The organism is Pseudomonas sp. SWRI77, from assembly GCF_014269105.1.
GTDB classification, from domain to species: domain Bacteria; phylum Pseudomonadota; class Gammaproteobacteria; order Pseudomonadales; family Pseudomonadaceae; genus Aquipseudomonas; species Aquipseudomonas capeferrum.
Window position 1 is genome coordinate 1 of the sequence record NZ_JABWRV010000003.1, and the last position, 57,671, is coordinate 57,671.

Sequence of the window (57,671 nt, forward strand, 5' to 3'; positions counted from 1 at the left end):
AGGGGTTCGAGTCCCCTAGGGGACGCCATTTGCGGGAATAGCTCAGTTGGTAGAGCACGACCTTGCCAAGGTCGGGGTCGCGAGTTCGAGTCTCGTTTCCCGCTCCAGTTTCTCCGGCAATGCTTAACGGCGGGGCAGGAAAAGAAAGCCCAGGCTGAATCGTGAGGTTCAATACCTGGCGCACTGAAAAGTGTTGTGTGTCCCCTTCGTCTAGTGGCCTAGGACACCGCCCTTTCACGGCGGTAACAGGGGTTCGAGTCCCCTAGGGGACGCCATTTGCGGGAATAGCTCAGTTGGTAGAGCACGACCTTGCCAAGGTCGGGGTCGCGAGTTCGAGTCTCGTTTCCCGCTCCAGTTTAAATACTGTGGCGTCTATGCGGTACAGTGGTGGTGAAGGTCTTCAGGGCGTTCACGCCGGTAGCGGTAAAGCTTCACAATGCGGGAATAGCTCAGTTGGTAGAGCACGACCTTGCCAAGGTCGGGGTCGCGAGTTCGAGTCTCGTTTCCCGCTCCAAACATGAAAAACGCCACTCTTTTGAGTGGCGTTTTTTTTGTCCCGTTCGGGGCTCAGGGCAATTGATCGACCAGGGTGGCGCTGATCAGTGGGAAAGGTATCCAGCTCTGCTTGTCGTCGAAGCTGACCTGTACCTTGACCACGAACTGGTAGCCGCGCTCCAGCCCCTGCAGGGCCGTTTTGCTCACCGACCCGACATCGATCACCGGTCGCTCATCGGGTACAGGCATCTCGGTGACTATTGGGAGGGTGACCCGCTCCCTGATATCGCCCAGTTTTACCCCTTCGAGCCACACCGTCACATACTGGGACGCCGCCATGAAGCGCCACGACTGCAGGGTGAACGTGGCGCTGTCGCCCAGGGTATCCAGCACCAGCAGGTTGCCGCGGATCTCCAGGCACTGGATGATCGGCAGCCCGGTCAGGGTGGTGATGCGCAAGCGGTGGGTCTGCGAGATGTGGTTTTCGCCTTTGTAGTCCTTCAAGGTGTAGTCCAAGGGGATTGTCTTGCCCATGCCATGGGCGACGTACTGCCACGGGATGTGATACGCCTGCACGTCTGGTTCGGCGGGTGTGCTGGTCTGGTATGCGCCGGGGGTGCCTGGTTCGCCCCAGTACACAGTCACTTCTTCGTCATCGCCAACGATCACGCTGCTTGGCAGCGTGAATGTCACATAGTCGAGTGTGTTGCGCGGCAACAAGGTGCTGGTGTGTGTTGCGCCATCGGCTTCGAGGATGCGCGGGGGTAGCAGAATGCGCTCGGCCGGCGTGGCAGTGGTCTGCAGGCTTTGCGCCAGTGAATACTGGATGGCAGTGCCAGCACGGTCTTGAACTTCGTAGCGCGCATAGCACACGCCGTTGCTGAATTGCCGAATGAAATCACCAGGGATAGCCAGCACCAGTGGGTTGTCCAGGTCCAGCAGTTCGCGGGCATCGACCTGCTCTCTGCCGTTGGGCGTGTCGCTCCAGTACCAATACAGCGTGTCGCCAACCTGCCTGTCCTGGTAGGCCGGCACCTCGCCCAGCAACTGATCGTCGTTTTCATGGAGGTAGCGGTCGGTGACGCCACCGAGCATGACCTCGTCCGGGAAGATGATCTCGTTGGCCTCAGGCAGTCGGGGCGGCTGGTTGTCGATGGTGATCGTCAAGGCAAGCGAAGGCGTGACGCTGCCATTGAATATCTGCACCTCGTAGTGCAGTTCATGGGTGCCATGGGTCATGTGCTGTACTGGCACCCTGATAAGCCGTTCATGAGGTTGCACCGGCTCGGTAAAGACGCTTTCAAGTATGCATTCGTTGTTCCAGTAGAACCTCAGGTACTCGGGGTCGTCTTCACTGGGCTCGGAAATGCCCCACATCTCGATCTCGACGTCGAGCGGCAAGGACGTGGCCGCAAAGGGCAGGAGGTTGCTGGGCATGCCGGGGGCATCAGGGAGCAATGCCGGCACCCTAGGCTCCAGGTAATACACAACCTCGGCCATGTCGGCGGGGGAGAGGCGTCGCGCGGTAGCCTGGGCCTTTTCCGCAGGCGTATTGGGTGTTTTCGCTTTGGGCATGGTCTGTTCTCCATTCGGTTACCGCGCTCGAACAAAAAAGGGAAGGCCTGCGCGGCCTTCCCTCATGTCTGTCACCAGTTGTATCGCACCCCTAAGTTGACGCCCCAGGGCTGCTCCAGTTTCTCGCCGTTGCTGTAGTCGAACTCGGCGTGCCCGCTCCACTTGTCGGTCCAGGCCGCTGCGACCCCGACGCCTACTTCACCGCGCGAGCCTGCCAGGTTGTTGTTGAACCGGTTGCCGTTGACCTTGACCTGGTTGTCGTCGGCAAATTCGTGCACGGCGGCGACGCGGGCATAGGGTTGAATCATGCCGCCGTCGGCCAGCTCGAACGTGCGACCGACCAGAGTGCCGACCTTGCCTTGCAGCGAGTGGGCAGCGCCGCCTTCGGCGCGCATGCCATTGTCGAGGGTGTAGTCTTTGCCCTGAACTACCAGCCCTGCGACCTGGGCGAAGGGTTCGATGAAGTAGCCGTCGGCCAGGCGCATGTGACGGCCGACCTCGAGAGACGCGCCCACGCCCAGGTTCTGGTAGTCGCCCTCGGTTTTCTTACCGTCGCTAAGGCGAACGTCAGAGTCATTGTCGAAGCGGTTGATCCGCGCCACACCGTCGAAATACCAGCCGCTCTGCGGATCGAACCAGGTGGTGTAGGCGCCGACATGGTAGCTGTCGACCGTGGCCGAGGAGCCGCGCGCCAGATTCAGGTCGGACTTGCTGTAACCTGCGGTAACGCCGACCAGCCAGTTGCCGTCGCCGGCAGCCAATGGCGTATCGGCACCGAACGAAAAGCCTTGCTGGGTTTGCTGGTACGTCGCGCCAGAACCGTTCGCGACATTGAACTGGTTACCGTAGGTGCGTACCCAAGCTCCGGCTTTGGCGCCGTCGCGACGTACTTCGCCCATGCGCCCCCGCAGGGTGGTGAGCTCGCCATACCAGATGGTCGGCGCCGTGTTGAACAGCGCCATTACCGATTGCGTGCCCGGGCTCACAGCACGTGTAGCCAGGTCGAGGTACCAGTCGTTGCCCGCACCCTTTTGCACCAGGTCATAGGAGTAGGCACCCAGGTCCACCGGGCCACCTTCGAGCGAGAAGCGCGCATCGCCACTGGCGGCGTGCACCATGTGCAGGTCGCTTTCGCCGAGCACTTCATTGCCACTGGCGGTGATCAGCAGGTTGTGATCACCCGTGGCCTGGCCGCTGATTTCAAGGAAGTCAGCCTGGCCATTGGCGAAGTCCGCTTCCATGGCGAAGGTGCCGTTGCCTTGCAGGTTGTCCAGTTTCAGCGTGAGGAACTCACCCGGCGAGCCGAAGCGCACGGTGCCGCCGTTCATGGCCAGGTCGCCTACCTGCCCATTGCCAACCATCGTCCATTCGGCGCCGCTGTCGATGGCCAGGTTCGCGACATTCTCCAGGCGGCCGACCAGGGTGGCAGTGTTTTCCAGGGTGACGTTGGCAGCGCCGCCTTCGGCCACCACGATATCGCCGACCAGGTGGCTGTCGTTGACGCGCAGAGCGGCGCTGGCGGCATCGGCCACTTCCAGCAATACGCCGTTGCTGGCGCCGAGGCTGGAGCCGTTGAGCACGTCAATTTGTGCTGCTGCAACGCGTCCTTCGCCGCGCCCGACCCGGATCGCCGAGCCGTCGAGGCCCTCGACGCGGCTGTTGTCGAGGACCAGTGTGGCTTTGCCATCTGTCAGGCCCGAGCCATCGCGTACCCATACCCCATTCCTGCCACCGCTGACCACGCTCTGGTCGCGGGCGATCAGGGTGCCGTCGAACAGTTCGGCGCCAAACCCATTGGCCGCGATGCCGCGCAGTTGGCTGCGTTCGAGCTGCACTGTGGACTGGTTGATCTGCGCCCCGCGCAAACCGCCCACGAGGGTACTGTCGCTGATACTTGCGCGAGCGCCCTGGTTGGCAATCAAGGCGCGGCCGCTGCTGCTGACAAGGGAGCGCTGCACGATTGCATTGGCGTTACTGAGCGTGAGGCCAATCGAGCTTCGGCTGCCGGGCTCGACGCGGGAATCACTCATCACAAGTGAGCCGCCTGCCTCGACGTCAATATACAGCACGTGCGCGTTATTCGCGGTCAGGGTTGCGGGTGAGAAGACACGGTAGTTGTCCAGCGCGCTGCTCGCGTCGATCAGCGTATCGTCAACAATGTTTTGCTGGGCTACAACAGGAGTGGCTACCAGCCCTAAAGGGACGGCAACGGCTGTGTTAATAAATACCGTGAGTAACTTTAACTTGAACGTAGTGGGATTCGACATGGAATACCATCCTATAATTGTCTCAGCCTCGAAGGGTTGTGAAGTATGTGAGGCTTGGATGTTCAGCTTAAAGTTATAAGTTATCTTGATATGTAGGAATTATCCTACATGCCAAGGTAATAATTCTGAGTCTTGGGTGAAGTAAAAGCAGGGCCGCGTGGTACCCTGCTTTACAGGAGGTGTCGTTTTGCCGTCAAGGAATGCTACACGAGGAACCCCCTTCAGCAATGCTCATACGTTGTACCGCCCATTCTGAACTCAAGCCTGGGTCATCTTCCTTGTTATAGCGTACCCGGGCTCGAGCCCTGATTTGGTCGGGTGGGTTGAAGGTGGGTAGCAGATAATCTTTGTAGGGCTTAACTTCCCAGATGAAACCGCCGATGTGATCGACGTCTAGCGTAATGGTTTCGTTCCACTGGGCATCTATTACGGGATCGGAGCCGTCGGTCTCGCTCGCACCCCACCACGGTTCCCAATAAAGCGTGATTTTTTCACCTAGAGTGAAATGGCTACGCAGGTCCGGGATAGCAACCTTGAGCGAGAGTTCAGCTCCGCTATTGGCCAGTGAATCGCAGTTGATCCAGTTCTTGACCACACCCTGATACACAGGGAGCGGAAGAGTGATGATCACGGCATTGGCATTGACAAGTTGCACCTTCGACTGCTGTTCATTCAGCGCATCATCGGTTTTGCGTATGGTGTAATAGAGCTTCAGCTCGGAATTGTTGCTCGCCTCAAGAATATACTCCCACGGCAAAATTCTCTCCACCGTCGGTCCGTCGGAGGTGTCTACGGTGTAGCGTGCCTCAGTGACTAATATGCCCTCCCAATAAAAGTCGACGACTTCGCCATCCTGAGCATTGTCATAAAGTTCGAACAACAGTGTCGCATCGATGTTGGCATCCGAGTGATCAAGTTTGTTCAGTCCGCCGGAGCCACCACCAATGACTGAGGGAGGGGGCAGCAGTGGGTTGATTGGATCGGGCCAAGTGGGGTCGGGATCGGGACGAACCGGCCCGACGATGCTGAAGTCGACATCCACGCTGATTGGCTGCGAGGGGAAGGGGACTTCCCCCCGTAGAATTGCATACTTCACCGCCGTGGCTTGAGGTACGTCCGTAGCGGTGTACTGATCATGCAGAATAGGATTCGGCACATTGATATAGATTGGGAATGGCTTCGCTCCGACGGGCTCTATTACCAACGGTGCAGTACCCCAGGTGATGGCAATGTGGTCTGTTTCCCTGGCATTATCGTAGGTCTGGATGAGAACCGTTACGCCTTGGATGGCGTCCTTGAGATCGATCAGGTTATCGGCCTGCGCCAGAGGTACTTCAGGCAATTGCAGATTTTTTGGCAAGGCACCCAGTGTCACATTTAACGGGGTGGCAAGCGATATCCGGCTTTTGTTGTGAGCTTTGTCCGTTAGATAATAGGCGAGGTAGTATTTGCCATCCTTCGCCTCTTCGATGACGGCTCGTGGTATTAGTACTTTCGGAGCCGCAACGTCAACCGGCCCCCGGTGAACAGGCGTCGAGTAATCGTCATGCTCGCTAGGGAAATGATCGAAGTAGAAGACCTGATAGGTATCGCCCTCCCTGGCGGTATGATAGGTGGGAATCGAGGCCGTCAGGCCGTTGGGATGGTCCGCGAGGTAATCGTCGTCAATCACCGCGATGGGCAGTGAAAGTGCGTCCAGCTGGCCGTCAGGCAGAGTCGGATTGTAAGGTGCAGTGCGGTCACAGATAAGCGGTACAATGCTTGAAAATACGGTACTAGAATTAAAAGTTACAATCTTGTAACGCAGCCAAAGTCGTCCCTCGGCGAGCTGGTTCAGGGGCACGAACATTTCGAGGGGGAAGTCGCTGGGATCGGCTGGCCCAACCACCTCTTTGGATTCGCCGATATCTCTGAACGTAGAAGGTTCAAGGCCGACCGTGGAAATTTGGAGTTGAACCGTTTCGGTGTCATCTTCCTCGGGGAGAAACTTCCAGGCAGGAATCTGGATCAGAAGATCAGCACTTGCGGCCTCTCGGGAAAGTGTGCCATCTGTATGGTCAATGATCCCTGGGACGACGGGAGGGAGTTCAGTCAGTAATCGACTTAGATACGCTGTTCGCGCGAGTCGATAGGCGCGGCGATCCTGTTCTGCGATTTGACGTTTACTTGAAGAGTTAGTGGGCGTGTTCATGTGCATCTCCCAATGTGCGAAGTAAGTGTCGGCGAATACCGACGGTTTCTCGGGTCACAGGGTTGTTATCCAACTCATACTCCCGCCACGCGGTGTAAATAAGTCAGAGTCGAATGAAATCAGTGAATGTGCGCGCTGAGGCGGACGTGGCAACAGGGAGTGCCGCCGCAAATCAGTCTCGTAATCGGTGACTCTCGCCGATCTGATAAATCGGTTAGTTCCGTCTATGTTCTTGCCCTGCACTGGCGTTCCTCTGAGCGAATAGGAACCCGACCTGAACGAACGCACGCTTGAAACCAGCGAACCGACGCTCTTGACAACCGCTGGCGCAAACGCCAAAGCCGTCGCCGCCAGCCCGAACCAGGTCGCCATTTCCCCTGACTTCTCATTACCGCTGATGGCGTTATCAAGCTGATACCCCGTCGCTACTACCGTGGCTGCAGTCGCAGCGACGTGTACTGCAGCAGTCGCGATCAGCTTGCCTGCGGCGAAGGCACCCACGACTTTCCAGGCGGCCGCTGCGGCAATCACGGCTTTGCCTGCGGTGACCACGGTGGCGATGGTCGCAACGATGGCGATGCCGACGAACAACCATTTGAGCCAACCGTGTTTTTGCTTGGGTTGTTCGCGTTCGGAATCGTAGGTGATGTCTTCGTCGGGGCGCCGTGGGCGTGACGACACATGGCCGGTGGGGTCCTGGAAGGTGATCGGGTTGCCTTGACAGTATCCGTAATAGTTGAGGCCCCCCGCACCGAACGGGCTGAGCGAGTCCGGGCTGTAGAAGCGCATCAGTACCGGGCTGTAGGCGCGGTAGCCATTGCCCAGCAAGTAGCAGCCGCTGGCGGGGTCGAGCACTTCGCCATTGAAGCCTGCATGGGCTTGTGCGCTGTCGACGCTATGGGGCTGGCCGTAGGCGCTGTAGGCAATGCTGCGCTGCTGGTCGGCCTGGCTTTCGGCGATCACGCTGTGGCTGGCAGCGGTGTGCAGCAGCAAGGTCTGCTCAGGCGCGTCGGCCTGTTGCTGGCCAAGCGGCTGGTCGCCCAGGTTCAGGTAGTGCGTCTGGGTCGCACCCCGCACCGCCAGGCTCAGCCGGTTGCCTTGGTACAGCAGTAGGGTATCGTCCTGGCCCGTGCCCGAGGTGCCCAGCAGTTGATTGTGGCCGTCGTAGCGATAGCGCTCGATACGGCCATTATCTTCGCTCGACAGCAGCCGGTTCTGGCTGTCATAGGTCAGCTGGCGGCCGCGTTCATCCTGGGTGAGGTTACCGTTGCGGTCATAGCGGAACGTGGGGTTGGGGGTAGCCCGGGCCGGGGTATAGGTGATACCACGCAGCTGGCACGGGTCATCTGCGGCATAGCGGTACTGGGCGCGTTCCCTACCGCTACCGCCGGCGAACGTGCTGGTGCTTTCGACGATGTTGTCGTAGCCATCGTAGGTGAACGTCTGCGAGCTGATTGGCCGCCCGAGGGCATCATGCGGCAGTTGCAGGCCTTGGCACTGATGGCGGACCAACTGACCCCGTGGGTTGTAGCTGAACGTCTCCTTCAGCAGGTCTACCTGCGCCTGTTGCAGGTGGCGTTGTGCCAGCAAACCGTCCTGGCCCCAGGTCTGTTGCAGGCTGCGCTCCGGCTTGCCAGGCTGGCGCCAGGTGCGCCTGCATTCGCGATCCTGGTCGTCGTATTCGATCTCGGTTTCCAGCGATTTACCGCTGTGCAGGTCGCGACTGGTGACCCGTTGCGGCCGCCCAAGCAGGTCATAGGCGTACTGGATCTCCAGGTGGCCTTGGCGCAGTGTCGATACACGCCCAAACTGATCGTACTGGAAAGCGCTGACCAGGCCATTGTCTTGCGTGGTGGTCAAAGGCAGGCCCAGCAGGGAGTGGTCGTGGCGGCGGGTCCAGGCGAGTCCGGACGGTTGCTGCAGGTGCTCTGCCGTCAGTTGATCGTTGATGTTGTACTCGTACTGGTACTCACTGTTGCCATTGCTGCACGCCGTGACCTGGGCACTCACCGGGTCGTAGACAAAACGTGCTTCATCATCGCTCGCGCTGCTGAGCAACGGATAGAGGGTGTGGCTGAGGGTATAGTCGTAAACCACTTCGCGGCCATCGGCGACGACCTTGTGCCGAGCACGTGATTCACCGCCCTGGTAGTGGTAATGCTCCAGCCGTGGGCCGCTGCTGTTTGCCTTGAGGCGATCGAGGCCGTCGAAGAACTGCGCGCCGACTTCAGCACTGCGGTGGAACTCATTGCCGGGCTGAACAAACACACGGATCGGCAGGTCGGTTTCGCTGTGCCCTGCGTAATCCCGGCTGACCAGGGTGTTATCAGGCAAGCGGGTGCTGAGCATCCGGCCCCAGGCGTCATAGGTATAGTGTTCGGCGTTGCGCCGCTCATCGAGCTTGCGCAAGCACCGACCCAGCCCGTCGTAGTACCAGCTCTGTTCCGCCTGCTGTGTGCCGTCGCTGTTCAGGCGCAGGGCCTTGACAGGGTTTTCGAACAGGTTCAGCCAGGTTTGCTCACGGGCGCTGACCAGGTCTGCCTGTTGCCGCCAGCGCTGGATGATTTTGCCCGAGTGGCTGGCGTTGCCCAGCGGGTCGGTCTGCTCGTGCCATTCGACACCGTCGGGTGCGACGGTGCACCGGCGCTCACCCCAATGGTCGTACAGAAAACGCTGTGTCAGTGTCAGGCGCTGCCCATCTGCAAGGTAGTCATAGCGGTCTTCCCGAATTGGCCGGCCCTGTTCGTCATACGCCGCATTCAGGGTGTCGACGAAAACTTCTGGCCGTTCGGGGTAAACATGGTCGCGCTGCTCCCGAATGACCCGCCCAAGGCCATCGAGCAGGCTGCGGGTGCACACCTGGCGGGCATCGCTCACCTGTTGACTGGCCTGTTGGTTGTCTTCGGCGCACAGCGCATACTGGTAGTGCCTGCTGGCTTGGTGAGGGGTGTCTTCAGCGACGGTCTCGCGCACCAGGCGGCGCAGTGCATCGTGTTGGTAGCGGGTCTCTACACCGTCGCCATCACGGCCCAGGACCTGCTCGCCGGTGAACAGCGAGCGTTGTTCCAGCGTGGTGCGTTGCGGGCCATCGTAGCCGGTCACCAGCGTTTCCACCTGCAGCACCGTTTGGCTGGGCGCTGTGCCGGCTACCGTGCGATAACGCCACTCGGTGACTGTTTGCAGGGCGTTGCTGACCTGCACCTTGCGATAAGGCCGGCCATGCTGGGCCGGGTCGGTCGGGGCGTCAGTGTGGTGATGCTCGATGCGGCGCAGTTCCTGCTCGCCTTGGCTCAGGTCGAGCAGGGTTTCAGTGCGCAGGGCGTGCCAGCGCGGCAGGTCGCTGCTGGCCAGTGCCGGGAGTGTCACATACCGGTACTGCTGGCTCAGGATGGGCGCTACCCCTTCACCTTGAGCGGGGAAAGTAACCTGCGCCTTGAGGTGACGCACGAACCCTTCGGGGTCGGCGGGGTGGCCATCTTCATCAATCGGGTTGCCATCGTCGTCGCGAATGACCTGGTACCACTCAGAGGTCTGTGTAACGCCGGTGGCTTCTGTTCGACTCAACAGGTTGCCGTGCGTGTCATAACGGCTGGTGACCATCTCGCTACGATGCGGACGGCTGCCGTCCGCCAGCCGCCACTGGCGCTCTTCGGTTACAGGCAACTGAAAGCTCGGCGGCTGTTGAGCGAAAGGCTTGTGGTAGTCCACGTCGTAGCGGGTGAACTGCGTATTGATATGGCCCTGTTCGATCGACGTTTCCCGGGTTGTCAGGTGGAAGCGGTCGAAGCGCCGTTCGATGCGCCGCAGTTCCTGGCCATCGACTGAGATTACCTCGTTGCTGCCGTACTCGTATTCACCCAGCAATTGATACAGGTTGTCTCGCCCTGAATCATCCCAGCCGATGCTAGTGCTACCGCCGATGAAGTTGTTTCCATCGGGAAACGTGTACTCGATACTGATGGGCGGTTGGCCGAAACGGGGCTCTATGCGGTGAGTGGTGACCCGCGGCAAGGGGGTGCGGCCGCTGCGGTTGGGGAACTGATGCCCGCCATCGTCGTAACTCAGGTATTCGCGTGAACCCGTCGGGGTGCCGACCTCGCTCATGCACAGATGGCCGAACACCGTTCGGTAGGTGTAGCGCCAGCTGGCCATTTCGGCCGTTGGCAAAACGATCGTGGCCACCCGATTGTCGCTGCCTTGCAGCACCATCCGGTACCTCGCCAAAGGGCCGCCGTCTTCACCCTGGTAGGGGTGTTCGTCCAACTCGATACCGCCGCCGTCCCTTTTCAGGCTGAACAGCAACCGGTCGCTGCCGTCTTTGATAGTCGCCAGCACGGGGTGGGTGCTGGCGAACAGGACGTAATCGAAGTTCAACCGGTGCCCTTGGGGCGAGAGCAGGGTCTTGGTCAGGTACACCTGGCGATCGGCGCTACCTTGCTCGGTGAGGATCTCCACCACCCCCGAGCGGTGCACCACACGCAGGCCATCGGCCCCTTCCTGGTAGACATGGAAGTTGTCGAGCCGCTGCTCCTGCAGCGTCATCGGTCGTGTGCCCTGGTCGGTGATCTTGAACGACTCGCCGGTACTCAACGACAGCACCTGGTCGTGGGGCGTGAACTGCGAAACCTTCAGGTTCCAGCCCATGCCGTAACCCGAATCCTCGGTATTGAGCGGGCTGAAGAACAAGCTTGGCTTGAACGCCGGCCCCTGTCCGTCGTTGCCACCCAGTTCTGACAGTTCGATCGCCACCGTGTACTGCCCGGTGCGAGGATCGACGCCGCCTGAAATGAAACTCATGAAGTTCATTGCATTGGAGTGCACGGAAGTCTTGATGGTCATGGTTCACCTTCACGTGGGATGGTCGTGACAACCGCTTTGCCAGTCGGGGGTCACGCTAAGGCCACGCTGCTGCGCTGTCACCTGGCATTTTTGCCAGTTTCGCCACGTTGTGGCGAGCGTATATAACTCTCGCCATTGATCACCGGCACTGCTCGAACGAGCAAGCGAGGCATGTATGGTTTCAAGACCCGTGCTACCCCATATTCCGCTATTGCGTGATGCAAACATCGATGTGGTCGAGCTCAATGGCGGCGCCCTCGAGACCTGGATCAACCCCGGTATGAGCGCTGGCGATCCCATCACCTTGAACTGGCGCGGCTGCACCGCCGATGGCGATGTGGTCGACCTGCTCGGTTTAGAGTGCCCGCAAGATGTCGACCCGGTGCGGGGCGGCAAGGTGACCATTCCGAATGGCGTCCTGGTCAGGTTGTCCGGAGGGTACGTGTTCTACTCCTATGCACCGGGTATGCGAGTGGGGCCTGACACCGAATCGCTGCGGTTGTTCTTCTCGGTCGACGGCGTTGCGAACACGGGGTATTCGTTGGGCGTTGCGCAGATCGCGCAATCGCACGATCTGGTGCTCGAAATCGGCAAGCTGAATGAGGACCAGACCGTTACGATCCCTCCCTATGAATCGATGTCAGTGGATGATGAGCTGGTTCTGACCTGGCAAGCCTATAGCCGCGACTTTCCCGATCAGCCCTACAAAGGCCGTCACCCTGTCGGGGCGCATGACATCGGCCATCCGATCAGCATGCAGCTCCCTGTCGAGTATGTGTGGGACCTTCGAGAAGGCGACTACGGCGACCTGCACTATGTCATCACGTACTCCAACGGCAGTACCAGCGAATCCCCGACACAGCGTTTCGTCGTGCAGTCATTCGCCTCGCCCGAACGCCTGTTGGAAGCGCCGCAAATCCCCGGGTACGACGGCAATGGTTACTTGAACCCCGATGACTATCGCGAGGGTGTTCCGCTGGTCATAGCGCCTTACCCCGGAATGCAGGCAGGTGACCAGATCGTCGTGTCCATCAACGGCCGTGATCGCACGGTGCGCGGTGTGCGCATGGATATGAGCAACATCGATAGCCAGCGCCTGTTGGTGTTGTTGGAGCCAGGTTGGCTGAGCGAAGAGCGATTCGGCCAGGCGTTCGAGATCTATTATCAGTATTCCCGTCATCGTCAGGCACGGCGTTCGCTGCCGTTGCAACTGACCGTGCGCCGCCCGCTGTATCTGCCTTGGCCGATCATCGAAAATGCGGTGCCAGACGGCGGCGATGATCCGAACCAAGCCACGCTGCATCCGCGCGATGCGCTCTGGGGGGCCCATGTACGTATTCCAGCCGATGCTGAAACAGCCGGCGCGGTGGTCAAGATGCACTGGGACGGGCATGCCAGTACTGGCTCAATCATCATCGATACGCCCTCTGCCGGTGATCCTCGACGGTATCCCGTCCCTGTCTCTGCCATTCCAGCGAACATAGGTAAGCGTCTGCGGGTGTATTACACCGTCACGCCACCTGGTGAACAGGCTTATCCCTCCGCAGCCTTCGACCTGCGTGTCGATGATTATGCACAGGACGTTTATCCGCTAATCAGTGGTCGGGATATCAAGAACAGCGAACTGAGCCTGGCGGATGTGCAGGGTGACAGTAGCCCGTTCACCTTGGCCTCCTGGCCCTTCATGGCTGAAGGGCAACTGCTGCGTATCCAGGCCTTGGGTAGACGCGGGCCGAACGATGAGGTGTCGATCTGGCTGCGTGACAACCTGCCGGTCAGCGAAGAGGAATATTACGTCAGCGAGATTCACGCCCAGTTGCCGAAAAGTTGGCTGGAAAGCCTGCAGCTTGGTCGGGAGTTTCTCATCACGGTCGCAGCAAGTTTCGACGATGGCGAAAGTTACAAGCCTTTTCGCTCCGTGTCTGCACGGCTCGTGCATTAACCATCACTTCAACGTGAGAACCTGCACATGAATAACACATTGCCTGCTTTGCTGAACTGGATGCGTGAAAGAAGTCGGTTATTCGACTGGGACATGATCGTGTCGCTGGACCGCGCCAAATACAACAGGCTGCTCAGCCAGGAATATATTCGTCGTTTCGATACCCAGTCTTACTTGCCGCCAATCAGCGGCAGCATACCGATCATTAATGAATACAAGGTATTCATTCACGACTTCACCCTGGACCGCCCGCGTCTATCGTTCGAGAACGCCAACCTGAACGACTCCAAGGCACGCCTGCGCATGTCGGTCATCGCTGGGCAGCAGGTGGATCTGCAAAATCGTCTAGGCAAATGGTATGTCCAGAGGCTCGACTTCATCGGCCCGCTTGCAGGGCCCGAATTGAAACTCGATCTGCGTTTGGGTGACGTGCCAGGGAATGTTGCGCAAGGGGGCGAGATCAGCCTGGACCTCAGCCAAAGCGACAATTTCGAGTTGAGCTTTGCTGATAGCAATAGGGCTAAGGAAGAGGGCGGGGCCTTTTTCCGGGAACTCTTCAGAAAGTTGCCGCCTGCGCAGCGGATGTGGTCTGCGGGGCAGATTGCACCAGGGCTGGAGCCGTTGTTGTTCCCGCAGAGTTTTCGCCTGCGCACCCAGGCGCACCCGGATCAAGCGCCCGGCACCGACGAGGGCGATGGCGCTGTGCTGGGGTTCGTGCGCATGGCAGGCAGCTATGAGGGGTCGCTGCCTGAGACGGATTCAGACTTTCGCTACCTGATCCCCGACGAACCCAGCTACTCGGCGACCGTGCTGCTGGACCGCCAGCGCATCATGACGGCCGAGTTGTTGCGCCAGTTCCGCGGGCTACTGACCGACGCAGAGTTTGAACTTCACTACAGCGAAGGTAAACGGCTTGAACGTATTTCGGCGGTGAACGGGCATTACCTTCATCCCTACCAGGAATTTGATACGGTCGGAGACCCAAAGTTCAGGCTGAACGGCGAGCAAGTCCTCATTTTCATGAAACATAGCGTCGACGTCACCCCAGCGCCCTTGAAAAACAACTTTCACTGCGTACTTGAGGGTAATGATCTTCATCTGGAATGGACAATCACCGCTCTGGCCTCCGTGAAATTGCTGAAACTGGAGGATACGCACCAGCTCTTCACTGAGCATGACTGGGAACAATTTTCAGTTGTCGATCAGCCCTTTTCGCTGCGGGTGAATGCCCATTATGAAATGGGTATTGGCGACACAGGAACGCTTCAACTGAAGTCGCTTGATGTCAACGACATCACACCGCCTGTTGACATACCCGACCATGAGGTTCCGTCGGACAGCGACACGACCCTCCAGGCTTCGCGGAGCAGCGACGCGACCCTCCAGACTTCGCGGGACACCTTGATGGGGTTGTTAGTACTCTACTACGTGTTTTTCGTTCTATTTACGATCCGTGGCCACCTTAGGCCCACTTACGAGACTGCCATCAGAGCCCGCCTGGCCAAGGATATGCCCACGGGCCTGCTGACCGAAGCCCTGGTCCACGATACAGTGCGCTTGAGTTTCGGCGGCGCTGTGATTGGGCATGAGGTGCAGGCGCCTAACGACATCGGCCTGTTCGGCGCGGTCAGCCCGTCACTGACTACCTTCGACATATCGCCCCTGGAACCGGTGATGGTTCAGGGTACTTCGTTGCAGTTCATCAGCGGGCAGCGTGACGATGCGCTGGATTGGGCGTTGAAATGGGTCGATGGCGCCACAGGCAATGTCGGCAGCATTACCCATGGCAATTACCAGGCGCCCCCCGCAAGTGCCATGGACCGAGACTATCTACGTGTCCGCGTCACCGCTACCGATCCCGTGACGAACTTCGCAAGCTCCGCATTGGTTACCGTGATGCGCCAGGGCCTGGACCTGAGTCCCTTGGTGGAGGTCTGCCCCGTGAAGGCCGAGGTGGTACTCACAGCAGGTAGCCTGACGCCGCAGAACCTCAGCTGGCGCATTCTGGGTGACAGCCCCCATGGCTCGCTGAGCGTCACCACTGGCGCACGCACTCATTATGTCGCTGGGGAGGGGATAGCCGGCGCCGCGTTCCTCGTCGAACAGGTTGAAGTGCAGGACAGCGTGTCCCGGCAAACCCATACCACGTGCGTCATCACCCGCATGGCCACTAGTGCGACCCTCTCAATAGCGCACATGGACTTGGTCAAGGGGGAGGTGCAACTTGAGCTCTATGTCAATAATGCCCCGATGCCGAATGCCGCGTGGTCGGTGCTTGTCGGTCCCGGTTCGTTCGACGCCGACACGTACCGAGTTGATCCACTTAGCGATGCACGTTTCGTGGTGCTCCAAGGGCTCTACGACTTCTGCATCCCGACCTTACCCCCGTTCGCCGACTTCATCGTCCTGCCGCTGCCTCTGGCTGATTTCGAGGCTGAAATGCGAACCCTGTGTGCCCATGTAGTCGGGACGGCAGCCGGCCAAGGCTGACGCGCTCCCGCACGCCATTGCAAGCCTCGTCATCGAATCTGGAGAACGCCATGTCTGGTAACGCATTGCCACTGCTGCTGGCTTGGATGAAAGATCACCCCACGCATGGGGATTGGGACTTCATCGCCGCGCTGTCCCCTGCAGTATTCAACCAGTCCCTGCAGGCGGGCTACGTGCAGCGCCTGGCAGAGCAAGGTGCCATGGAGGGGATCGACGCACGCATCGCCATACCCAGCACGGGGATTACCCATCATCTGTTCGGGTACCATCTGGCGGCACCTGAGTTTGAACTGACCGTGCCTTCCTACGAAACTGCGCGGTTCACCCAGCGCACTGCGGTCGCGGGAGGTGTGCATGTTGTGCGCGACAGCATGCAAGGGGTGATCGGCGTAAGCGCTCACGATGCGCTCGACGGCTTGTGTTTGCGACAGACGTTGGACCTGATCGATGGGGGGCAGACGTTGTCCGCCGACCTCGCACTGTCTGACGACCTGGAGTTGTCCCTTGGCCAATCATTACCGGAACGCACTGCGGGCGGCGAGTTTTTTAAATTTTTCTTCACCAGCTTGCCACCTGAGCTGCGCGTCCAGACCTTGCTGGAATTTGCAGACACCTCAGGTAATGCCTATTTGAGGTCGCGCAGGCTTGGTCTGCGTAGCCATGTCAGTGCAGTCGATGGTCAGCTTGCGGTGGTGTTGTTTGCCGCATTGGAGCATGGCTCCTTTGGGGCCTACCCCGCCCGAGGCTCGAATTTCCCGTTTTTGCTGACCGACGAGCAGGGCCCCGACAACCCGGCAACCGTGCTGCTGTCGCGGCGCCTAGTGCACCGCGCCGCTTTTGCTAACGCTGTAGAGCATCTGCTCGAAGGAGGGCAGTTCGATTACCAGCAAGAGGCGGATGTACGGGTGAGCATGCAGGCGAAGGCAGGGTTGCTGCAAGGCCCAGGTATCCATTACGACACCCGTGACTTTCAGTTCCAGTCGTCCAGTATCAGCGTACCTGTTGGGGCAGGTGCGTTGCCGTTGCGTGTGGACCTGCTCGCAAGCCATGCCGAGCTGAATTGGCAAGCACCCTGCTCGGTCGAGTTTCGTTACAAGCGCCCTGATGCCACTTTATGGAAGACCCACACCGCGACATTCGACTTCCAATTGCAGCACCGTTTCGACCTGTTCAAACCAGAACCTGAAGAGGCTGCTGGCGGCCTGTTGTTGGGGCAGATCCTGTGGCCGGTAAGCGATGCGCCTGAGGTGACTCATGTGTCTGGCCTGCCCGAGCTCCTGCCGGCTTCGGAGCTGGCACAGATCAATCAGTTCATTGCCCTCGCCCTTAAACAGACGATTCTCAAGCGTTTGACCCTGCGACTCACGGCGAGGGTGCCTGAGCAAGTGTTGGGGCAAGTGCGCTTGGCCCGCCATGCGCGACTCGCAGCGCGACAGTTGGAGATGCCCAATGGCCTTGCGTTGTTCGGGTCGTTGCAGTCAGGCAACGACACCTTACGTATCACTGAGCCCTACGTGTTGTTGGCGGCGGGTGACCGGCACAGCTTCGAGATCGACCCGGCGCACCGAGGCACTGTTACCTGGAGTGTGGCCGTTGTACCTGGCAGCCAAGGCCTGCCCGGCAACATCGACGCCGCCACCGGCGCCTACCGGGCACCGCCGGCCCATGGTATGGGGCGCGATGGTGTGCGGGTACTGGTCACGGCGACCGACACCAGCACCCGCGCGCGGACCATCAGCCTGGTGAGTGCGCTGCGCCAGCGCATCACGGTCAACCCTTTGATACGGGTTTGCAGTGTCGGCGATGAAGTGCCGGTGAGCGCCGGCACGCTCGGTGGCGAGCTGCAATGGGCGCTGGTCGATCCAAAACCTGGCAGTGGTGCCCTGCGCCCGGCGGCTGAAGGTACTGGCCAAGTCTACGCCGCTGCCGAGCAGATCAGTGATGCCCCGTATCTGATTGAAGAGGTACAGGCCAGTGATTTGCAAACTGGGGCGGCTGCTTCTTGCCATGTTTTGGTGATGGCAGCCGAGCCTTTGCTCCAGGTGCGCTACACCCTGTTGCCCAACGGGGCGCTGCAACTGCAGGCGCTGATCATGGGCAACCCGGTATCCACTGATGTGCAGTGGCAATTACCGCTCGACGGCCCAGGTGAAGTAACCGCCGATGGCCGTTATCTGCCAGACCCGAGCACCGCTGCGCCTTACGTGCTGGTCATCGCTACCTACGAGTTGCCTTCGCCATTAGGGACGGCCTACGGCTACCTGATTCTGCCCCTGGACGAGCGCTGGGACGTCACTGCTCACGCGCATGCCAACCAACCGTAATCAGTTACATGAGGATGAATCATGGCCAATTCAAAGGAACAATTGCTCCGGCGGATGAGTGAAAGGCCGGTAACCGAGGGTTGGGGGGCCGTCGCTGTTTACAGTCGCTCGCGTCTCAATCATTTGTTGGAACAGCAATACAACGAGCGGCTGGACACGATGCGCTTTCTGCCGTCGTTCAGCCAATCGCTGGCCAGTCCGGCGCCTGCTGAACATCGAATCAAACTGGAGAAAATCAACTTTGGTACGCCTCGGCTGTCTTTCAGCAATGCCTCGCTGAGCAACTCCCGAGCATTGCTTACACTCGCTGTTGTTGGCGGGCGCTGCACCACGTTTGATCAAGCTAACGGCGTGCTGCTGTCCACCTTCAGCGTCACCGAGGCCATGGGTTTTTACCTTGAGATGGAGATCGACCTGGAGCATGTCGCGGGCGAGGTTAACCGGCGCGGGCGGGTTACCCTCGACCTGACCAAGGGCGCGCGAATGGCCTGCAATCTGCTGGCTGAGCAGCCCGTGCTCAATGAAGCGCTGGTCACGGCGCTGCACGCCTGGTTCCAGGGTTTGCCGGGCCGTGTCAGTGCCTTCGACCTGGGCATGATCGACTTCGATGGCTACGACCCGCTCTCGCCGGCCAGCTTCGTGCTTCGCACCCAGGCTGCCCCCGGCGCCAGGATCCCCGGCTCGACAAACCATGGCGATGGTGCGGTGCTGGTGTTCATCCGTGTGCTTGGCGACAGCCACAACGGTGCTTTCCCCGGCGAGGACTTCCCCTACCTTATTCCCGATGGCGACTACTCGGCAACGCTGGTCCTCGCGCAACGCTTGCTCGAGCAGGTGCGCGATGGGCATCTGGAGGTGCTCAGCAGCCTGCTGTTCCCAGGCTCCCACGCCTTTATCGAAAAAGAGCGTAAAACGCCCTTGGACTTGGTGGTGTTCGGCAATATCGACCCGCTGCTCACCACCTATCGTATCGAGCCGGCCGGCGTCGTCATTGAGGCAGGGCAGCGCCAGCAGTTCACCTTGCATGACGGTGCCGGCAAACCCGTAACTGCCAGCCGCTGGCGTGCGGTCAGCCTGTCCAGCCACACCGTGCAAGGCCATGGCGAGATCGACTCGCGCAGCGGCCTTTATACCAGCCCGGCACGCAATGCCATCGGCCGCGAAAGCATGGCCGTAGTGATCACCGCCGAGGTGGACAGCGACGTGACCAACCGTCCTTATGTCGCTTCGCTGCGGGCGCTGGTGACGTTCGAGGCGCTGACGCTCTGCCCGCAGGTGGCGAGCTTCGCACCTGGCCAACAAGAGGCCATCGCCCTGAGCGGGTGGAGCGCTGATGCGGCGCCGGTGAGTTGGGAGCTGATCGAACCTCGCCATGGCGAACTGGCGGAACTGGATGGGCAAAAAGCCGTGTTCGTTCCGACACCCCGTGATGCTCAGCGCTCTCTGGTGGCACAACAGGTGCGGGCGCAGGGCACCGCTGAGGCGACAACGGCCTTGTTACTGGTCAATGGTCAGCAGTTGCTGACGGTAGACCCTCCCTATGCCGCCCATGTGCAGCGCGGCAACAGCTTGCAACTGGCCGACGATGGGCGCTTCCTGGACGCCATTCCACGGCGTTGGCGAATGCTCGCGGGCGATGGCCAGGTCGATGAACGGGGTCTGTTCATGAGTGCGGACCAAAGTGCCAGCCAGAGCAACGTGGCCGTCTGCGAGCTGATTCACAATGGCGTGGTGTACGCCAGTGGCTACAGCGTGGTCAACCAGAGCGAAATGGCGCAGGAAGCGTCCTGGAACTTGTTGAGTGTGTTTAATGTGCGAGTTTTGGGTGGTGCGGACAACGGGCGGCTCGGCAGGCTGTATGCCAACGGCTACCAGCAGCTGGAACTGGAGGTGTTCATCGAAACGGCGCCCAATGGGCAGGATTACCCGTTGAGTGTCGAAGAGCGAGCCAGCCTGAACCTCATGCTGGTAAGAGGGCCTGAGCATGTGCCGTTCCTCGATGAGCAGCAAGAGGGCATTGAACCGTCGGATGAAACGCCTTGGGCCGTCCGGCTCACGGGTAACCGCTTCGACATGGCCAATGCCAACACGGCGCACTCAGAACGGTCGCAGCTGCTCAATGACCGGCAATGGACCACCAGCCTGTTCCTGCACAGCAGAACGTCTGTGGGCCAGAGCCGTGAATTGTATGCGCGCATCCAGAGCGACAGCGGTGCGTGGTATTCCTCCAACGACACCACTGACCCGCGTGCGACGGTGGAGGTGACTGCAGCCGAGCTGCCGCGTCAGGGCGCGGAGGACTACAGTTTCGAGCGCATTCGGGTGGCGGGCGGTTCGCGTAACCCGGGTGACCCTGAGGAAGACGACTTCGATTTCCATTTGCGTACGGTCGACTACTGGACACTCAAATACCGCTATGCGGACTTCGTCAGTTGCGAATTCGTGGCTGTTGAAAATAACCAGGTGCAGCCCGCCAAACTGACCAACCTCTCGATGATCCGTTGGGAGAGCGAGTACGTGGGCGAGTCGATGTTCAGTTACACAGGTTCCATTTTCCATAATCGTCAACGCGGGTATCCGCAGTACGTGACCTTCGACGCGAGCCTGCCGGCCTTGTCGCAGAGGCAAAAGTGGGGTGAGAACGACCTGGAGGTCGGGGCAACAGGCTTTGAGACCGGTGCATTGGTCATTGTCAATGTGCGGGTCGACGACATGCCCTATCACCCGATGGGTGATCCGAATCGCGACTTCGTTTCCAAGCCCGTGGTGGTACTGCTGCACGACAGCAAGGGCAATTCACACTATCGACGCATCGACTACCTGCCGCGCAACACACCGAGTAATCGTAATTACCTGACACAGCTCCGGGTGGAACCCACGCTTGTTGAACCGGGCCGTACCCTCACCGTTGCGCTGGATCTGAAATATTGACATGCCAGGAGCGCCATCATGGTCAACAGATTGTCACATGCTTGTTTGTTGCTCGTTTGCGTGTCCCTTGGGCTATTAGGGGCGGGGTCGAAGGCGCAGGCGCAAGGTTCGATTGATTTTGCCGAACGATTCGAGGGGGGCGCGCCTGCGGGCAAACAGTGCTCGGTCAGTTTGCCGGAAAAGTACAGTATCACGCAACGGCTCGACGACGTGGGGTGCCACATCAACTCTCAGTACTTCAAATTTAATAATGTGGAGTCGGGGGCGGTTCTGGAACTTTGGGATCATAGAACCTGCGGTGTTCTTCGCATGGGCCCGAGGAGCAGTGATTGGGTATTTATACTGCGCACCATCAAGCAGCCGACCACCACGAGATGGATGGCAGTTGCTGAAATTCAGACCGCCGATCCTATGAATAATCCAATCGTTGCCGCAGGTGTTCAAATGCTATTCAAACGCGTTGTGAACAGAGAGTGGGATCAGCTAAGTTGTATCAGGGTTATGCGGCCTTAGCGATGTGCACGGTGAGTTTGGCGCTTCAGGCACGCCGGGATCCAACGCGGGCGAAATGATGCGTTAGCCCTGACAAAACTATTGGAGAATTACGATGTTTTTAGATACTTTCCTGGTTCGATCATCGAGGGTAGGGGTGTTGCTGGCCGGGCTCCTTGTTGTACAAGGTTTGAACGCGCAAGGCCGCATTGTAATGCAAGGTGCTGACAGCAAGGGGAACCCCTCTGGGCCCACGTGCAGCCTTCTCCTGCCAGAGCGTTACAGTAATGAAGTCATTGTCAGAACATTGGGTTGCCCCAACGGCGCATATCATATTACATTTGAGGGTGTGGGTAATTCGGGGCTTTTTCAATTCTCGTACGGCGAAAGTTGTGGTGTTGGTGCTGAGCCTGACATCATTGGTCTGTTAACGTGGGCAACATTGCAGACGACCGCTGACAGTGTCACGAGTGAGCGATTTTCCGCAGAGGACCTGTTCTCAACTTTTGATCCGAGGAATAGGAATATTATCGCGCCTGGACTCCGCCTGATTAGTAAAGATGCTGTGCCGGAGACCAGGCAAGGTGGGCCATTTCAGTGCGTACGGTATATACGCTTGTAACTCATCGGGCCGTGCGGGCAGAGATCCCTACTCGTTAATGAGGTGGTTATGACTACTCAACATTCTGTGCACTCGAATGCCTTCAACTTTATGAGCTTCGTCAAGGGCGGTGTCGACCCGCGTACTGGTCAATATACCGTGGCGCTCAAGTTGCCGGAGATCAAAGGCAATGACCTGCAGGGCCCTGCCTTCGAGGTCAATCTGTTTTTCAGCCCGTTGAATGGCGAAGACTCCGGCTATGGCCTGGGCTGGAATTTGCAACTGTCCCAGTACACCCCCCACAACCAGGTGCTGGCGTTAAGTAGCGGCGAAACCTACAAGATCACCGACCAGGGCACCAGCCCGATGACCCTGCGCGAGCAGAAGATAGATAGTTTTCATGTGTACCGCGAAGGCGATGCGGATTTACGTGTTGTGCACCGTTCTGGCCTGGTCGAGATTCTCACTCGGCAAGGCACCCGCGACCATCAGGTGTGGATGACATCCACGCTGTTTTCGCCCTTGGGGCATCGCCTTGATTTAACTTACAGCCTGTTCGACAGCCGCCACCCGATTCTCGACAGCGTCATCGACGGTAATGGCACGCTGCTGTTCAAGCTTACCCGCGAAGGCGGCAAGGTCTCGTTGCTGGAGCAACCCGGGAAGGGTGCGGGGGGGGAGCCGTTGGCGACCTACGAAATTCACCTGACCAGCTCTGACTCGCGCGTTTCAAGCATCGTACTGCCCAGTGCAGATCGAGCCAGTTGGCGTTTTGCCTACAGCAGCGTGCGCGGGTTCCTGTGCGTAAGCGACGCCTGGACGCCTACGGGAGCTCACGAGCAGTTGATGTATGGCGACTCCGGCCACCAATTTCCCCCGGCCAGTGGGCGGCCAGCCTTGCCCCGCGTCACCCGTTACCTGGTTGACCCTGGGTTTGAGCAGGCGCTTGTCGACCATGAATATGAGTACCCCGGTGCTCACAACTTCGTCGGTGGTGGCACACAGATCCCGTGGGACGACACCTCTGGGTACGACAACCTGTACAGCTACCTCGACGCCTACGAGTACGGCTCCGATGAAAAGCTAATGATCGGCGGGCGTGTGGCCCGCGTCATTGAGCGTCGCTTCAACCGCCTGCACCTGATGGTCCGTGAAACGACCCGGCAGAACGGTCACGTACAGGAGAACATCACCCGCTACCATGTGGTCGACGGCAGGCCCTTCGAACAGCAGTCACCAACCTGTCAGCTGCCGATCGAAGACGTACGCAGCTGGGCGCTAGACGGCAGTTGTCTACCACCTCGTACCGAGCGAGTTACCCGCAGTTACGACAACCATGGCAACCTGCTGACCCAGACCGAGGCCACCGGTGTCAACCAGACCAACCAATGGTATTCGGCAGCCGAAGAAGATGGTCATCCGGCCGACCCGGAAGGCTTCGTGCGCCACCTCAAGCAAACGACCACCACACCGGCTGCAACTGGCAAAGGGTTTGCGCCCGTGCTTTGCCGCACGTATCGCTACCTTACCCTGCCGGCCCTGAGCGGCAGCGGCGTCGCACCTGCGCATCTGGTCGAACAAGAGTCATTGTCCGATCTTTCCTCCAAGGCGCTGCTGGAAACCACGCAGTTTCAGCATGCCGATGCGGACGAAGACGCCTTTCTCCACGGCAGGGTGATCAAGCAGGTCGTGAGCAATTTCGACGAGTCCTCGCCGGGCGTGTCGGAGGCTTACGAGACCACCACTGAATACGTTTACACCAAGGCCCCGGCTACCTATGCCTGTGAAACCGTATTGAAGACGCAAGAGCGGCTTAGCGGCCATGACGGCGAGAGCAAGACAATCCACCTCGAGCATTCGCTGCTCACCGGCGAGCCGCTGCTCAACCAAGACCAGACGGGGGCGGGCGAAAGCGACATCGAGATTCGTTATGAATACGACGCCTTGCGCCGCGTCACTCGCGAAACGGTAGCGCCCGGCAAACCTTATGAAGCTTCACGCCGTTACGAATATCGCCTCTGCGCGAATGAAGGCGATCAGGCAATGCAGTGGCAACATGACGTCAAGCAGGTCATGACGACCTCGTGTCTCGATGGCCTGAACCGCGCCATCGCTGAAGAGCGGCAAGATGTCGACAACCCCGATTTTGACGGTGCGTCTCGCCCCAGCTATCGCGCCCGCTACGATGCCTTTGGTTTGATGGTCGAGCAAACTGAAATCGACTGGCTGGGCCAGGACACGCTTGAACTCACCACGACGTTCGAGTATGACGACTGGGGCGCCCAATACTGTATGACCGGGCCAGACGGGGTGAGCACCTTCGAGCAGACCGACCCGGTCGGCACGCCCCAGTCCAACGGGCCGATCATCACACAATGGCGAGAACATTGCGCTAGCCAGGCCATTACCGGCACAACCATCACCTGGCTGAACCTGTTCGGAAAGCCTGTGCGTATCGAGCGCTTCGACCTGGAGGATGTGGCGATCAGCCTGCAGCGTAACGAGTACGATGGCCTGGGGCGTGTGACCAAGGAAAGCGTAGGGCAGGGCTTGGACCCGCGGGTCAACCAGTACAGCTACGATGCCTTTGACCGCTTGCTAGCCCATACCCTGCCCGACACCCATGTCGTTCACCGTGCTTATGCACCGCACAGCCGCGAAGACCTGCCTATCAGCATCAAGGTCAACGCGATCTTGCTGGGTGAACAGACCTTCGACGGCTTGGGGCGTCGTACCAGCGCCACCACCGGTGGGCGCTTGCAACGCTTCGAATACGCCCCTGGCCAGGCACAACCGAGCCGGATGATCGCCGCCGATGGTGAAGTGGTCGAATATGAATACCTGCCAGCGCTCAGCGATGAACCGCAAAAACGCATCCTGTCGGGCGTCACGGCCAACTATCAGCGTGATCCGCAGAATGGCCGCCTGCTCAGTTGCGATACCCCCGAGATGAAAGTCACGCGTGAGTATTTCAGCACTGGCCAGGTCAAGTATGAACAGCGTGACGATGAACAGAGCCACAGCATGAGCTACGACTACAGCCTGCGTGGGCGCATCCTGGCGTATGCCGATGTTCTCGAACAACTCCAGCTGTACCAGTACGACACTGCCGGCCGTTTGCTGCAGACCCAGCTGTGCCGCCCGGTATCTGGGCCAGTGCCCGCGTACCAGGTGCATCACCAGGAACCCGAGCCCGAACTGGAAGTGTTGATCCAGGCGGACTTCACGTATGACGCCTTCGGGCGCAACGAAACTACCACCACCCGGGACATGCTCAGTGGGCAGGTCTTGAAGACCTCACTGCACTACGATGCATTCGAACGCGAGCAGTTGCGTACCTTTGACTTTGGCGATTCTGTCCAGACCCTCGAACAGCACTACGACGACATCGATAATATTACCAAGCGTGTGCTGAAGGAGGGCGAGGAGGTACTTCGTGACGAGGCATATTACTACGACAGAAGAGGCCGCCTTATCCGCTACACTTGCACCCCGGACAGCCCGCTGGCCCCGGTTGACCCTTACGGCAAGACGATCACTCGACAGTCCTTCTCCTTTGACGAGCTGGACAATATCACCCGGGTCATCACCCTCTTCCCGGGCGGGGACAACCAGGCGATCTACGCCTTCGACAATACCGACCCTGTGCAGCTGAGCTCGATCACCAATGACCATGACGATTACCCGAAACGCATCGATTTGACGTATGACGCCAACGGCAATCTGGTGCGCGACGAGGCGGGGCGCGAGTTTCACTACGACTCGCTGAACCGCCTGCTGCAGGTGGTGACGCCTGAAACGTCAGCGAGTTATAGCTACGACCCACAAGACGTGCTCAGCGGTACCACCAGCGCAGCCCGTTGAACCCCGGCAGGTTAGCGATAGCGGACGATGAAGTTCAAGGCGCCTTTGGCCAGCCCGGCACGCACAGCGTTGCTGGGCTTGGTCTGAATGAACTGCGCTGCGAAGTTGAGTGTGGTCGTGCCATCGTTGAGCGGCACCAGTTCCACTTCGGTCTGCAAAGGCACCGGGCTGCCGCCGTCCCCGAGCAAGCGGATGCCTACGCCTTCGGCGCCGGAGTCCCCGGTTAAGCCGAACACGCCGTCGCTGGGCGGGCCGATGGGTACTGAACCGTTGACCCCGGCGAATTCGATGGTGGCGTAGGTATTGCGGTCCGGGTCGATCTGGCAGCCGCTCAGGACGATCTGGAAGGGCGTCGGCCGGGTGACGAAACCAACGCCGGTGAAGTCCGAGGTGGCCCAGTCGCCCAGCAGCACCGGGTTGGCGCTGACCCCACTGCCACTCAGGCTGCATTCGGTATTCCTGATTTGCCCCTTCAGGTAGTAGATGAAGGCATGGCCGATGTTCGGGTGATCCAGGTGGCCGCTGAACAGGGGAGTATCCAGGTTGTGTATACCCAGGGGTGTGTCATCTGTTTTCACGAGTGTGACCCTGTGGCTCAGGTGGGTGAACGCGAATTCCGTCAGCCATGACTGCCGGTTGTGGACGGCCTGGAAGGGCACAAAGGGCTCACCTATCGGGACGAAGTGCGAGTCGTTGAGGTTGTTGAACGGACTACCGATGCGCACCCGTGCGCCAATGCCCGGCACATTGGTGGGCATGACGGGGCCATCAAAACCTGGCACCGGTACCAACGCCTGCATCTCGCTGAACGTGAATGTATAGCGCTGCGTTCCATCGTTATTGCACACAAGCCTTGCGCGTTCGGGATTGGGGGTAAAGGCCTGATTGTTCTCGATGCCCAGCAGCCGTCCCACCCTGGCGTCGCGCGGCACGTGGACGGTGCCTAAGTCTCTGGTAAATGTCATTGGTCCGCTCGGCTGCTTGCTGTCCCAATGGCAATAATGACTCGTGACTTCATTTGCCAGTGCCTGCTGGTGCTGGCCAGCGATGACCACGAGCGCGGCCAAGGGTAGCCAGGACTTGATTGATCTCATGTGTGCGGTTTCCTCGTGCGATGCATTCAAGCGCAAGTTAGGTTTTGCAGGCGGTAGCCCTGGGTGCTGTCGAGGGCCTGCGGGTCGACGTCGAACTCACAGCTATCATCCGCCTGATCACCCCATTGCACGCTCAAGGTCTGGGCCTGTTCGACGTCGCTCAGCATGACGCGCCCGCCCTGGCCAATAAGCCCAAGCATCTGGCCGTCGCGGTCTTGCAGGCGAGCGCCGAATGGCAGCGGCTGGCCACCGGCGTCGTGCAGGGTCAGCACCAGGCGGGTAACGTGGCGGGCGGCGAAGCGCTGTTTGACGATGGCGCCGCGTCGCGGTACGACTTGCGCGGTGCCGTTGTCGATCTCGACTTCGGGGCCCAGTTGGTCGGTCTGTAAAACCAGGTTATTGACCCGATAGGGTTGCAGGTAGGGGATCATGGCGTAGCCGTCCTGGTTGGTCTGTGCGGCTGTCGCGTTCTGCACACCCACCCCCGCCACCGCCGGCACCTCGACCACTGCCGCCGTGTCCCCCACGTAGGGGCCGAACAGCAGCCCGTCACCGTGCAGCAATACCGCACCGCTGGCGTTCAAGGAGAAGTTGCGATAGTCGCTGGCCTCGGTCAGGCCTGTGCTGACCGAGGCATACGGGCCTTGATGGATGATCGTCAGGGCAGCGTTGTTGCGGTAGCGTTCATCCTGGCCGACGCTTGCGTTGTAGCTGTAGCCTTTTTCGTTGCCCCTGAGCGAGGCGCGCTGGTTGTAGCCGTTGGCATTGCTGAAGACGTTGTAGCCAACGTGGGTAGAGCGCCCGAACTCCAGCGGCATGGACAGGCTCAGGCCAAGTTGCCGGGACTTGCCACGTGCATCAGACAACGACTGTGAAGCGAACAGGTTCCAGCTGACGCCTGCCAGGTGGGTATTGAAGCCGAGTTGATATTGGCGCTGTGTGTCGTTGTGTTGCCAGTAATCCTGCTGCGACAGGCTCAAGCTCAGTGAGTGGCGTTTGCCCAGCGACTGGTGAACTGACGCCTCCATGCGGCTACGGCGGCTACCCAGAAACAGGCCCTCGCGGCCGCGTTGGCTTACCGCTTCGTCAAAATCTCGGTAGCCTTCGGTCGAATAGCGATAGCCGGCAAAGCGCAGGCTAGTGCCGGTGATAAAGGCCTTGCCGTATTTCAGTGCGTAGCTCAGCCCCTGCACTTGGGCACCGGTGTTGGCATCCACCTCGGCGCGGGCGTGGGTAACGTCAAAGGCCAACGCGCCCAGTTCGGCAAAATCCCGGCCCACACCCAGGTTGGCGGCGTGGTAATACTCACTGGCCATGAGGCCGCCGTACAGGGTGGTGTTCCACGCCAGACCTGTCGCGAGGGTGCCCTGCGCCAGCCATGGCTTGTCCAAGCTGCTGGCAGGATTGTAACGGGCGAATGCCGCGCTGTAGCGCCATACGCCCCGGCGCATGAGGTTGCCGATGCTGGAGTACGGTTGGGTGAAGCGCTTTACCTCGCCGTCGTCTTCGGTCAGGACAACCTCCAGTTCTCCGCTGCCAGAGGTGCTGAGGTCATCGATCGCATAGGGGCCTGGGCTGACGAAGGTTGAGTAGATCGGGTAGCCGTTTTGCCACACTTCCAGTTTCGCCCGCGTCTGCGCCACGCCACGGATGATCGGGGCATAGTTTTGCAGTACGTCGGGCAGCATGCCAATGTCCGAGGCGATGCGTACACCGCTGACCGGGATGCCTCGAAACACGTCGCTGTCGAGAAAGGTCTCGCCCAAGGTAAGGTTGGCGCGGGTGCCGGGGATATCCCGTTGTGCGTAGGTCTGGGTGCGGGTCCACTGCTGTTCGCCATCGTTGGCATCGCGCCACGACTGGCTGCTGCGCAGGCGCCAGTCGCCGAGATTGATCCCCGTGTTCAGGTACAGATCGCTGCTGGCAGTGCTCCCGCTGCGGCGATGGCGGCCCTGCAGGGTGGATGCCTGGTAATTGATGAACGCAGCGTTGATCCCCTTGTCCCATCGTGCAGGGTCGACGCTGCCGGCGATGCCGCGGCGCATGGCGATTTGCGGGACGGAAAGCGCCACTTGCAGTGTGCTGCTATCGAAATCGACTGTGGCGCCCGGGATGACCCTTGCGAGGTCGAGGCAGGCGGCGTTGCTGAGGCTGGCATCGGCCAAACCCTCTGCCCTGACACCGAACTCGGCGAGCATTGCTGCGGGCAGGCAGGGCGCAAGCTGCTGATTGTCGTCTGCGCTGAAGTCCAGTTCGCGGCTGCCTACTGGGTTGAGGTTGACCAGGATATCAACCCGATAACGGCCTGCGGCGAGGGTCTGATGCTCACTCAATGTGTTGAGGATCGCGCTGGATACGCCTTGGGCAAGCTCACTGGTATGGCGCAAAAAGCCCGCATTGAATTCCACGGGGGCGGTACTTTGCGCATGAACGGTCGGCGTCCAGATGGCCAAGCTACCTGACAGGCACAAAAAGCCATACCACTGACGGCCTGATGCCCGCCAGCTAGGCGTGATAACGATCATTGGGACGAATCCTTGCCGGGGGGCTGTTAACGGGTGGCAGCGACGGGTTGCTTGAGCAATGGGGTGAACCCACCGAAGTCATTGATCACGCCGAACTCCGCCTGAAGCTGGCTGCTGGGCTGGATGCCCTTGACGACGTAGTCTTCGCCACTGAAAGGGGCAAGCATGGCCGGGTTTTTCACGCGGGCGGATTGCTGCGGGTCGGCGAGGTTGAGCTGGCTGAACGTGATATGGAAAGGGGAGGGGTTGTGCACCCGCAAGTGAGCCTCACCTGCGACCATGCGCAATGAGAACTGCAGGTTTTTAGCCTCGGTCGCCGGGGTGCCTTTGAGCTGATGGGGCCTGTAGAACAGTTTCAGCCGAGTGCGCAGGGCAATGTTCAAAGCATTGCCTTGGCCAGGAACGGCCTGCGGGATTTCCTGGACATTGAGGAAGAACAGCGATTCGCGGTCTTCGGCCAATGTGTTGGGCAGTGCGTTGATCTGCAGCAGTTGTTCGTTGCCCGGTTCCAGACGGAATAATGCGGGCGCCGGCAGCAGCGGTACCACGCTGACATTGTCGTCCGCTTCAGTGTTGATCCAGGCCTGTACCGCGTACGTCTGTTGGCTCGGGTTACGAACCACTACCGAGGTGCTGCGGTTGTCGCTCTGATGGATGATTCTGGTATTGCTCAGGGTCAACGCCGCGTGGCTATCTGCAGTTGGCATGCCGAGCATGACTACGGCCGCGCAGGCGGCCACGGCGGGATGCGCACGAAGCGCCCGATACAATGAAAATGGCATGTGGGTAGCCCCCTGAGCCAGGCGCAGCGCGCGCCTGGCAATGACATTCAAACAGGCGTACAACGCTTAACGTTGTACGTGTGCTCAGTGTTACTTGATGGTGACGGTGAAGTTCACATCCGCCTTGGCTTCGCCGGCAGTGACATTTTCGCCAAGCGAGCGGTAGTAGGCATAGAACGGAATAACAGTCTCGCCACTGGGGGCGAGGGACATATTAGCCGATTCTGTACCAGGAACCAGCAAGTTGGAGTTGCGGTCGCGGATGGCGATGGCAATATTGTCTGCAGTATCGGGTCCGCTTTTGATCGCGAAAAAATTACCGCTTAAGTCTGTACCGCCGGCAAACAATACGTTGGCTTCGTTGTTGGTGCCTTTGCATTCATCTCGGTCCGGGATTACGACGTTGAAGCGCTTGCCCACGCGTTCCTGGTTGGCGGCGGTGAAGCTTGCTGCAGGGACGCTGCCCATGTCTACGCTATTGTTCGCGCCACTGCCCGGATCGATGATGGTAATTGGGCAAGTGTCGGCAGTAATGCTGCCTTCAAAGTTGATGATGCCGGTGTTGGCAAATGCGGTATTCATAGCCGTTGCCGAAAGCAGGCCGAGCGAAAGCGCGAGAAGAGACTTCTTCATTAATGACCTCTGGTTTGATAGTGGAGTGTATGTGGCAATCATGCGCAAACTGACGAGCGTGGTTAGTTTGGGGCGTGACGCCGGTTGCAAGTGTAGGGGTGGGTGTTTTTAATGTGCAATACTGAATATTGCAGTGACTGCCAATTATTTTTTTCAAATAGGCGAATGCAGATTTTTATGTTGTATTTTCTGAAGAAGTTTAGGTGGGAAAGGAAGGCCGTGTGGGGTGCGGGTGAGTTGCAATCAGAATAGTTTGCAAGGTGGGGTAAATAAGGAGGCGGGGGTTTAACTGCTGAGTGACGGCCGGGTGTGAGAATTACGCCTCACGCAGGGCATGAGGCGTAATCAGGCTGGGCCGGTCAGTGCAAGTCACCCTGGCCTGGCAGGGCCAACAGTTTTTTTTCCAGGTGCCAGTCGAAGGGTTCATCATTTTGCTCGGCTTCATGGCGACGTTCTTCGAGCTGCTGATATAAGTCCAACTCATCGTCGGGCATGAAGTGCAGGCAGTCGCCGCCGAAGAACCACAGTAAGTCACGTGGCACCAGATGAGCGATCTGCGGATAGCGCTGGATGACCTGGCAGATCAGGTCCTGGCCCAGGTACTGACTCTCCAGAGGGTCTTGGGGCAGCAGTGTCAGCAGTTCGTCGAAGCGCTCGAGGAACAGGGCGTGGCTTTCTTCTGGCACCTGCTCGGCTTCGCCCAGGGCAACCAGGATGGTGCGCAGGTGATGCAGCAGTTGCAGGTGGTAGTCCAGGTGCGGGGTGGCCATGGAAGGGACCTCGGGGTGGCTGAAAACGGGGGCGGAGTATACGCCGGTCGGGGCCGCTGTGCGGCCCCTTTTGCCGATCGCTCAGCGCACCTTGCCTGTTGTCGGCAGCAGTTGCGCCTTGTCGAACGCATCCACATCGATCACCGCTCGCCGAGCCGTTTCGGCAGCATGAAGGCGCTGAGCCTCCGCAGGCTGAAGCACACCCGAGTCGACGGCAGCGTCAACCGCCAACTGCCCGGCTGCCGGTTGCACCTTGCCTTCCTTGAGCGCCTGGTGCAGGGCCTTGTGCAGGGGCGCTACGTCATCCAGCAGGTCGCTTGCCCGTTGCAGCGCCGCAACCGGATCGCCTTCTGCCTGGGGCCTGTAGCAACCGGCCAGCAGCTCTTCCAGTGCAGGGTCACCCTTGCTGCGGCCGATCAGTTCGGCTACTTCGGCATCCAGTTCATCACTGGGGCCGGTATGACGACGGCCGAACGGAAACACCAGCACGCGCAGCGCGCAGCCCATGAAGCGGTTGGGGAAGTTGTCGAGCAGACGGTCCAGCGCATTTTCCGCCTGGCCTAGACTCTCCTCCATCGCCCAGCGCAACAGCGCTCGCATGTGCTCTGGGGAGCCCAGATCGTGATAGCGCTTGAGCGCGGCAGAGGCCAGGTACAAGTAGCTCAGCACATCACCCAGGCGTGCGCTCAGGCGTTCGCGGCGCTTGAGTGCCCCGCCCAGCAGCATCATCGACAAGTCGGCCATCAGTGCAAAGGCTGCCGCCTGGCGGTTGAGGGCGCGGAAGTAGCCCTGGCTCAGGGCATCGCCCGGCACTTTTTCCAGGTGGCCCAACCCCAGTCCATACACCAAGGTGCTGGCCGCATTGCCGGCGGCGAACATGATGTGCTTCATCAGCAGTTCATCGAACTCGACCAGCGCCTGGTCACGGTCTTCGCGAGCGGCCAGTGCCATCTCCTTGAGTACGAACGGGTGGCAGCGGATGGCGCCCTGGCCAAAGATCATCAGGTTGCGCGAGAGGATATTGGCGCCTTCGACGGTGATGAAGATCGGCGCCCCTTGCCAGTTGCGCCCCAGGTAGTTGTTGGGGCCCATGATGATGCCCTTGCCGCCGTGTACGTCCATGGCATGCTGGATGCATTCGCGGCCACGCTCGGTCAGGTGGTACTTGAGAATGGCCGACAACACCGAAGGTTTCTCGCCCAGGTCCACGGCCTTGGCCGTCAGCAAGCGGGCGCTGTCCATCAGCCAGGCGTTGCCGCCGATGCGGGCCAGCGATTCCTGGATACCTTCGAAGGCGGCCAGTGGCACGTTGAACTGTTCGCGAATGTTCGCGTACTGGCCGGTCACCAGGCTGGTGTACTTGGCCGCGCCTGTGCCTACGGCTGGCAGCGAGATGGAACGGCCCACCGACAGGCAGTTCATCAGCATCATCCAGCCCTTGCCGAGCATGTCCTTGCCGCCGATGAGGAAGTCCAGGGGCACGAACACGTCCTTGCCACTGTTAGGGCCATTCATGAAGGCCGCGCCCAGTGGCAGGTGGCGCTTGCCGATTTCAACGCCAGGGGTATCGGTCGGGATCAGCGCCAGGCTGATACCGAGCTCTTCTTCTTCGCCAAGCAGATGGTCTGGGTCATAGGCCTTGAAGGCCAGGCCCAGCAGAGTAGCGACCGGGCCCAGGGTGATGTAGCGCTTCTCCCAGTTCAGACGCAGGCCGATGACCTCTTCGCCGTGCCATTGGCCTTTGCAGATGACACCCGTGTCAGGCATGGCGCCCGCATCGGAACCGGCCAGCGGGCCGGTGAGGGCGAAGCAAGGGATATCTTCACCGCGGGCCAGGCGCGGCAAGTAGTGGTTGCGCTGTTCGTCGGTACCATAATGCAGCAGGAGCTCGGCCGGGCCCAGTGAGTTTGGGACCATGACGGTGGAGGCCAGGTCGCCGCTGCGCGTGGCCAGTTTCATGGCCACCTGGGAATGGGCATGGGCAGAGAAGCCCTTGCCGCCGTACTCCTTGGGGATGATCAGGGCGAAGAAGCCATGCGTCTTGATGTGCTGCCAGGCCTCGGGCGGCAAGTCCATGTCCTGGCCGATTTGCCAGTCACTGACCATGGCGCAGAGCGCTTCGGTCGGGCCATCGATGAAGGCCTGTTCCTCTTCGGTGAGTTTCGGCGCCGGGTAGGCGAGCAGGGTGCGCCAGTCCGGGCGGCCGCTGAACAGCTCGCCATCCCACCACACGGTGCCAGCATCGATCGCTTCGCGTTCGGTTTGCGACATGGGCGGCAAGGTACGCTGGAACCATTTGAACACAGGGCCCGTGAATACCTTGCGGCGCCAGTCAGGCAGCACCAGCAGCGCGGTTTTGGCTGCGAGTATCAGCCAGATCACCGCTAGCAGCCAGCCGGGGGCCTTGCTGAAGATACCCATCAGCAGCGTATAGATGGCGATGATGCCGAGTATCTGCAAGGGCGGCAGGCGCCGGTGCGTGAGGTACGCAGCGCCGATCACCAGAACCACCAACCACAACAGCAACATAATCACTCCTCCTTGGAACCAGGGGCTAGAGCTAACCCACAGAGCTTAGACGCAACGCTATGAACGGCATCGTCAGAACAGTGACAGGGTGTGGCAGCAGGAGTTTCAGGGCATCGTCTGTCTATGCTGGTACAGGCGGCGCAGGTCTGGAGTAGACTTCAGCCCTCTGCACTCATAAGGACGTTGCCATGCTGAAGATCTGGGGCCGCAAGAACTCGAGCAATGTGCGCAAGGCGCTGTGGGTCGCCCACGAGCTGGGCCTCGACTTCGAATCCATCGATGCCGGCGGCGCTTTCGGCGTGGTCAACGAGCCGCACTACCGTGCACGCAACCCCAATGGCCTGGTGCCGATGCTCGAAGATGGCGACCTGACCCTGTGGGAGTCCAATACCATCGTGCGCTACCTCTGCGCCGAGTACGGCCAGGCGCAGGGCTGGTACCTGGACGACCCGCGTCAGCGGGCCCTGGCAGACAAGTGGATGGACTGGACCACCTCGTCCTTCGCCACCCCGTTCCGCCCGTTGTTCTGGGGCCTGCTGCGCACGCCTGAAGACCAGCGCGACTGGGTGGCGATCAACGCCGCACACAAGCAGTGCGCGCAATTGCTGGCGATTGCCGATGAAACCCTGGCCAGGCAACCCTACCTTTCGGGTGACCAGATCGGCATGGGCGACATCCCACTGGGTAGCTTCATCTATGCCTGGTTCGAACTGCCCATCGAACGCCCGGCCATGTATCACCTGGAGGCCTGGTACGCGCGCCTCAAACAGCGCCCCGCCTATCAGGCAGCGGTGATGACAGCGCTGACTTGAACCTGCCTCGATAGTCACTATCAATACACATGACTGTACTTGTGCGGCCGGCCCTAGCACCATGGCCGCACTCACTGCGCCAGTGATTTGCCCTGGCGTGTCCTGACCTTTTCACTCGGTACGTGACCCGCTATGAGTTCTGCCCTGTCCATTCGACAGCTGACCAAAACCTACGGTAATGGCTTCCAGGCCCTCAAAGGCATCGATCTGGACGTCGCCGAAGGTGACTTTTTCGCCTTGCTCGGCCCCAACGGCGCCGGTAAATCCACCACAATCGGTATTCTTTCGACCCTGGTCAACAAGACCAGCGGCACGGTGAACGTGTTCGGCCACGACCTGGACCGCGAGCCTTCTGCGCTCAAGCGCTGCCTGGGCGTGGTGCCGCAGGAATTCAACTTCAACCAGTTCGAAAAGACCTTCGATATCGTCGTCACCCAGGCTGGCTATTACGGCATCCCACCCAAGCTTGCCAGGGAACGCGCCGAGCAGTACCTGACCCAGTTGGGCCTGTGGGACAAGCGCGACGTGCAGTCGCGTTCGCTGTCGGGTGGCATGAAGCGCCGGCTGATGATTGCCCGTGCGCTGATCCATGAGCCGCGCCTGCTGATTCTCGATGAGCCCACCGCTGGTGTGGACATCGAGCTGCGCCGGTCGATGTGGAGCTTCCTCACCGAGCTCAACCAGAAGGGCATCACTATCATCCTCACCACGCATTACCTGGAAGAGGCTGAGCAGCTGTGCCGTAACATCGGCATCATCGACCACGGCACCATCGTCGAGAACACCAGCATGCGCCAGCTACTGGGCAAGCTGCATGTCGAAACCTTCGTTCTCGACCTCAAGCAGGACCTGCCCGCCGCCCCTGCGCTACAGGGCTACCCGTGCCGGTTGATCACCCCGCATACCCTGGAGGTGCAGGTGGACAAGGACATCGGCATCACGGCGCTGTTCGGCCAGCTGGCGCTGCAGAACATCGAAGTGCAGAGCTTGCGCAACAAGACCAACCGACTTGAGGAGCTGTTCGTGTCCCTGGTGGAAAAAAACCTGTCGAAGGTGGCCGTATGAGTGTGGAACTGCGCACCAACTGGGTCGCCCTCAACACCATCGTCTACCGTGAAGTGCGGCGCTTCCTGCGGATCTGGCCACAGACCTTGCTGCCGCCAGCGATCACCATGGTCCTGTACTTCGTCATCTTCGGTAACCTGATCGGCCGGCAGATCGGCGACATGGGTGGTTTTACCTACATGGAGTACATCGTGCCCGGGTTGATCATGATGTCGGTGATCACCAACTCTTATGGCAATGTGGTGTCGAGTTTCTTCGGCAGCAAGTTCCAGCGCTCGATCGAAGAACTGATGGTGTCGCCGGTATCGCCGCACACTATTCTCGTCGGCTATGTGCTGGGCGGCGTATTGCGTGGGCTGGCAGTGGGGGTGATCGTCACGATCCTGTCGATGTTCTTTACTCACCTGCAGGTGCATCACCTTGGCGTCACTGTCGTCGTGGTGCTGCTGACGGCCACGATTTTCTCGTTGCTCGGCTTCGTCAACGCGGTGTTCGCACGTAACTTCGATGACATCTCGATCATCCCCACTTTCGTGCTGACGCCGCTGACGTACCTGGGCGGGGTGTTCTATTCGATCAACCTGCTGCCGCCGTTCTGGCAGGCCGTGTCAATGGCCAACCCGGTGCTGCACATGGTCAACTCGTTCCGCTACGGCATCCTAGGGGTGTCGGATATCAGCATTGGCACGGCGATCACCTTCATGCTGGTCGCCACTGCGGTGCTCTACACCCTCTGCATTCGCCTGCTGGTCAGCGGCCGCGGCATGCGTGCATGAGCATTTGAGCTTGCGCCGGCGCCACTGCCGGCCAACCCACCAGCGCCAATACAGCATGGTGGTGAAGTAGGCGAGGATGCCCAGCACCACGCCGCACACCACCGAGCCCAGCAGGAAGGGTTGCCACACGGTCGACAGTTGGTCGGTGATCCATTCGAAGGTCAGTTCGTCGGGCAGTGTGCGCGGCGGGATCTGCAACAGCCAGGCGCCGGTCATGTAGGTGATGAAGAACACCGGTGGCATGGTCAGCGGGTTGGTCAGCCATACCAGGCTGACGGCGATTGGCAGGTTGCCACGTACCGGGATCGCCAGCGCAGCGGCCAGCAGCATCTGCATGGGGATGGGGATCAGCGCTGCGAACAGCCCCACGCCCATGGCCCGAGCCACCGAGTGCCGGTTCAGGTGCCAGAGGTTCGGGTCGTGCAGCAATTTGCCGAAAAAGCGTAAGGACTTGTGTTCCCGAATGCTGGTCGGATCCGGCATGTAGCGTTTGAAAAGACGGCGCGGCATGTAGGCTCCCGGGGCGTTTATCGGGGCAGTATGCCTTGAATCCCTAACCGCCTCGTTTAGAGTTTGTGACAATTGTTGAGCAAGGTTTGCCAGCATTTGCGCTATGCCTCAGAAGGTCATTTCGCTTCTGGGGCTCTACCTTATGCGCACAGGGATGTTTGCGCTCGCACTCGGGCTGCTTTGCCTGGGTTTTCTTCCCGTATTGCCATCGGTCGGATGGCTGCTTGTGCTGTTGCTCGGCGCCGTCGCCAGCCTGTTCACCCGGTTGTGGCCATTGGGCTGCTTTGTGCTGGGGCTGTGCTGGGCGTGCTGGTCGGCCCAGAACGCGCTGGACGATCGGCTCGCGCCTGGGCTTGATGGCCGCACAGTGTGGCTGGAGGGCAGGGTAGCCGGCCTGCCGAGCCGCACCGCGCAAGGTGTGCGGTTCGAGCTGGAGCAGGCCGCTTCGCGGCGTGGCGCATTGCCACGGCGCTTGCAGCTGAGCTGGTACGACGGGCCGCCACTCAGGGCGGGCGAGCATTGGCGTTTGGCGGTGACCTTGCAGCGCCCTGCCGGGCTGCTGAACCCGCACGGGCCTGATCGCGAAGCGCAGTTGCTGGCCCGGCGGATTGGCGCCACTGGCACGGTCAAGGCTGGGCAGGTGTTGAACGCAGTGGCCGGTGGCTGGCGGGACGAACTGCGCCAACGCCTGCTGGCGGTCGATGCCAACGGCCGGCAGGCGGCGCTGGTGGCGTTGGTGCTTGGGGATGGCGGGGGCCTGGCCCGCGAGGATTGGCAGACGTTGCAGGCCACGGGCACGGTCCACCTGCTGGTGATCTCTGGGCAGCATATCGGTCTGGTCGCGGGCCTGCTGTATGGCTTGGTCGCCGGGCTGGCGCGGTGGGGGCTTTGGCCCGCACGGCTGCCCTGGTTGCCCTGGGCGTGTGGCTTGGCCATGGCGGCAGCACTGGCCTATGGCTGGCTGGCCGGCGCTGGCGTACCGGTACAGCGCGCCTGCCTGATGCTGGCCGTGGTGCTGCTCTGGCGCCTGCGTTTTCGCCACCTCGGCGCCATGCTGCCGTTGCTGCTGGCGCTGGTCGCGGTGCTGCTGGTCGAACCGTTGGCGGGGCTGTTGCCTGGGCTCTGGCTGTCGTTTTCTGCCGTGGCCATTCTTATTTATTGCTTCAGCGCCCGGTTGGGCGGCTGGCGGCCCTGGCAGGCCTGGACGCGCGCGCAGTGGGTGATCGCTATCGGTTTGCTGCCGGTGCTGCTGGCCACTGGTTTGCCGGTGAGCCTGAGCGCGCCGCTGGCCAATCTGCTGGCGGTACCGTGGGTCAGCCTGGCGGTTTTGCCGTTGGCGTTGCTGGGTACGTTGCTTTTGCCCCTGCCGGGCTTCGGGGAGGCGCTGTTGTGGCTGGCCGGTGGCTTACTGGATGTGCTGTTCAGGGGGTTGGCCGTGGTCGCGGGCTTGCGGCCAGCCTGGTTGCCGCCGGCTCTGCCACTGTGGGCCTGGGCGTTGGTTGGCGTGGCCGCGCTGTTGGTGTTGTTGCCCCGTGGCGTGCCCATGCGCGGGTTGGGTGGGGTCATGCTGCTGGCCCTGTGGGTACCCAGAGAGCCGGTGGCGGCAGGGCAGGTGGAAGTCTGGCAGTTGGATGTCGGCCAGGGGCTGGCGGTACTGCTGCGTACCCGTCATCACAGCCTGCTCTACGATGCCGGGCCGGCCAAGGGTGAGTACGACCTGGGCGAGAAGGTGGTGCTGCCAACCCTGCGCAAGTTGGGGGTGGGCAGCCTTGACCTGATGTTGATCAGCCACGCCCACGCCGACCATGCGGGCGGTGCTGGGGCTATCCACCGTGGGCTGCCGGTCAGGCGGATGCTGGGTGGCGAGGCGCTGGAGGGCCTGGCGCTGCAACCATGTGCCAGTGGGGAGCAATGGGAATGGGATGGGGTGCGCTTTTCGCTATGGCGTTGGGCCGAAGGGCAAAGCAGCAATGACCGCTCTTGTGTGCTGCTAGTCGAGGCGCAGGGGGAGCGGCTGCTGTTGGCTGGGGATATGGAGGCGGGTGCCGAACGGTCATGGCTGGCGGCCCACGGGGCGACACGTATCGATTGGTTGCAGTCACCGCACCATGGCAGCCGTAGTTCGTCCACCGAGGCGTTTATCCGCGCTACGGCGCCGCGCGGGGTACTGATCTCGCGGGGGCGTAACAACAGTTTTGGTCATCCACATGCGCAAGTGGTCGAACGTTATCGGCGGCATGGGCTGGCGATTCATGATACGGCGGTGGAAGGGGCGTTGCGGTTGGTGTTGGGGGCGCAGGGGGCGGTGGAAGGTGTGCGCGGGCAGCGGCGGTTTTGGCGGGGTGGGGAATGAGGCCCTGAAGCGCTACCGCTGAAAACCCGGCAGCCAATTCCCTGACCTTCGGCAGATGAGCCCCCTGCGCTCCTATGATAGAGTGGCGGCCTTTTTCCGAAGGGGCGTTTACTGTGTGGGAATTGGTCAAGTCCGGTGGTTGGATGATGCTGCCGATCATTCTGAGTTCCATCGTTGCCATGGCTATCGTCGTCGAGCGCCTGTGGACCCTGCGCGCCAGCCGCGTGACCCCGCCACACCTGCTGGGCCAGGTCTGGATGTGGATCAAGGACAAGCAACTCACCAGTGACAAGCTCAAGGCCCTGCGCGCCGATTCGCCGTTGGGCGAAATCCTCGCTGCGGGCCTGGCCAACTCACGCCATGGTCGCGAGATCATGAAAGAGTGCATCGAGGAGGCAGCGTCGCGCGTCATCCACGACCTTGAGCGCTACATCAGCACCCTCGGCACCATTGCCGCGATGGCCCCGCTGCTGGGCTTGCTGGGCACCGTATTGGGCATGATCGACATCTTCAGCGCCTTCATGGGCTCGCAGATGACTGCCAATGCCGCTGTGCTGGCCGGCGGTATCTCCAAGGCACTGGTCACCACCGCAGCGGGCTTGATGATCGGTATCCCGGCGGTGTTCTTCCACCGCTTCCTGCTGCGCCGCATCGATGAGCTGGTAGTCGGTATGGAGCAAGAGGCGATCAAGCTGGTGGAAGTGATTCAGGGCGACCGCGAAGTCGAAGTGGCCGGAGGCAAGGCGTGAAGTTTCGGCGCAATCGCCAGCGGGAGAACGTCGACATCAACCTGGCGTCGTTGATCGACGTGGTGTTCGTCCTGCTGCTGTTCTTCGTGGTCACCACCACCTTCACCCGCGAGACGCAACTGCGCGTCGAGCTGCCCGAGGCCGCCAGTGCCGAGCAGCCGCCGGCCGATGAGGGCAAGCGGGTGGAGATCACCATCAGCGCCGAGGGCGTGTATTCGGTGAACAACAACCTGCTGCCCAAGAGCGACCTGGCCACCTTGAGCGAGGCCATCGAGCAGGCGTCGGGCGGTGATCACAGTTTGCCGCTGGCGATCAGCGCCGATGGCAAGACCCCGCACCAGGCCGTGGTTACCGCGATGGATGCGGCCGGCAAGCTCGGCTTCAGCCAGTTGCGCATGACCACCGTCGAGGCCGCCCAGGGGACACCTTGATGGCCTTCGCCGACCGTTTGCTCGCTGCCTGGTACGCCGGGCATCCGGCGCTGGCGCTGCTGCGCCCGCTCGAAGCCCTGTACCGCCGTGTGGTGATGCGCAAGCGTGCGCGTTTTCTCAGGGGTGAAAGCGCCAGCTACCGAGCCCCGGTGCCGGTCATCGTGGTGGGCAATATCACTGTGGGCGGTACTGGCAAGACGCCGATGATCCTCTGGCTGATCGAGCATTGCCGAAAGCAGGGGCTCAAGGTGGGGGTGGTCAGCCGCGGTTATGGCGCCAAGCCCATGCATCTGCCCTGGCGCGTCGAGGCCGATCAGCGCGCCGAACAGGCCGGTGATGAACCGCTGTTGATCGTGCAGCGCACGGGCGTGCCGCTGATGATCGACCCTGATCGGTCCCGCGCCGTACAGGCGCTGCTGGCCAGCGAGCCGCTTGACCTGATCCTGTGCGATGACGGCATGCAGCACTACCGCCTGGCGCGCGACCTTGAGCTGGTGCTGATTGATGCCGCCCGTGGCCTTGGCAATGGGCGCTGCCTGCCGGCCGGGCCGCTACGCGAGCCGGTCGAACGCCTGCAAGAGGCCGATGCGGTGCTGTTCAACGGTGCCAGCGCTGACGCAGAAGCAGGTTTTTCCTTCCGCTTGCAGCCGTCCGCGCTGGTCAATGTGCGCAGCGGCGAGCGTCGCGGCCTTGATCTGTTCCCGGCAGGCCAGCGCCTGCATGCGGTGGCGGGTATCGGTAACCCGCAACGTTTCTTCAATACCCTGCTGGGGCTAAACTGGCAGCCGGTGCCGCACCCTTTTGCCGACCACGCACAATTCAGCGCCGACCGCCTGTCGTTCACACCGCCATTGCCGCTGGTGATGACCGAGAAGGACGCGGTCAAATGCCGTGCCTTCGCTGCCAACGACTGGTGGTACCTGGCCGTCGAGGCGCAGCCGTCGCCGGCGTTCAGCGCCTGGTTCGACAGCCAGCTGCAACGCTTGCTGCCTGGGCACCGTAAGCCCTGAGCCCCTAATCAATTGCCGGCCACTTGGCCTCAAGGAAGCTTCCATGGACACCAAACTGCTCGATATCCTGGCCTGCCCGATCACCAAAGGCCCGCTCAAGCTCAGCGCCGACAAGACCGAGCTGATCAGCAAGGGCGCGGGCCTGGCCTACCCGATCCGCGACGGCATCCCGGTGATGCTGGAAAGCGAAGCGCGTACCCTGACCGACGACGAGCGTCTGGACAAATGAGCCTGGACTTCACCGTGGTGATTCCCGCCCGCCTGCGCTCCACGCGCCTGCCGGGCAAGCCGCTGTTAACGATCGCCGGCAAGCCGATGATCCAGCACGTGTGGGAACAGGCGCGTAAAAGTGCTGCCAGCCGTGTAGTCATCGCCACCGACGATGCCAGTATCGTCGAGGCCTGCCAGGCGTTTGGCGCCGAAGTGCTGCTGACCCGCGCCGACCATGAGTCCGGCACCGATCGCCTGGCCGAAGTGGCGGCGCGTCTCGGCTTGCCTGCCGACGCCATCGTGGTCAATGTGCAGGGTGACGAGCCGCTGATCCCGCCGGTGATCATCGACCAGGTGGCGGCGAACCTCGCGGCCCACCCGGAAGCCGGCATCGCCACCCTGGCCGAGCCGATCCACGAGCCGCAGGCCGTGTTCAACCCCAATGCGGTCAAGGTCGTCAGCGACAAGAACGGCCTGGCCTTGAGTTTCAGCCGTGCGCCGCTGCCCTGGGCGCGTGATGCCTTCGCCAAGGGCCGCGACCAACTGCCCGAAGGTGTGCCCTACCGCCGTCACATCGGCATGTATGCCTACCGCGTGGGCTTTTTGCAGGACTTCGTCGGCTGGGGCCCGTGCTGGCTTGAGCAGACCGAGGCGCTGGAGCAGTTGCGCGCCCTGTGGCATGGCGTGCGCATTCATGTCGAAGACGCCATCGAGGCGCCCGCCGTGGGTGTCGACACCCCTGAAGACCTGGAGCGCGTAAGGCGCCTGCTGGAGGCTTGATGCGCGTCCTGTTCGTTTGCCTGGGCAACATCTGCCGCTCGCCCACCGCCGAGGGCGTGCTGCGTCATCAGTTGCAGGCCGCAGGGCTTGCCGAGCAGGTGCACGTGGCGTCGGCTGGTACCGGTGACTGGCACGTCGGCAAGGCCCCAGACGGCCGTACCTGCAAGGCCGCGCTGGCCCGCGGGTATGACCTTTCGCAGCAACGCGCCCAGCAGGTGAGCGTGGCGCACTTTGCCGAGTACGACCTGATCCTGGCCATGGACGAGAGCAACCTGAGCCACTTGCGTGCCCTGCGCCCGCATTCGGCGTCAGGTGAGCTCGACCTTTTCCTGCGCCGCTATGGCGCGGAGCTGAATGAGGTGCCAGACCCGTACTACGGTGGCGCCGCCGGTTTCGAGCAGGTGCTGGACCTGATCGAGGTGGCGTGCCAGGCATTGGTGGTGGAAATCAAGGGGCGGTTATGACAGCGCTTTGGCAGGAGCAGGTTTCGCTCAAGCCTTTCAATACCTTCGGCATTGACGTCAAGGCCCGGTATTTCAGCCAGGTGCATGATGATGACGAGGTGCGCGAAGCGCTGGCCCAGGCACAGCAGCGCGGGCTGCCGGTGCTGGTCATCGGCGGAGGCAGCAACCTGCTGTTGACCGGTGATATCGATGCGCTGGTGCTGCACATGGCCAGCCGTGGCCGCCGCGTGCTGAGCGATGACGGCGAGCGCGTGGTGGTTGAAGCCGAGGCGGGTGAGCCTTGGCACCCGTTCGTGCAGTGGGCGCTGGCGCAAGGTTTGTGCGGGTTGGAAAACCTCAGCCTGATCCCGGGCACCGTGGGCGCAGCACCGATGCAGAACGTGGGCGCCTATGGCGTCGAGATCAAGCATGTGTTCGCCGGCTTGACTGCGCTGGATCGCCAGACCGGTGAGTTGCGTGATTTTGGTCTGGAAGAGTGCGCCTTTGGCTATCGCGACAGCCTGTTCAAGCGTAACCCTGGCCGCTGGTTGATCTTGCGGGTGCGCTTTGCGCTGAGCCATACGCTGCAGGCTCATCTGGATTATGGGCCGGTACGCCAGCGCTTGGTGGAGCAGGGCGTTGAACAGCCCAGCGCGCAGGCGATCAGCGACGCTATCTGCAGCATTCGCCGGGAGAAGTTGCCGGACCCGGCCGAATTGGGCAATGCCGGGAGTTTTTTCAAGAACCCGGTGGTCTCTGCTGAACTTGTCGAGGGTATTCGCGGGCGTTTCCCGGGCGTTGTGGCTTACCTTCAGGCTGATGGCCAGGTGAAGTTGGCGGCGGGGTGGCTGATCGAGCAGGCGGGCTGGAAGGGGTATCGCGATGGCGATGCGGGCGTGCATCGGCTGCAGTCGTTGGTGCTGGTCAACTATGGCCAGGCGAGCGGGGCGCAGTTGCATGACTTGGCGCGGCGCATCCAGGCGGACATCCGCGAGCGGTTCGGGGTTGAGCTCGAGATGGAGCCTAATCTGTACTGATTGTTTGGTGCGGGCCGTAGTGCCGCCATAAAAGCGCATAGCCGGTAGCGGCCGCTTCCCGGCGGTGGGAATCCAGTTGCTGGCAAGCCCGGCAGGCGCTTTGGGGCCGATGTAAATCGTGACGCTGCCGTCCGCATTTTTCTTCATCGCGTCCAGGTCATAGGAGGACAGTGTCGTGCGATTGGTATCGCTGTAGATGAACGGCATGGTGTCACGGTTATAAACGGTCAATGCCCAGAACTGTTTGACCGGCATGTTGGCGGGGACGCTGATCTTGTAGGTCTTGCCAGGCTCAAAGGGTTTGCCGTTTTTATCGGACATGGCCATCAGGTATTGGGTTGCCGGTGAGTCGCTCAATGCCTTCGGCATATAGGTACACCAGAAGTACTCCGCCGCCCGACCGATCAGATCAATACTGTCGGCGTACTCAAAGGAGAAACGCTTGTTTTCATCCGTCATCAACAGCGAAGCATAGTGGCGATCCGGCCAATAGAACTTGTCTTTGGGCAGGTTATCGAACCTCAGCGATGGTCAGCTGCCATGCGTAGAGACACGACCTTAGACCATATCGCGGAAAGGCTCCAACGCTGGTGAATTTTGCACATTGATCGCCGTTGCCTACGCTCATCCCTGCTTAGTCGATTTCAGGGGATGAGTGATGGATCTGGAAAAACATTGGAGTTACACCCGTTCGGCACTGTTCGCGTCGCTGTGCGTTGTACCCATGGCCCAGGCTGAAGATTCGGCAGAATTGGCGAAAAAAGCCCTCAATCCCGTGGCAGCCATGTACAGCTTGCCGGTGCAATACAACTGGGATCAGAAAATGGGGCCGAGCGGGGAAGGCATGCACAGCGTGACCAATATTCAGCCAGTGCTGCCATTTACCCTCAACGATGACTGGAACCTGATTTCGCGCACCATCCTGCCGATTATTGATCAACACGGCCTGGCACCCAACGGTGCGGCGGACAAGTCGGGTGTCGGCGATATCACCCAGAGCTTTTTCTTCTCGCCCAAAGAGCCTACGGAAAGTGGCTGGATACTCGGTGTCGGCCCGGCGTTGTTGGTTCCCACCGGTAGTGATGAATTGCTCGGTAGTGAACAGTGGGGCATCGGCCCGACCGCCGTTGCGCTTAAACAGGCCAATGGCTGGACTCACGGAATACTTGCCAACCATATCTGGGGGCTGGAGGGCAGCCCGCCGGACGACAAGGAAAAGGTCAACCAGACCTTCCTACAGCCTTTTCTTTCCTACACCACCAGCACGCTCACCACGTATGGGGTCAATACGGAATCGACCTACAACTGGCAGTCACGCGAATGGTCGGTGCCGATCAATCTCACGGTCACGCAATTGTTGAAGATCTCAGGGCACCCACTGACGGTACAGGCTGGGCCGCGATACTGGCTCGACAGCCCGGATGATGGCCCACAGGGCTGGGGGGTTCGCTTCGCCGTAACGTTGTTGTTTCCACGCTGAGACAGAGGCGAAGCGATCAGCATTCAGAAGCGCCAGGTCGCACCGCCACCAATGATATGTAAGGCCGCATTGCGGTAAGTACCCGAAAGCGTATCACCCGAGCGTGCTTTCGTTTGTTCGACGTCCATATCGCCGAGCCAAACCAGGGTATAGGCTGCGTGCAAATCCAGCCCTTCATCGATTTGGTAGTTGACTCCAGTAGCCAGTCGCCAGGCTTCCCCCATGGGGTTGTCAACCGTACGATCCTTATCATCGACTGCTGAGCTGTCGTAACCGATGCCCATGCTCCAGCGTAATTTTTGGGTGGCCTGGTATTGGGTGCCAATCGAGGCGTGCCAGGTGTCTTTGTATTTGCGGTCAACGGTTCGGCTGACATCGGTAGCGCTTACGTCGACGTCTATGCCGATGCTGCCAAACTCACTCCAGTCTTGCCAGCCGAGGCTGCCGAGTAGCTTCCATTGCGAATTCAATTCATGTGCGACGCTGATGAGAGCGGTCTGTGGCACCGCCATATCCAAGTCGAGATCATTCACATCGAGTCTGCTCAACGCGGCGTTGATTAGTGGATTACTGACCTTGTTCACACTGGGGCTGTCCTTGAATTCCAGATCGATCTTGCTGGTGTAGGCCAAACCAATCTGCGTGCGCGCGTTCAGTCGGTACAGCAGCCCCAGATTCACCCCGGTTCCGACATCCGTGTCTTTATACTCCAGTTGCCCGTCGGGACTGTCACGCAGTCCGAGCAAGTTGTTGTTGATGGCCATCTCGTTACGGTAGTAGGCGAACATGATGCGCGGCCCTATACCGATGGACAGATCATCGGTGAATTTGTGCGCCAGGGTGGGCTGAAACGACACACCGATAATTGCGGCCTCTTGATTGAAATAGCGGCCAGCCCAGTCGTCGTCGTAATTCAGTGCGAGTCCAAAGTTACCGTACATGCCAAAACCCACCGCTGAGCGCTCGTCGATTTGATGACTGATGAACAGACTGGAACCGGGCAAGTATTGCAGGGCGTTGCCCCCTTCGTTGCCGTCGAACTGATTGTTACTGTCGCGGGAAAAGCGCATGTGGCCAAGAATTACCTGGGCATTGGCGCTGACCTGGGTTCCTTGCAGCTCGGTGATACCCGCCGGGTTGCTCATGAGAACACTGGGATCGCTGGCCAATGCAGCGGCGCCCGCGTTGGCCAGGCCGTTACCTTCCTGACCGGTTTCATAAACCAGAATTCCGCCCGCCCAGGCGTCGCCAGCAAGCAGACCAAGGCCGAAAATGATTGAGTGTGCAAGACGTTGGCGGCTGAGGTTGAGTGTATTCATCGCGCTTCCCTTTACGAACTCGGCGGGCACTGCGTATCGCCATCCAAGATGACTTAACGAAGTTTTGAAGCTTAGTCATGAATCGTAGAAATGCGATCACTGGCGGTGGACGCAGGTTTGACGGACGGTAAGCGCGCGCCTAGGGTTCACACGGTATTCAGTCTCAGGTCGATCTTAGAGACGGCTTGTGTCCGTCGCACCTGCACGTGAAAGGACGCTCACCATGATTTCATCACGCCATTGGTTGTCTTGTGTTCTGCCCTTGTGTGTTGCGCTCGGCAGCGCGATGCACGCGCAAGCCAGCACGCCGGATTTACTGCTGACCACGCCCGCAACACCTGACGTGGTGGAAAAGGGAATGCAAGCTGATGGCTATAGCCTGGCGATCTCGGCTTACAACTGGGGTTATCCGCTGGTGCGCATGGAAAGAGTGGCACGGGAATACATTACCGTTCCTTCGCCAAAACCAGACACCAGCTATCGCGCCGGCCTTAACCAGATTGGCTGGGCAACCGCGCTGGCGTCGCCGTCCGCCAAGGACATGCCCACCGCCAACAATGACACCTACTACATGAGCGCGGTGCTGGATCTAACCGAGCCCTATGTCTTGAGCGTGCCCGATACCGATGACCGCTATTACGTGGTCGATGTATTCAACATGTGGCAAGAACTTGAGCACTATGTCGGACGACGCACTACTGGCACCAAGGCCGGCAAATATGTCCTGGTGCCACCGGACTGGAAGGGCGAGTTGCCAAAGGACGCGAAGCGCCTCGACGTCTCGACCAAAAAAATCTGGCTGTGGGGGCGCATTCACGTCAAGCAGGGTGAAGATGTCGCGCCGATCCTCGCCTTGCAGAAACAGTTCAGTGTCGTGCCGTTGAGTGGCAAGTCGAACAAGGATGGGGCATTGCCTGCATTGCCGCAGACGGGCGACGACCCGCTGGGTTTCTTCATCGAACTGGCGTCGGCGCTCAAGGACAACCCGGTCAAGCCTGCCGACGCAGCATTGTTTGCCCAATTCGCCCGCATCGGCCTGACGGAAAAAGGCTTTTCACCCGATAAGCTGAATCCGGCCACTCGCAAAGGTCTAGAGCAAGGTTTGAAAGATGCCCCCTACGTGGCGATCGCGTCGCTGGCGAGCACGTCGGAAGTGCGCAATGGCTGGAACTGGGTGACCGGTCTTGACAGCTTTGGCTTCAACTACCCGCTACGCGCCATGGTGGCTGGCCCCTATCTGGGAGGCCAGGGTGAGCGTGAAGCGATGTATCCGTTGCGCTTCACCGATAGCCAGAATCAACCACTCACAGGGGCCAACCAATATGAAATAAAACTGGCCTCTGCACCGCCGGTGAATGCGTTCTGGTCGCTGACCATGTACAACGCTAGCGACAAAATGTTGGTCGACAACGAGATCAGTCGCTACAAGGTCGGCCCCGATACAAAGGGTTTGAAAGTCGCGGCGGACGGTTCGATTACCATTCCGATCTCCCACAAAAAACCGCAGGGAGAGAATGCCGCCAACTGGCTACCGGCACCCGAAGGCGGTTTCTACGTGATGTTACGTTTGTATCAACCTTCAGAGGAGGCTCTCTCGGGCAAGTGGCAGCTTCCACAGCTGAACAAGGTCAATTGAGTACCTGGGACGTCCTGTCCTAACCGTCGGCCAATAGCTTGGGCTTAGCCGTCCACTATTGGCCGATTCTGTTGAAAACGCGCAGCCACCAGGCCACTAGGCAAGAAAAAGCCCCGCCAGTTCGCACTGGCGGGGCTTTTTCATTCAGCCGTTGGCATCAACCGTGATGAGGCTTGTGCTCATCAGCGGTTTCCAGGGCCGGCTCTGCAGCTTCCTGCGCGGCCTTGGCAGCAGCTTCAGCTTCACGCTTGCGGCGACGGACTTCACGTGGGTCGTTCGGCGCGCGGCCGTTGGCCAGCATGACGGTAGCAGCTTCAACCACGGCAGGTGCCTCGACCGGTGCAGGCTCGACAACAACTGGCGCTGGCTCCACGACCACTTCGGGTTGCGCTTCGACAACCACGGCAGCCTGCTCGGCAACCACGGCTTCTTCAACGACTACCGGCGCCTGCTCGATTTCGCCGGCTTCAACTGCTGGCGCTTCGACTGGGGCTTCGACAGGCGCTTCGGCAACGACCACCGCTTCAGCGGCAGGGGCCGCTTCGACAACTGGCTGCGGCGTGACTTCGACCACGGGCTCGGCGCTGGCCTCGACCACGGCGACAGGCTCGCTGAGCGGTTGCTCAACCACAGGGGCAACAGCGGCTTCCTCGGCCTGTGCAACAGCTTCGACCTGCTCGGACGGTTTGGCGGCTTCGCTGTTGTCGGTTTCGACGACTTCGGCGGTGGCGCGCTCGGCCTGCTGGTTGGCTTGCGCTTCGGCATCGGCGCTGATGTTGCTGCTGGCAACAGCTGCGGTGACGGCCAGGCCGGCAGCCAGTTCGGCACCCAGCTCGGTGGCCTGGTGCTGTTGTGGCTGCTCTTCGCTGCCTTCGTCTTCGCTGCCTTCGATCAGCTCACCGTTGGCATTGCGCTGACGCTCGCGACGGTTGCTGCGACGACGCTGGCCGCGGGAACGGCGACGTGGACGCTCGCCATCTGCGCCTTCCTGCTCGTCCTGCAGCAGTTCATCGTTCGGCAGTTGCTCTTCGGCAAGCTCTGCAGCCTGCTCGGCTGCTTCTTCGGCGGCACGTGGCTGGCGCTCTTCACGCGGCGGGCGTGGGGCACGCTCTTCGCGTGGGGCGCGTTCTTCACGAGGGGCACGCTCTTCACGCGGCGCACGTTCTTCGCGAGGGGTACGCTCTTCACGCGGGGCGCGTTCTTCACGAGGGGCACGCTCTTCACGCGGTGCACGTTCCTCACGTGGTGCACGTTCTTCACGGGCTACACGCTCTTCACGTGGCTGACGCTCTTCGCGTGCAACCGGTGCCGGCGTGGCCTCCAGTGGCTCGCGCAGTTCGCGTACCGGGCGCTCTTCGCGGTTGCCACGACGGTCTTCGCGTGGCTGGCGTGGTTGGCGCTCTTCGCGAGGTGCGCGTTCTTCACGCGGCGCGCGTTCTTCGCGAGGCTGGCGCTCTTCACGCGGGGCGCGCTCGGCACGCTCTTCGCGTGGTTTGCGCTCTTCGTCGCGGCGGCCATTGCGGTTGCGGCTCTGCTGGCGGCCGTTACGGCGTTCTTCGTTGCGTGGCGTGCGATCAGCGGCTGGTTTTTCGGCCGTGACGGCCGGTGCGGCGACCGGTTCGTCCTTGCCGGCGAACAGGCTGACCAGCGACTTGACCAGGCCTTTGAACAGGCTCGGCTCTGGGGCGCTTGGCGCTGGGGCTACCGGTGCGGCGGGCTGCTGAGGCTCTTCGACAGCGCTCGGCACCGGCGCACTGGTGCGGGCCGGGGCGGTCTTGACCGCAGCCTCCTGGCGAACCAGGGTGCGCGTGGCGGCGGGTACCGGCGTCGCTTCTTCGGTCTCGGTGGCGGCGATCTCGTAGCTGGATTGGTTGTTCAGCACTTCCGGGTTGTCATCGCGCAGGCGCTGGACTTCGAAGTGCGGGGTTTCCAGGTGATCGTTCGGCAGGATGATGATGCGTGCGCGGGTGCGCAGTTCGATCTTGGTGATCGAGTTGCGTTTCTCGTTGAGCAGGAACGCGGCGACCGGGATCGGCACCTGGGCGCGCACTTCGGCGGTGCGGTCTTTCAGGGCTTCTTCTTCGATCAGGCGCAGAATGGCCAGCGACAGCGATTCGACATCACGGATGATGCCGGTGCCCGAGCAGCGTGGGCAGACGATGCCGCTGCTTTCGCCCAGCGATGGGCGCAGGCGCTGACGGGACATTTCCAGCAGGCCGAAGCGCGAGATGCGACCCACTTGCACGCGGGCACGGTCGGCTTCGAGGCACTCACGCACACGCTCTTCAACGGCGCGCTGGTTCTTGGCCGGGGTCATGTCGATGAAGTCGATGACGATCAGGCCGCCGATGTCGCGCAGACGCAGTTGGCGGGCGATTTCCTCGGCCGCTTCCAGGTTGGTCTGCAGGGCGGTTTCCTCGATGTCGCTGCCTTTGGTGGCGCGCGCCGAGTTGATGTCGATGGAAACCAGGGCCTCGGTCGGGTCGATCACGATCGAGCCGCCGGACGGCAGGTCGACGACACGCTGGAAGGCGGTTTCGATCTGGCTTTCGATCTGGAAGCGGTTGAACAGTGGCACGCTGTCTTCGTACAGCTTGACCTTGCTGGCGTACTGCGGCATCACCTGGCGGATGAAGGTCAGGGCTTCTTCCTGGGCGTCGATGCTGTCGATCAGCACTTCGCCGATGTCCTGACGCAGGTAGTCGCGGATGGCGCGGATGATGACGTTGCTTTCCTGGTAGATCAGGAATGGCGCAGCGCGGTCAAGGGAGGCTTCCTTGATGGCGGTCCACAGCTGCAGCAGGTAGTCGAGGTCCCACTGCATTTCTTCGCTGCTGCGGCCAAGGCCGGCAGTGCGCACGATCAGGCCCATGTCGCCCGGCACGGTCAGGCCGTTCAGGGCTTCGCGCAGTTCGTTGCGCTCTTCGCCTTCGATGCGGCGAGAGATGCCACCAGCGCGTGGGTTGTTGGGCATCAGCACCAGGTAGCGACCGGCCAGGCTGATGAAGGTGGTGAGGGCGGCGCCTTTGTTGCCGCGCTCTTCCTTCTCGACCTGGACGATGACTTCCTGGCCTTCGCTGAGGACGTCTTTGATGTTGACGCGGCCTTCGGGGGACTTCTTGAAGTACTCGCGGGAGATTTCTTTCAGCGGCAGGAAGCCGTGACGTTCGGAACCGAAGTCGACGAAGGCGGCTTCGAGGCTAGGTTCGATGCGGGTGATCTTGCCTTTGTAGATGTTGGCCTTTTTCTGCTCACGCGCGCCGGACTCGATGTCCAGGTCGTAGAGGCGTTGGCCGTCCACCAGGGCTACACGCAACTCTTCGGGTTGAGTTGCGTTAATCAGCATTCTTTTCATGTTGTACCGTCGGTTTCCGGGCTGCCGGAAACGGCGTTCGGCACACACGACGTCTCATGGTCGGTGCCAAGGTGCGCAAAGGGTGGCGGGCCACCCCCGTGTCGAGCGACGTTCGGCACCAGCCGGTTGCCCAGCCTGCCGTTGTCACGACGACGCGTCCTGTTTGCTGCGGTGCCTACCAGGCCCTTGTGGCTTTCGAATAGGTATCCGAATCAACCCAGCGGGCCAAGTGCACTCAGTCAGGAGGAGGAATCAACCTTCAGCCGTGGACGCCCGGAGGCATCTGTTTCAGGACCTTATCCGCTCGCCGGCCATTTCAGTGGGCCGGTGGCCGGACGCGGTGCTACACGGTCCGAGGGCTGTGCATCTCCACCCTGCACGTATCCCTGATAATTCGGGTGCTGCCGCGCGCTGAATCCGCAACGGGTTGCATTTTTCGCCAGCGCAGGTTGAGCGCTGGCGCCATTCATGTCCAAGGCAGGTATTTCCGAAGCATTCGCCGTGCGTTGCGTGCAAACGTCGGGGCGGGCAGAGGTGCAGCGAAAAGAAGCGGGTAAGCAGGTGAAACACCGCACTTGTCGTTTTTTTTCAGTCTTCTCTACACAGCGCTGGTGGCGATTCCAGGCAATTCGGTAAACTGGCGAAAACCCCGTAGGACGGCCTCGCGTCCTGGAGAATTGCGAAGGTCAGGGACCGGCGAAGAGCCTGGTGCCGCTGGCCTGCCGCTTTTGGCGGCGTTCGCGACTATAGCAGCAATGATTAAGTGCTTCAATTCCATAAAAAATTGTTATGATCCCTTGATGACGACCAATACCCCTCCGACTTCCGGCGTTCAGCTGATCGAAGTCGCGCCGGAGCTTGCCGGCCAACGCATCGACAATTTCCTCATCACGGCGCTCAAGGGCGTGCCCAAGACCTTGGTTTACCGCATCCTGCGCAAGGGTGAGGTGCGGGTCAACAAAGGGCGCGTCAAGCCTGAATACAAAATTCAGGCTGGCGATATCGTACGGGTACCGCCCGTCCGCTTGCCTGAGCGTGATGCACCTGCGCCCGTAGCCCAGGGGCTGCTGCAGCGCCTTGAAGCGGCGATTGTCTACGAAGACAAGGCGCTCATCGTGATGAACAAGCCGGCGGGTATCGCCGTGCATGGCGGCAGTGGCCTGAGTTTCGGGGTGATCGAGGCGTTGCGTCAGCTGCGTCCGGATGCCAAGGAGCTTGAGCTGGTGCATCGCCTGGACCGCGACACGTCCGGCCTGCTGATGATCGCCAAGAAGCGCAGCATGCTGCGCCACCTGCATGCCGCCCTGCGCGGCGACGGTGTCGACAAGCGCTACATGGCGTTGGTGCGTGGCCACTGGCCGACCGCGAAGAAGCAGGTCAATGCGCCGTTGCTCAAAAGCAACCTGCGCTCTGGCGAGCGCATGGTCGAGGTCAACGAGGAGGGCAAGGAGGCGCTGACCCTGTTCCGCGTGCTGCGCCGTTTCGGTGAGTTCGCCACCATTGTCGAAGCGCGTCCGATCACCGGCCGTACCCACCAGATCCGCGTGCACACCTTGCATGCCGGGCACATGATCGCCGGCGACAGCAAGTACGGCGACGAAGACTTCAGTCGCGAGATTCGCGAGCTGGGTGGCAAGCGCCTGTTCCTGCATGCCTATGCCCTGACCGTGCCACTGCCTGACGGTGGCGAGCTCAAGCTGGAGGCGCCGGTGGATGAAGTGTGGGCCAAGACTGTAGAGCGTTTGAGTGCGTCCTGAGCGATGAAAAAGTCTTATGAGCTGCTGATCTTCGACTGGGACGGCACCTTGGCTGACTCCATCGGGCGCATCGTCGAGGCCATGAACGCTGCCGCCGAGCGCGCCGGTGAGGCGCCGAGTCACGATGATGCGGTCAAGGGCATCATCGGCCTGGCCCTGGGCGAGGCGATCCATACGCTGTATCCGCACCTGACGCCCGTGCAGCTCGAGCGTTTTCGGCAGCACTATGCCGACATCTACACGGCGCTTGATCAAAAGCCGTCGCCGTTGTTCGAGGGTGTGGTCGAGTCGCTGGATGCCTTCCGTGCCGAGGGTTACCGCTTGGCGGTAGCAACTGGCAAGGCCCGTCGAGGCCTGGATCGGGTGCTCAAGGCCAATGGCTGGGAGCAGTTCTTCGATATCACCCGCGCCGCCGACGAGACCCGTGGCAAGCCACACCCGCTGATGCTCGAGGAGATTCTCAGCCATTGCGGTGTCGAGCCTGGGCGCGCGTTGATGGTCGGTGATTCGGCGTTTGATCTGCAGATGGCCAGCAATGCGGGCATGCACTCGGTGGCTGTCGGCTATGGCGCGATGTCGCTGCAGGCACTGGCCGAGTTCGGCCCGCAGGTGTGCATCGATCATTTCTCCCAGTTGCGTGAGTGGCTGGTCGGTTCCGCGTAATTTCACTTCCAAGGCAGGTGAGCATGGCAGACGAATGGAAAGCCCCAGAGTCCGAACCCGAGGAGCGCGAAGAGCGCAAGAGTTGGAAGCTGTTGGAAAAAACCCTGCTGGCGAGTGTCCAGGAGCAGCGCCGCGCACGGCGCTGGGGGATTTTCTTCAAGCTGCTGACCTTTGTTTACCTGTTCGGCATGCTGGTCTTGTTCACGCCGTTGATGGACATGGACAAGGCCGCCTCGCGCAGCGCCAGCCATACGGCATTGATCGAGGTGCGCGGCGTGATTGCCGATCAGGAGGCGGCCAGTGCCGACAACCTCGTCAAGAGCCTGCGTGAGGCGTTCAAGGACGCCAAAACCAAAGCCGTGGTGTTGCGGATCAACAGCCCGGGTGGCAGCCCGGTGCAGGCGGGCTATGTCTATGACGAGATTCGCCGGCTGCGTGCCGAGTACCCGGCGATCAAGCTGTATGCAGTGATCACCGACCTGGGGGCTTCCGGTGCCTATTACATCGCCAGTGCGGCGGATGAGATCTATGCCGACAAGGCCAGCCTGGTTGGCTCCATTGGGGTGACGGCGGCGGGTTACGGGTTTGTCGGCTCGATGGAGAAGCTGGGGGTTGAGCGGCGCACCTATACCGCAGGTGAGCACAAGGCCTTCCTTGATCCGTTCTCGCCAGAGAAGCCTGATGAGCGGGCGTTCTGGCAGGGCGTGCTGAATACCACGCACCAGCAGTTCATCGCCATGGTCAAGCAGGGGCGGGGTGATCGGCTGAAGGACAAGGAGCACCCGGAGCTGTTCAGTGGGCTGATCTGGTCGGGCGAGCAGGCCAAGGCGCTTGGCTTGGTGGATGGCTTGGGCAGTGCCAGCTATGTGGCGCGGGAGATTGTCGGCGAGAAGGAATTGGTGGATTTCACGGTTCAGGAATCGCCGTTTGACCGGTTCTCCAAGCGGATCGGCGCCAGTGTGGCTGAACATCTGGCGATGTACATGGGGTTCAAGGGGCCGTCTTTGCGCTGAGGGTTGGCCGTTGGTTGTGTGGCCCCCCTTTGCAGTACCCATGAGGTCGAGCACCGCTCGATCTCATGGTGCTGGATCGAACTACGGAACCACCACCCCTTCCTTGGTCAGCATGTCCACCAGCCGAATCAGCGGCAGCCCGACCAGGCTGGTCGCATCGCACCCATGCGTGCTTTGAAACAAACTCACCCCCAGCCCTTCGGCCTTGAAGCTCCCTGCGCAATCCAGCGGCTGTTCCGCAGCCACGTAGCGCTCCACGCGCTCTCGGCTCAGTTCCCGCATCGTCACCGTAAACGGCACGCAATCGACCTGGCATTGCCCTGTAGCGCTATTGAGTAGCGCCAGCCCGGTCAGGAAGGTGACCTGCTGCCCGCTGGCCTCCAGCAGCTGCTCGCAGGCCCGCTCGAAGCTCAAGGGCTTGCCAAGGATCTGTTCGCCCAGCACGGCCACCTGGTCCGAGCCGATGATCAGGTGCCCGGGGTGGCTGCCCGCCAGTGCCTCGGCCTTTTGTTTGGCCAGGCGCCGTACCAGCTCCACGGCAGGCTCGTCACCCAGGCGCTGCTCGTCTATATCGGGGCTTTCCCAGGTGAAGGGCAGGCGCAGGCGGGCGAGCAGTTCGCGTCTGTAAGGTGAACTGGAAGCCAGTAATAAGGGCAGCATGGTAGACTCCTGATCTGTTGTACTCATCCTATCACGCGATTTGCCGCCGAATTTCCTTTGACAGGGGCGGGGGCCATCCCTAGAATGCTGCGCCTATGTTGAATGACCCGATTCCACCTCACGTTGACCCGCGCAAATTAGCCGATCGTGGCGTAACCCTTAACGGTTCGCTGCAACTCGCTGATTTGGAAAGACTCTGCGACCCGCTTTCCGACAATGTCGGTACGGTGCAGGCGAAGTTAAATTTTGAACGAGATGAACAGCACGTGGTGGTTATCCACAGCGAGCTTGACGTCGAGGTCAAGATGGTTTGCCAGCGTTGTCTTGAGCTGGTCACCCTGCCGATCCACAGCGAATGTACTTACGCCGTGGTAAAGGAGGGTGCGAATACCCAGTCGTTGCCGAAAGGCTATGACGTGCTGGAACTGGGCGAAGATCCATTGGATCTGCAGGCGTTTATCGAGGAGGAGCTTCTGCTCGCCTTGCCAATCGTGCCTGCTCATCATCCGGAAGAATGCCAGCAGCCGGCGGGCGCAGACGAGCCCGATTCGAGCAAGGACGAGGTATCGCGGTCCAACCCGTTCAGTGTTTTGGCGCAGTTAAAGCGTGACCCAAACGTTTAGGAGTTAATCAATTATGGCTGTTCAGCAGAACAAAAAATCCCGCTCTGCCCGTGACATGCGCCGTTCGCACGACGCCCTGTCGGAAAACGCGCTGTCGGTAGAGAAAACCACCGGTGAAATTCACCTGCGCCACCACGTATCGCCAGAAGGCGTATACCGTGGTCGCAAAGTGATCGACAAGGGCGCTGACGAGTAATCCTTGTCCGCTCAGATCATCGCGATCGACGCAATGGGCGGGGACTTCGGTCCCCGCAGCATTGTCCAGGCTAGCATTGCCTGCCTTTCGGCTACCCCCTCGCTGCACCTGACCCTCGTCGGTCAACCCTCCCTCCTTGAAGATCTTGTCAGTGGCCTTGCAGCTGCGGATCGCGCGCGCCTGCAGATTGTCGCGGCCAGCGAGGTGATCGGTATGGACGAGCGGCCTTCCCAGGCGTTGCGCGGCAAGCCGGACTCGTCGATGCGCATTGCGCTCGAACTGGTGCGTGACGGCAAGGCCCAGGCCTGCGTGAGTGCCGGAAATACCGGGGCGCTGATGGCGTTGTCGCGCTTCGTGCTCAAGACCCTGCCGGGTATCGATCGGCCCGCCATGGTGGCGGCGATCCCGACCCAGGCGGGGTATTGCCAGTTGCTCGACCTGGGCGCCAA

38 protein-coding genes, 4 tRNA genes and 2 pseudogenes (1 of these 44 running past the window's edge) are annotated in these 57,671 nt (G+C 60.7%); 29 read left to right on the forward strand and 15 right to left on the reverse strand.

The genetic code is table 11. From position 1 onward, the window contains the following. The first annotated feature begins 31 nt into the window (after nt 1–31). From HU766_RS03865 to HU766_RS03880, 4 genes are all read left to right on the forward strand, one after another. Nucleotides 32–107: transfer RNA gene (locus HU766_RS03865), tRNA-Gly, on the forward strand. Between the two features lie 92 nt (nt 108–199). Further along, nucleotides 200–275, forward strand: a tRNA-Glu gene (locus HU766_RS03870). A 3-nt stretch (nt 276–278) separates the two neighbouring features. Next, nucleotides 279–354 (forward strand) — tRNA-Gly (locus tag HU766_RS03875). An 84-nt stretch (nt 355–438) separates the two neighbouring features. Beyond that, nucleotides 439–514, forward strand: a tRNA-Gly gene (locus HU766_RS03880). Nucleotides 515–567: 53 nt separating this feature from the next. On the opposite strand, the gene HU766_RS03885 is transcribed toward HU766_RS03880, so the two are convergent. The 4 genes from HU766_RS03885 to HU766_RS03900 form a co-directional block, all read right to left on the reverse strand. Further along, nucleotides 568–2,070: a hypothetical protein gene (locus HU766_RS03885; protein WP_186653696.1), complete on the reverse strand. Its 1,503-nt coding sequence runs from the start codon at nt 2,068–2,070 to the stop codon at nt 568–570. A 71-nt stretch (nt 2,071–2,141) separates the two neighbouring features. Continuing rightward, complete coding sequence (locus tag HU766_RS03890) at nt 2,142–4,100, reverse strand: autotransporter outer membrane beta-barrel domain-containing protein (protein ID WP_238338556.1); 1,959 nt, start codon at nt 4,098–4,100, stop codon at nt 2,142–2,144. A 430-nt stretch (nt 4,101–4,530) separates the two neighbouring features. Next, on the reverse strand, nt 4,531–6,528 hold the full coding sequence (locus HU766_RS03895; RefSeq protein ID WP_186653709.1) for a hypothetical protein: 1,998 nt from the start codon (nt 6,526–6,528) through the stop codon (nt 4,531–4,533). 54 nt (nt 6,529–6,582) lie between these two features. Continuing rightward, a complete protein-coding gene (locus tag HU766_RS03900) occupies nt 6,583–11,367 on the reverse strand; it encodes an RHS repeat-associated core domain-containing protein (RefSeq protein WP_186653711.1) in 4,785 nt (1,594 codons plus the stop codon). A 190-nt stretch (nt 11,368–11,557) separates the two neighbouring features. Between HU766_RS03900 and HU766_RS03905 the strand changes: the two genes are divergently transcribed. The 6 genes from HU766_RS03905 to HU766_RS03930 all read left to right on the forward strand — a co-directional run bounded on the left by HU766_RS03905 (nt 11,558) and on the right by HU766_RS03930 (nt 26,011). Next, nucleotides 11,558–13,309, forward strand: coding sequence for a hypothetical protein (locus HU766_RS03905; protein WP_186653713.1), 1,752 nt, complete (start codon nt 11,558–11,560; stop codon nt 13,307–13,309). 27 nt (nt 13,310–13,336) lie between these two features. After that, nucleotides 13,337–15,799, forward strand: a complete 2,463-nt coding sequence (locus tag HU766_RS03910; protein WP_186653715.1) for a hypothetical protein — start codon at nt 13,337–13,339, stop codon at nt 15,797–15,799. 50 nt (nt 15,800–15,849) lie between these two features. Next, the gene (locus tag HU766_RS03915) at nt 15,850–18,123 is read left to right on the forward strand and encodes a hypothetical protein (protein WP_186653718.1); all 2,274 of its coding nucleotides are present in this window, start codon (nt 15,850–15,852) and stop codon (nt 18,121–18,123) included. Nucleotides 18,124–18,474: 351 nt separating this feature from the next. Then, on the forward strand, nt 18,475–21,054 hold the full coding sequence (locus HU766_RS03920) for a hypothetical protein (RefSeq protein ID WP_186653720.1): 2,580 nt from the start codon (nt 18,475–18,477) through the stop codon (nt 21,052–21,054). Nucleotides 21,055–21,072: 18 nt separating this feature from the next. Beyond that, nucleotides 21,073–21,567 (forward strand): hypothetical protein, encoded by a 495-nt coding sequence (locus tag HU766_RS03925; RefSeq protein WP_186653722.1) that lies wholly within the window; start codon nt 21,073–21,075, stop codon nt 21,565–21,567. A gap of 649 nt (nt 21,568–22,216) precedes the next feature. After that, a complete protein-coding gene (locus tag HU766_RS03930; protein WP_186653725.1) occupies nt 22,217–26,011 on the forward strand; it encodes an RHS repeat protein in 3,795 nt (1,264 codons plus the stop codon). Nucleotides 26,012–26,022: 11 nt separating this feature from the next. On the opposite strand, the gene HU766_RS03935 is transcribed toward HU766_RS03930, so the two are convergent. The 6 genes from HU766_RS03935 to HU766_RS03960 all read right to left on the reverse strand — a co-directional run bounded on the left by HU766_RS03935 (nt 26,023) and on the right by HU766_RS03960 (nt 34,344). Then, nucleotides 26,023–27,105, reverse strand: a complete 1,083-nt coding sequence (locus HU766_RS03935) for a fimbrial protein (RefSeq protein WP_186653728.1) — start codon at nt 27,103–27,105, stop codon at nt 26,023–26,025. A 26-nt stretch (nt 27,106–27,131) separates the two neighbouring features. Continuing rightward, a complete protein-coding gene (locus HU766_RS03940) occupies nt 27,132–29,630 on the reverse strand; it encodes a fimbria/pilus outer membrane usher protein (RefSeq protein WP_186653731.1) in 2,499 nt (832 codons plus the stop codon). 26 nt (nt 29,631–29,656) lie between these two features. Then, nucleotides 29,657–30,412, reverse strand: a complete 756-nt coding sequence (locus HU766_RS03945; RefSeq protein WP_186653734.1) for a molecular chaperone — start codon at nt 30,410–30,412, stop codon at nt 29,657–29,659. A 90-nt stretch (nt 30,413–30,502) separates the two neighbouring features. Further along, a complete protein-coding gene (locus HU766_RS03950) occupies nt 30,503–31,045 on the reverse strand; it encodes a fimbrial protein (protein WP_186653736.1) in 543 nt (180 codons plus the stop codon). A gap of 359 nt (nt 31,046–31,404) precedes the next feature. Next, nucleotides 31,405–31,815, reverse strand: coding sequence for a PA2817 family protein (locus HU766_RS03955; protein ID WP_186653738.1), 411 nt, complete (start codon nt 31,813–31,815; stop codon nt 31,405–31,407). Between the two features lie 81 nt (nt 31,816–31,896). Next, entirely contained in the window at nt 31,897–34,344 is a 2,448-nt protein-coding gene (locus tag HU766_RS03960) for an acyl-CoA dehydrogenase (protein WP_186653740.1), read from the reverse strand. Nucleotides 34,345–34,532: 188 nt separating this feature from the next. Here HU766_RS03960 and HU766_RS03965 point away from each other — a divergent pair, with 188 nt between their 5' ends. The 3 genes from HU766_RS03965 to HU766_RS03975 all read left to right on the forward strand — a co-directional run bounded on the left by HU766_RS03965 (nt 34,533) and on the right by HU766_RS03975 (nt 36,997). Next, entirely contained in the window at nt 34,533–35,156 is a 624-nt protein-coding gene (locus HU766_RS03965) for a glutathione S-transferase (RefSeq protein WP_186653743.1), read from the forward strand. A gap of 132 nt (nt 35,157–35,288) precedes the next feature. Beyond that, nucleotides 35,289–36,221, forward strand: a complete 933-nt coding sequence (locus HU766_RS03970) for an ABC transporter ATP-binding protein (RefSeq protein ID WP_186653745.1) — start codon at nt 35,289–35,291, stop codon at nt 36,219–36,221. Further along, on the forward strand, nt 36,218–36,997 hold the full coding sequence (locus HU766_RS03975; protein WP_033700586.1) for an ABC transporter permease: 780 nt from the start codon (nt 36,218–36,220) through the stop codon (nt 36,995–36,997). The genes HU766_RS03970 and HU766_RS03975 overlap by 4 nt, the downstream gene beginning before the upstream one ends. 12 nt (nt 36,998–37,009) lie before the next feature. Here the strand turns inward: HU766_RS03975 and HU766_RS03980 are convergent. Then, a pseudogene (locus HU766_RS03980) lies at nt 37,010–37,507 on the reverse strand (DUF2062 domain-containing protein); the annotation flags it as partial. A 142-nt stretch (nt 37,508–37,649) separates the two neighbouring features. Here HU766_RS03980 and HU766_RS03985 point away from each other — a divergent pair. From HU766_RS03985 to murB, 8 genes are all read left to right on the forward strand, one after another. Beyond that, the gene (locus HU766_RS03985) at nt 37,650–39,860 is read left to right on the forward strand and encodes a DNA internalization-related competence protein ComEC/Rec2 (RefSeq protein ID WP_186653748.1); all 2,211 of its coding nucleotides are present in this window, start codon (nt 37,650–37,652) and stop codon (nt 39,858–39,860) included. A 113-nt stretch (nt 39,861–39,973) separates the two neighbouring features. Then, nucleotides 39,974–40,609 (forward strand): MotA/TolQ/ExbB proton channel family protein, encoded by a 636-nt coding sequence (locus tag HU766_RS03990; RefSeq protein WP_033700585.1) that lies wholly within the window; start codon nt 39,974–39,976, stop codon nt 40,607–40,609. Beyond that, on the forward strand, nt 40,606–41,040 hold the full coding sequence (locus HU766_RS03995) for a biopolymer transporter ExbD (protein WP_186653751.1): 435 nt from the start codon (nt 40,606–40,608) through the stop codon (nt 41,038–41,040). The genes HU766_RS03990 and HU766_RS03995 overlap by 4 nt, the downstream gene beginning before the upstream one ends. Further along, entirely contained in the window at nt 41,040–42,050 is a 1,011-nt protein-coding gene (lpxK, locus tag HU766_RS04000; RefSeq protein ID WP_186653753.1) for a tetraacyldisaccharide 4'-kinase, read from the forward strand. Before HU766_RS03995 ends, lpxK begins: the two co-directional genes overlap by 1 nt. Nucleotides 42,051–42,093: 43 nt before the next feature. After that, nucleotides 42,094–42,279 (forward strand): Trm112 family protein, encoded by a 186-nt coding sequence (locus HU766_RS04005; RefSeq protein WP_003247142.1) that lies wholly within the window; start codon nt 42,094–42,096, stop codon nt 42,277–42,279. Further along, nucleotides 42,276–43,040, forward strand: coding sequence for a 3-deoxy-manno-octulosonate cytidylyltransferase (gene kdsB, locus HU766_RS04010; RefSeq protein WP_186653755.1), 765 nt, complete (start codon nt 42,276–42,278; stop codon nt 43,038–43,040). Before HU766_RS04005 ends, kdsB begins: the two co-directional genes overlap by 4 nt. Beyond that, nucleotides 43,040–43,504: a low molecular weight protein-tyrosine-phosphatase gene (locus tag HU766_RS04015; RefSeq protein WP_186653757.1), complete on the forward strand. Its 465-nt coding sequence runs from the start codon at nt 43,040–43,042 to the stop codon at nt 43,502–43,504. The genes kdsB and HU766_RS04015 overlap by 1 nt, the downstream gene beginning before the upstream one ends. Beyond that, nucleotides 43,501–44,520: a UDP-N-acetylmuramate dehydrogenase gene (gene murB / locus HU766_RS04020; protein WP_186653768.1), complete on the forward strand. Its 1,020-nt coding sequence runs from the start codon at nt 43,501–43,503 to the stop codon at nt 44,518–44,520. Before HU766_RS04015 ends, murB begins: the two co-directional genes overlap by 4 nt. A 33-nt stretch (nt 44,521–44,553) precedes the next feature. Here murB and HU766_RS26135 read toward each other — a convergent pair. Further along, nucleotides 44,554–44,979, reverse strand: a pseudogene (locus HU766_RS26135) (DUF1214 domain-containing protein); the annotation flags it as partial. 199 nt (nt 44,980–45,178) lie between these two features. Between HU766_RS26135 and HU766_RS04030 the strand changes: the two are divergent. Continuing rightward, nucleotides 45,179–46,000, forward strand: coding sequence for a transporter (locus HU766_RS04030; protein ID WP_186653770.1), 822 nt, complete (start codon nt 45,179–45,181; stop codon nt 45,998–46,000). Nucleotides 46,001–46,023: 23 nt separating this feature from the next. Here the strand turns inward: HU766_RS04030 and HU766_RS04035 are convergent, their stop codons facing one another. Further along, nucleotides 46,024–47,319 carry an outer membrane protein transport protein gene (locus HU766_RS04035; RefSeq protein ID WP_186653786.1) on the reverse strand — a complete coding sequence of 432 codons (1,296 nt, stop codon included), beginning with the start codon at nt 47,317–47,319 and terminating at the stop codon, nt 46,024–46,026. A 223-nt stretch (nt 47,320–47,542) separates the two neighbouring features. Here HU766_RS04035 and HU766_RS04040 point away from each other — a divergent pair, with 223 nt between their 5' ends. Next, on the forward strand, nt 47,543–48,955 hold the full coding sequence (locus HU766_RS04040) for a DUF1254 domain-containing protein (RefSeq protein WP_186653789.1): 1,413 nt from the start codon (nt 47,543–47,545) through the stop codon (nt 48,953–48,955). Between the two features lie 157 nt (nt 48,956–49,112). Here the strand turns inward: HU766_RS04040 and rne are convergent, their stop codons facing one another. Further along, complete coding sequence (rne, locus tag HU766_RS04045) at nt 49,113–52,310, reverse strand: ribonuclease E (RefSeq protein ID WP_186653791.1); 3,198 nt, start codon at nt 52,308–52,310, stop codon at nt 49,113–49,115. Between the two features lie 800 nt (nt 52,311–53,110). Here rne and rluC point away from each other — a divergent pair. The 3 genes from rluC to HU766_RS04060 are packed head-to-tail and all read left to right on the forward strand — an operon-like array spanning nt 53,111 to nt 55,743. Next, complete coding sequence (gene rluC / locus HU766_RS04050) at nt 53,111–54,067, forward strand: 23S rRNA pseudouridine(955/2504/2580) synthase RluC (protein ID WP_033700578.1); 957 nt, start codon at nt 53,111–53,113, stop codon at nt 54,065–54,067. 3 nt (nt 54,068–54,070) lie between these two features. Beyond that, nucleotides 54,071–54,730 carry an HAD family hydrolase gene (locus tag HU766_RS04055; RefSeq protein WP_186653794.1) on the forward strand — a complete coding sequence of 220 codons (660 nt, stop codon included), beginning with the start codon at nt 54,071–54,073 and terminating at the stop codon, nt 54,728–54,730. A 23-nt stretch (nt 54,731–54,753) separates the two neighbouring features. Continuing rightward, nucleotides 54,754–55,743 (forward strand): S49 family peptidase, encoded by a 990-nt coding sequence (locus HU766_RS04060; RefSeq protein ID WP_186653797.1) that lies wholly within the window; start codon nt 54,754–54,756, stop codon nt 55,741–55,743. Nucleotides 55,744–55,824: 81 nt separating this feature from the next. Here HU766_RS04060 and HU766_RS04065 read toward each other — a convergent pair whose 3' ends face one another. Further along, complete coding sequence (locus HU766_RS04065; protein ID WP_186653800.1) at nt 55,825–56,403, reverse strand: nucleoside triphosphate pyrophosphatase; 579 nt, start codon at nt 56,401–56,403, stop codon at nt 55,825–55,827. Between the two features lie 95 nt (nt 56,404–56,498). Here HU766_RS04065 and HU766_RS04070 point away from each other — a divergent pair, with 95 nt between their 5' ends. The 3 genes in view from HU766_RS04070 to plsX are tightly spaced (at most 13 nt apart) and all read left to right on the forward strand, a layout consistent with a single transcriptional unit that may run on beyond the window. Next, nucleotides 56,499–57,026: a YceD family protein gene (locus tag HU766_RS04070; RefSeq protein WP_077068576.1), complete on the forward strand. Its 528-nt coding sequence runs from the start codon at nt 56,499–56,501 to the stop codon at nt 57,024–57,026. A gap of 13 nt (nt 57,027–57,039) precedes the next feature. Next, nucleotides 57,040–57,222, forward strand: coding sequence for a 50S ribosomal protein L32 (gene rpmF, locus HU766_RS04075; protein ID WP_016485486.1), 183 nt, complete (start codon nt 57,040–57,042; stop codon nt 57,220–57,222). Between the two features lie 3 nt (nt 57,223–57,225). Beyond that, nucleotides 57,226–57,671 carry the 5' portion of a phosphate acyltransferase PlsX gene (gene plsX / locus HU766_RS04080; RefSeq protein ID WP_077068575.1) on the forward strand. Its footprint extends 565 nt past the window's final position, so 446 of the gene's 1,011 nt are visible here — the first part of the coding sequence; it begins with the start codon at nt 57,226–57,228; its stop codon lies off the right edge, out of view.

Coding starts and splice junctions, on each gene's coding strand:
- HU766_RS04005 (WP_003247142.1), top strand. CDS start 42,094: ATGGACACCAAACTGCTCGATATCCTGGCCTGCCCGATCACCAAAGGC.
- HU766_RS04060 (WP_186653797.1), top strand. CDS start 54,754: ATGGCAGACGAATGGAAAGCCCCAGAGTCCGAACCCGAGGAGCGCGAA.
- HU766_RS03975 (WP_033700586.1), top strand. CDS start 36,218: ATGAGTGTGGAACTGCGCACCAACTGGGTCGCCCTCAACACCATCGTC.
- HU766_RS04015 (WP_186653757.1), top strand. CDS start 43,040: ATGCGCGTCCTGTTCGTTTGCCTGGGCAACATCTGCCGCTCGCCCACC.
- HU766_RS03930 (WP_186653725.1), top strand. CDS start 22,217: ATGACTACTCAACATTCTGTGCACTCGAATGCCTTCAACTTTATGAGC.
- HU766_RS04055 (WP_186653794.1), top strand. CDS start 54,071: ATGAAAAAGTCTTATGAGCTGCTGATCTTCGACTGGGACGGCACCTTG.
- HU766_RS04070 (WP_077068576.1), top strand. CDS start 56,499: ATGTTGAATGACCCGATTCCACCTCACGTTGACCCGCGCAAATTAGCC.
- HU766_RS03945 (WP_186653734.1), bottom strand. CDS start 30,412: ATGCCATTTTCATTGTATCGGGCGCTTCGTGCGCATCCCGCCGTGGCC.
- HU766_RS04030 (WP_186653770.1), top strand. CDS start 45,179: ATGGATCTGGAAAAACATTGGAGTTACACCCGTTCGGCACTGTTCGCG.
- HU766_RS03955 (WP_186653738.1), bottom strand. CDS start 31,815: ATGGCCACCCCGCACCTGGACTACCACCTGCAACTGCTGCATCACCTG.
- HU766_RS03885 (WP_186653696.1), bottom strand. CDS start 2,070: ATGCCCAAAGCGAAAACACCCAATACGCCTGCGGAAAAGGCCCAGGCT.
- lpxK (WP_186653753.1), top strand. CDS start 41,040: ATGGCCTTCGCCGACCGTTTGCTCGCTGCCTGGTACGCCGGGCATCCG.
- HU766_RS04035 (WP_186653786.1), bottom strand. CDS start 47,319: ATGAATACACTCAACCTCAGCCGCCAACGTCTTGCACACTCAATCATT.
- HU766_RS03950 (WP_186653736.1), bottom strand. CDS start 31,045: ATGAAGAAGTCTCTTCTCGCGCTTTCGCTCGGCCTGCTTTCGGCAACG.
- HU766_RS03900 (WP_186653711.1), bottom strand. CDS start 11,367: ATGACCATCAAGACTTCCGTGCACTCCAATGCAATGAACTTCATGAGT.
- HU766_RS03985 (WP_186653748.1), top strand. CDS start 37,650: ATGCGCACAGGGATGTTTGCGCTCGCACTCGGGCTGCTTTGCCTGGGT.
- HU766_RS03965 (WP_186653743.1), top strand. CDS start 34,533: ATGCTGAAGATCTGGGGCCGCAAGAACTCGAGCAATGTGCGCAAGGCG.
- rne (WP_186653791.1), bottom strand. CDS start 52,310: ATGAAAAGAATGCTGATTAACGCAACTCAACCCGAAGAGTTGCGTGTA.
- HU766_RS03895 (WP_186653709.1), bottom strand. CDS start 6,528: ATGAACACGCCCACTAACTCTTCAAGTAAACGTCAAATCGCAGAACAG.
- HU766_RS03970 (WP_186653745.1), top strand. CDS start 35,289: ATGAGTTCTGCCCTGTCCATTCGACAGCTGACCAAAACCTACGGTAAT.
- HU766_RS03910 (WP_186653715.1), top strand. CDS start 13,337: ATGAATAACACATTGCCTGCTTTGCTGAACTGGATGCGTGAAAGAAGT.
- HU766_RS04040 (WP_186653789.1), top strand. CDS start 47,543: ATGATTTCATCACGCCATTGGTTGTCTTGTGTTCTGCCCTTGTGTGTT.
- HU766_RS03960 (WP_186653740.1), bottom strand. CDS start 34,344: ATGTTGCTGTTGTGGTTGGTGGTTCTGGTGATCGGCGCTGCGTACCTC.
- HU766_RS03915 (WP_186653718.1), top strand. CDS start 15,850: ATGTCTGGTAACGCATTGCCACTGCTGCTGGCTTGGATGAAAGATCAC.
- HU766_RS04065 (WP_186653800.1), bottom strand. CDS start 56,403: ATGCTGCCCTTATTACTGGCTTCCAGTTCACCTTACAGACGCGAACTG.
- kdsB (WP_186653755.1), top strand. CDS start 42,276: ATGAGCCTGGACTTCACCGTGGTGATTCCCGCCCGCCTGCGCTCCACG.
- HU766_RS03925 (WP_186653722.1), top strand. CDS start 21,073: ATGGTCAACAGATTGTCACATGCTTGTTTGTTGCTCGTTTGCGTGTCC.
- rpmF (WP_016485486.1), top strand. CDS start 57,040: ATGGCTGTTCAGCAGAACAAAAAATCCCGCTCTGCCCGTGACATGCGC.
- HU766_RS03940 (WP_186653731.1), bottom strand. CDS start 29,630: ATGATCGTTATCACGCCTAGCTGGCGGGCATCAGGCCGTCAGTGGTAT.
- murB (WP_186653768.1), top strand. CDS start 43,501: ATGACAGCGCTTTGGCAGGAGCAGGTTTCGCTCAAGCCTTTCAATACC.
- rluC (WP_033700578.1), top strand. CDS start 53,111: ATGACGACCAATACCCCTCCGACTTCCGGCGTTCAGCTGATCGAAGTC.
- HU766_RS03890 (WP_238338556.1), bottom strand. CDS start 4,100: ATGAGTGATTCCCGCGTCGAGCCCGGCAGCCGAAGCTCGATTGGCCTC.
- HU766_RS03935 (WP_186653728.1), bottom strand. CDS start 27,105: ATGAGATCAATCAAGTCCTGGCTACCCTTGGCCGCGCTCGTGGTCATC.